We start from the raw sequence: 54674 nt of genomic DNA, 5'->3' as shown, positions 1-54674 counted from the left end.
TCGCGCCGGACGGTCGCGAGCCCGGCCATCCGCAGGCGGTCGAAATGAAAGGTCAGCGTGTTGGGGGCGAGACCGAGCGCTTCGGCCACCGCGCCGGCAGTCAGGCCTTCGACGCCGGCCTGCACCAGCAGGCGGAAGACATCGAGACGATTGTCCTGAGCGAGCGCGGCGAGCGCTGCAACAGCGTCCGTCTTTTCCATATTTCAACGATTATTGAAATGATTGGCGGCTGTCAATCGGGGTTGGCGTGTGGAGCGCCTGTCTCGACGTTCAGCGTTTGACGGTCGCCGATGCCGAAACTCTGGGGGAGGCTTCTATGCTTTGCTGCCAATAGCGTTCGATCCGGTCGATCAAGGCGGGCGGGAGCGGGACGTAGTTGAGTGTCTGGGCCTGGGACCTGCCGTTCTCGAGCAACCAGCGCATGAAGTCGATGGCGGCTGCCGATCGTTCCGGTGATTTCGGAGTCTTCGGCATCAGCACGAACGTGGTCGCCGTGATCGGGTAGGCGTCTTCGCCGGGCGCGTCGGTAAGCAGGAGATGGAAATCCTTCTCCGCCTTCCAGTCCGCATGCGCTGCCGCCGCCTGAAATGATGCCGCGTCGGGCACGACATAATTGCCGGCGCTGTTCTGCACGGTCGCGAAGGAAATCCGGTCGAGCCGTTGCAGCGCATAAGTGTATTCGAGATAACCGATCGCGCCGGGAACGAGGCTGACGAGCGAAGCGACGCCGTCATTGCCTCGGCCGCCGAGGCCGAGTGGCCACTCGATGGAGGTGCCTTCGCCCACGCCGGCTTTCCATTGCGGGCTGACCTTCGAGAGGTAGTTCGACCAATTGAACGTCGTGCCGGAGCCATCGGTGCGATGAACGACCGTGATCGCAGCGTTCGGCAATCTTACGTCGGGGTTGATTGCGCCTCTCGCGGGATCGTTCCAGAATTTGAGCTTGCCGAGGTAGATGTCGGCGAGCACCTGCCCGGTGAAACGGATCTGGCCGGGCTTGATGCCCTCGATATTGACCACCGGCACGACGCCTCCGATCACGATCGGGAATTGCATCAGGCCGAGCCTGTCCAGCTCCTTCGGGTCGAGCGGCATGTCGCTGGCGCCGAAATCGACCGCTTCCTTCTTGATCAGGCCGAGGCCGATGCTGGAGCCGACGGCTTGATAGCCGACAACGTTGCCGGTCGTGGCCTTGTACGCATCGGCCCATTTCGCCATCACGGGCGAAACGAAGGTTGAGCCGGCGCCTCTGGTTTCGGCAGCCACGCCTTGTGTGGCAACAAGCAGGGCGGCGAGGATGATCGATAGCTTGATGTGGTTTGTCATGTGCGCGACGCCAACAGGTGAGGCACGAAGCCGATGTGGTCGATGTCACAAGGGCGTCGCGACGCATTCGCTGGCCATTGCGCATCGACTACACCACACGCTTTGCGGTCGCCGCGTCGTCCGATTGGTGGAGATCGAGGTCCGAATCGGGCTGGCTTGTGCTGTCACCCCGCTGCGCGGCGCCGGGCCAGGCGCGGGCGCAAATTCCGGGCAAACCGCCTGCCAAGGTGGCCAAATCGTACCCTTGCGCGGCCGACGGCGGCTTTATTCCCGCCATGGATGCTTTAAAGGAAGAGGCAGGATCAGGTCGCAGCCGCCCGCCGGCGGTGCCGGAGCCTGATGCAGGAACAATGGGCCGGGCCGGGACGGCTCGCCCGCAAGGATGAAGGATATGAGGCAATGATCCAGACCGTCGGCATCATCGGAGCAGGGACCATGGGGAATGGCATCGCGCAAATCTGCGCGGCGGCCGGGCTCTCGGTCGTGATGGTCGATATTTCCGATGCGGCGGTGAACCGCGGGCTGTCGACCGTCGGCGGCAGCCTCGACCGCCTCGTCAAGAAGGAGAAGATGTCGGCGGCCGATCGCGAGGCGGTGCTCAAGCGCATTACCGGCACGACGGACCGCGCCAGGCTGACCGATTGCGATCTCGTCATCGAGGCCGCGACCGAGAACGAGGAGCTCAAGGTCAAGATCCTGAAGGATCTCTGCGCGACGTTGTCGCCGCGCACGCTGCTCGCGACCAACACCTCGTCGATCTCGATCACGAAGCTCGCCGCGGCGACCGATCGTCCCGACCGCTTCATCGGCATGCACTTCTTCAACCCGGTGCCGGTGATGGCGCTGCTGGAACTGATCCGCGGCCTGCAGACGTCTGACGACACCCACGCCAAGGCGCTCGATTTCGCCAAGCGCGTCGGCAAGGTGGCGATCACCGCCAAGAACAGCCCGGGCTTCGCCGTCAACCGCATCCTGTGCCCGATGATCAACGAGGCGATCTTCGCGCTCCAGGAAGGGATCGCGACCGCGGAAGAGATCGACGCCGGCATGAAGCTCGGTTGCAATCACCCGATCGGGCCGCTGGCTCTGGCCGATCTCGTCGGGCTCGACACCATGCTTTCGGTGATGGAGGTCTTCTACCAGGGCTTCAACGACCCTAAATACCGGCCAGCACCGCTGCTCAAGGAGATGGTCGATGCAGGCCATCTCGGCCGCAAGACCGGGCAGGGGTTCTACAGCTACGGTACTTGATCGTCTGCGATTTGCGCCAGGACAAAGACGGTCTTAGCACTTCGGCCCACTATCGGAAGGCGCCTTTCCTTCGCCCCTTGTGGGAGAAGGTGGCGCGAAGCGCCGGATGAGGGGTTGTTTCCACGGGTTCCAATACGTGAGGCCAAGTGGAGAGACACCGCTCACCCGCCTCGCCGTTGCGCGGTGAGCAACCCTCTCCCACACGGGGGAGGGAAAGACCAAACGGACGAAGAAAAATATGTCGGATCGATTGAAGGCCGAGCGCGAAGCGGCGGCCGCGCGGCGGAGCCTGTTGACCCAGGATGCGATCGAGCGCACCGGGATTACCGAAGAGATGATCTCCGAACTGGTCACCCGCTTCTACGGGCGTGTGCGCGAAGATGCACTGCTGGGGCCGATCTTCGCCGTCGTGCAGAATTGGGACGAGCATCTCGCCAGGCTCAGGAATTTCTGGTCCTCGGTCGTGCTGATGAGCGGCCGCTATCACGGCTCGCCGATGCGGGCGCATTTGCCGCTCGGCCTGGTGGCTGATCATTTCGACCGCTGGCTCGATCTGTTCGAGCAGACCGCGCGCGAAGTCTGTCCGCCGCCGGCAGCTAGCCTGTTCATCGACAAGGCGCGGCGCATCGCCGACAGTTTCGAGATGGCATCGGCCACCCTCGCGGGTTCGATCGCCGCGCCGCGCCACGTGCTCAGATCCTGACGACAAACGGCTGCCTGCAAATCATGCAGGAGACGTCGTGCTGCGTTTGCGCAGCGCGAAGAATAGCGCGCTGCACCAATTCCTACATCATCGGTCTGATCTGCAAAATCATCATGCCGCTCGCGCGGCGCGACGTTGATGTTGTGAAAATGCGCTGGAATGCGTTCATCGTCATTCAATCAACGCGAGCAAAGCCATATTGATGCACTGCGGCGCCAACTCTTCGCCTTGTTTTCGGCAGAGTTCCGGCGCCTGCTTGTGAACATGTCCCGCGCATCATTCACCCCGAATTCCCCATCGTACGAAAGCCCTGAGGAGTCCGAAGCCGACACGGGCGTCCAGCAAACGCGGCGAACGGTCCTGCTCGGCGCACTTGCCACCACCGCCTGTCTCGGTTGTTCCGCGCACGCGCGCGCGGGCGAGGACCCGCCCGGCTCCGACGAACGGCCGCAGAAGGGCGATGTGCTCGTCTTCTCCGAAGGCGACAAGGAGGGAAAGCCGATCACCGCGGCCGACCTGCCGGCCGGCGGTCCGCCTGTGCATGCCTGGCCGAAGGATCCCAAGACATCGGTGGTGCGCAGCGCCTCCCGGCTCAACGAGATCCTGATCATCCGGCTCGATCCGGCCGAGCTCGACGACAAGACGCGCGAGCGCGCCGTCGACGGCATCATCGCCTATTCGGCGATCTGCTCGCATGCCGGCTGTCCAGTCACCGCCTGGGTCAAGAGCGATGTCGGCGACAAGGAGGTGTTCAAGTGCATGTGCCACAACTCCGAATACGATCCCCGCGCAGGTGCGCAGGTCGTGTTCGGGCCGGCGCCGCGGCGGCTCGCGACGCTGCCGATTGCGCTTGCTGACGGCGCGGTCAGCGTGGCCGGCAATTTCATCGGAAAGGTGGGAGGCGTGCAGCCAGGATGATGGACGGTGCGGGACATGCCCGCGTTACGAGAGGCCGCATCCGCCGAGGGGCGGACGACGGACGAGCAAGAATTCAAAACAACAATTCAAAATAAGAATTCAGACGGATGAAAAGGGGAACGTCCATGAAAACGTCCAAGACAGCGTCGGCAATCAGGAAACAATGGCTGCTATCCGGCTTTGTTGCCTTTACGTGTTTGGCCTCGACCGCCGCGAGCGCAGGCCCGATCGAGAATTATTCTCCGGTCACCCAGCAGCGCCTCGAGAATCCGGAGCCCAGCAACTGGATGCTCTATCGGCGCACCTATGACGGACAGGGCTATAGCCCGCTCGACCAGATCAACACGTCGAACGTGAAGAATCTCACGCCGGTCTGGACGTTTGCCACCGGTGTGGTCGAGGGTCACGAGGCGCCGCCGATCGTCAACAACGGCGTGATGTTCGTGACGACCCCGATGGGACAGGTGATCGCGATCGACGCCAGGACCGGCGATGAATACTGGCGCTACAAGCGCCAACTCCCCGATGACCTGTTCCAGCTGCATCCGACCAACCGCGGTGTCGGCCTGTGGGAGGACAAGCTCTATCTCGCTACCACCGACGACCATGTCGTCGCGCTCGACGCCAAAACCGGCAAGGTGGTGTGGGACACCAAGGTGCAGGACTACAGGAAGGGCCAGTATATGACCCTTATGCCGCTGATTGTCGAAGGCAAGGTCATTGTCGGCGGCTCGGGCGGCGAGCTCGGCGTGCGCGGCTACGTCGCCGCCTTCGATGCCAAGGACGGCAAGGAGCTGTGGCGGACCTATACCATTCCGGGCGAGGGCGAGCCCGGCCACGATACCTGGCAGGGCGACGACTGGAAGACCGGCGGTGGTTCGGCCTGGATGACCGGCAATTACGACAAGGACACCAAGACGATCTACTGGGGCACCGGCAATGCCGCCCCCTGGCCTGGTGAGACGCATCCCGGTGACAATCTCTACACCTCGTCGGTGCTTGCGCTCGATCCCGGCACCGGCAAGATCAAGACCTATCACCAGTATCACCAGAACGATTCCTGGGATTGGGACGAGGTCGACGCGCCCATGCTGATCGACCTGCAACGCGATGGCCGCACCATCAAGAGCTTGGTGCATCCCGGCCGCGACGCGATCTTCTGGGTGCTCGAGCGCACCCCGACCAAGATCAATTACGTCGCCGGCTGGCCGTTCGTCGCAACCGACGTCTGGAAGGGGATCGATGCCGAAACAGGCAAGCCGATCGTCGATCCCGCGCACAAGCCGGTGATCGGCAAGCGCGTTGAGTTCTGTCCGTCATTGTGGGGCGGCAAGGATTGGCCGTCGGCAGCCTACAGCCAGAAGACCGGGCTCGTGTATGTGCCGGCCAACGAAAATTTCTGCGGCGGCTTCACCGGCGAGAAGGTTCCGCTCAAGGCGGGTGAGCTCTGGCTCGGCACCAAGCCTGAGGACATCGGCCTGAAGACAAAGCCGGGCGCCGATCATTTCGGCGAGCTCCAGGCCTGGGATCCTGCCACCGGCAAGAAAGTGTGGCAGCACAACTTCCCGAAGTCGCAGTTGTTCGGTTCGGTGACGGCGACCGCAGGCGATCTCGTCTTCGTCGGCGGCACAAACGACCGCAACTTCCGCGCCTTCAACGCCAAGACCGGCGAATTGCTGTGGGAGCAGAAGACCAACTCCGGCATCATGGGCATGCCGGTGTCCTACGAAATCGACGGCACCCAGTACATCGCGATCCAGTCGGGATGGGGTGTCGACGCGCAACGCATCCAGGATGCGCTGGTGACCAACAACATCGGCATAGAAGCCAATGTGCCACAAGGCGGCGTCGTCTGGGTGTTCGCGCTGAAGAAGTAGCTCCGCGGGCGGATCGAAAGTAGCGGAGCAGCAGGGGGGCAAATGCGGCGGACGGTAACGTCCGCCGCATTCTTGTGTGTTCCTACTTCCCCGTCCGCTCGACCTTGTCCTTTTCCTTCTGGTTCATTTCCTGAACCTTGGGATCCGGAGTGTGCTGTCCGGTGGTCTGTGTGGTCGAGGCGGGCGGAGCGTTGGCGTTGGGCAGCGAGTTCTGGTCCGGCGCGGAGGGGCGCGTCGCGGTGGCTGGTGGCGTAGTGGTGCCTTGGGCGAATGCGCCGGAGGCCGTCAAAAGAAAAGCGCTCGACAGCAATGAGACTGCGAGCGCCTTTGGGATGTTGGTCATCGATCTGCTCCTGTCAGATCGATGGAAACGGCGCGAGACGGCTTGTGTTCCGTCTCGCGCTGCTGTTTAGGCTCACGCCTCCAATTGCTTGCCGAGCGGCAGGCTGCGGATGCGTTTTCCCGTCGCGGCAAAGATCGCGTTCATCAGTGCCGGCGCAAACGGCGGGACGCCGGGCTCGCCGACGCCGCTTGGCGGCGTATCCGGTCCGGGCGGCACGATGTAGACATTGGTCACCGCAGGCGACTCGTCGATCCTGACGACCTGGAAGTCGTCAAAATTCTTCTGCTGCACCTTGCCGTCCTTGAAGGAGATCTCGCCATATTTGGCGATGCTCAGCCCCATGATCGCCGCGCCCTCGATCTGGGAGGCAATGCGTTCGGGATTGACATAGGTGCCGCAGTCGATGGCGGTGTCGACCCGCGGCACCGTCAGTTTGCCCTTGTCGTCGACCGCGACCTCGACGATCGTTGCGATGTAACTGACGAAGCTGCGGTGCACGGCGATGCCCAGACCGTGGCCCTTCGGGACCTGACGGCCCCATTCGCCCTTCTCGGCCACCAGCTCGACCACCTTGCGCAGGCGCGCGGTGTCGATCGGGTAACTGTCCTGGGGCTCGCCGTAGTTCCACATGTCCTTCACCGCGGGCTTGACGATCCGCGGGCTGCCGATCAGCGCGAGCAGCGTTTCCTTCTGGTCGCGCCCGGTTGCAGCTGCGATCTCGCCTACCATCGATTGCACTGCAAACGCACGCGGAATGTTCGAAACCGAGCGGAACCAGCCGATGCGGGTGAATGCCGCGGCCTCCGGGTTCTCGCAGGAGATGTTGGCGATTTCGAACGGCATGTCGACGAGGCCCATGCCGAGCTCGAAGGGTGCCGCATGCTTGGCGCCGGCCGCGAAGGTCGAGGCGATGGTCGGCGCGACGCTGCGATGGCGCCACGCGATCACCTTGCCGCTCTTGTCCAGGCCCGCCTCGATTCGCTCCACCGAGACGGTGTGCAGGAAGTCGTGGTGCACGTCGTCCTCGCGCGTCCACTGCACCTTCACGGGCGCCCCGAGCTCCTTCGACAGCAGCGCGGCCTCGAGCGCGAAGTCGCATTTCGACTTGCGGCCGAAACCGCCGCCGAGCAGCGTCACGTTGACGGTGACATTCCCCTCGGGGATACCGAGCGTCTTGGCGACGTCCTCGCGGGTGCCGCCGGGGCTCTGCACCGGCGCCCAGATCTCCGCCTTGTCGCCCTTGACGTCGGCAACCGCGACCGGCGGCTCCATGCTGACATGGGCGAGGTGGGGCAGGTAATATTCGCCGACGACGACCTTGTCGGCGGTCTTGAGCGCGGCGTCGGCATCACCTTCGGCGCGCACGACGAGACCGGGCTTGCGCGCGGCTTCCTCGAGGTCCTTGCGATAGGCGACCGAGTCGTATTTGCCGTTGGCGCCATCGTCCCATGTCAGCTTCAGGGCGTCGCGGCCCTTGATCGCAGCGCCGGTGTTGCGGGCGATCACCGCGACTCCGCCGAGCGGCTGGAACTTCGACGGCCAGGGCCAGCCCTGAACCTTCATCACCTTCTCAACGCCGGGAATCTTCAGCGCCGCATCGGGATCGAAGGAAACCAGCGTGCCCCCTGTGACCGGCGGACGCGCGATCACGGCATATTTCATGCCGGGCAACCGCACATCGGCGCCGTAAAGCGCCTTGCCGGTGGTGATGTCGTGGAGATCGACGATGCCGACCTGGCCCTTGCCGAGATAGCGGAAATCCTTGGGATTCTTCAGCTTGAGGCCTTCGATGCTGGGCATCGACTCCTTGGCGGCATCGGCGGCGAGTTCGCCGAAACCGAGCTTGCGCCCGCTGGCGCTGTGGACGACCTCGTGATTGACGGCCTTCACTTCGGTCGCCGGAACGCCCCAGCGCTTCGCCGCGGCCTGCTCCAGCATGGTGCGGGCGGCGGCGCCGATCTGGCGCATCGGAATCAGATAATGCCGCGTGCTGCGCGAGCCGTCGGTGTCCTGATTGCCGAACTTGACCTCGTCGCCATGGGCCTGCTTCACCTTGACCCTTGACCAATCGGCTTCCATCTCCTCGGCCACGATCAGGGGCAGGCTGGTGCGGACGCCTGTGCCCATCTCGGAACGGTGGGCGAGGATGGTGACGATGCCGTCGGGCCCGACCGCGACGAACACGCGCGGGTCGACCACGACGCCATGCGGCATCTTGCCCGCGCCGGTCTCATAGGCAAACGCCTGGCGCGACATCACAGGTGCCGCCAGCACGAAGCCGCCGGTGATCCCGAGGCCCTTCAGGATGCTGCGGCGCGAGACCTTCTCGATCTTGATGTTCTTTTCGAAGGCATTTTTTTCGAAGACATGGAGCTTGCCGGGATTGTCGATGAAATTCATGTCAAACCCCCGTCGATGCGAGATGGACCGCGTTCTCGATGCGCTGGTAGCAGCCGCAGCGGCAGATGTTGCCGGACATCGCTTCGCGGATCTGGTCATGCGAAGGCTTCGGATTGTCCATCAGAAGCGCGGCGGCCTGCATGATTTGGCCGGCCTGGCAGAAGCCGCATTGCGGCACGTTGACCTGGCGCCAAGCCTTCTGCACCGGATGATCGCCATTCGGATGCAGCCCCTCGATCGTGGTGACCTCGCGTCCGGCGACGTCGTTGATCGACGTAATGCAGGACCGCACAGCTTCCTTGTCGACGATGACGGTGCAACTGCCACACAGCGCCTGGCCGCAGCCGTACTTGGTGCCGGTGAGCCCGGCTTCGTCACGCAGGAACCAGAGTAGCGGAAGATCCGGGTCGCCGTCCCAGCTCTGTTCCTGGCCGTTGATCTTCACCTTGATCATGATCGTCCCTCGCTCTTCATAAGCATGCCAAATTCAAAATTCGCCGCTGGTCAGCGACGGTTGATGCCTCGTCTCGCCAGATCCGGCCGTCGTCCCGCACGGGCAAATCCCGGAGGGAGACAGCAATGCCGATGGCGATGTCTGGATGTGCTCGATACCTCCCGTTTTTGTTCTTGATTGTCGAACGTCGTGCGGCATCGTGACGGCGCGACCATAGCAGAGATCACGCAGACCCGGCGTTCACAGCCGGGTGTTCTCACCGGGAAAAGATTGCATCGAGGATTTGTCAAAAGCAGGGCGCGTCATCGCGCCGCGTAGAACGCGCGTTCGCAAACAGGGGTTGCGGTGAAAAAAGCTTCGTCCGCCAGAAAGACTGTGCGGACGAAGCAAGGTGCCTCAGTCGAGGGAGGGAGAAACGCAGGGACCGGGAACTTCAAGACGGAAGTTGAGGTGCTGCGCAGTCATTCAGAGACCAGGACTGAGGGAGCCGATCGCCCTCGCATACGCGTAACTTGCAGCGGCGGCGGCCTCGCCGCGATCGTTTTGGGGCAAGGCCCGTCCGGCTCGCTGGGCCTGATCGAGGCCAGCGAGCCGCTGGGTATGGAGAATAGCGACGCCTTGCGCAGGCGGGGATTTACTCAGGCGGCTTTGGCTTTGGCGACGTGAGTCGCGATCGCGTCCATCAGCGCCGGTGACAGGCAATCATACGGCTCGAGCCCGATCTCCTTCAGCCGCGAACGGATGCCGGCCATCTGCTCCGGCTTCACGCCCGCTTCAATCACCGAGGAGACGAACGCGGCGAATTGCGGCGCCTGCGAACCCTGCTCCTGGAACAGCTCGGGATGGATGAAGTCGAGGCCGTAGAACGGATGGTTCTTGTTCTCGATGCGACCGTACATGTGGGTGCCGCAAGCCTTGCAGGCGTGGCGCTGGATCACCGCGGAGGGATCGACGATCTGGAGCTTGTCGCCGTTCTCGAGCACGGTGACGTTCTGACGCGGCACGACGGCGACGACAGAGAACGTCGCGCCTTGCGGCTTCCAGCACTTGGTGCAGCCGCAGGCGTGATTGTGAGCAACGTCGCCCTTGACGGCGACCTTGACCTGGTGGTCCTTGCATTTGCAGACCAGCGTGCCGCCGGCGAAGCTGCCGCTGCCTTGTTTGAGGCCGTTGTCGATCGAGGGATGGAGAGCAACAGTCATGGGTCGATCCTCCTTGGGGTGACGCTTTCGAGTTAGTACACGACGACTGAACGGATGGATTTTCCCTCGTGCATGAGGTCAAAACCCTTGTTGATCTCCTCGAGCTTCAGCACATGGGTGATCATCGGATCGATCTGGATCTTTCCGTTCATGTACCAGTCGACGATCTTCGGCACGTCGGTACGACCACGCGCGCCGCCGAAGGCGGTGCCGCGCCAGTTGCGCCCGGTGACGAGCTGGAACGGGCGGGTGGCGATCTCCTTGCCGGATTCGGCCACGCCGATGATGATCGAGGTGCCCCAGCCGCGATGGCAGGCTTCCAGCGCCTGGCGCATCACCGTCGTGTTGCCGGTGCAATCGAAAGTGTAGTCCGCGCCGCCGTCGGTGAGCCCGACGAGATGCTGGACGATGTCGCCGGTGATCTTCTTGGGATTGACGAACTCGGTCATGCCGAACCGGCGGCCCCATTCCTCCTTGGAGTCGTTGATGTCGACACCGATGATCTTGTCGGCGCCGGCCATCTTGGCGCCCTGGATCACGTTGAGGCCGATGCCGCCGAGGCCGAACACGACCACGTTGGAGCCCGGCGTGACTTTCGCGGTGTTGACGACGGCGCCGACGCCGGTGGTGACGCCGCAGCCGATGTAGCAGCTTTTGTCGAAGGGGGCGTCCTCGCGGATCTTGGCGACCGCGATCTCCGGCAGCACGGTGAAGTTCGAGAAGGTCGAGCAGCCCATGTAGTGGTAGACCGGCTTGCCCTTGTAGGAAAAGCGGCTGGTGCCGTCGGGCATCACGCCCTTGCCTTGCGTCGCACGGATCGCGGTGCAGAGGTTGGTCTTCTGGCTGAGACAGCTTTTGCACTGCCGGCATTCCGGCGTGTAGAGCGGGATGACGTGGTCGCCCGGCTTCACCGAGGTCACGCCGGGGCCGATCTCGCGGATGATGCCGGCGCCCTCATGGCCCAGGACCGACGGGAAGATTCCCTCGCTGTCGAAGCCGTCGAGCGTATAGGCGTCGGTATGGCAGATGCCCGTCGCCTTGATCTCGACCAGGACCTCGCCGGCCTTGGGGCCTTCCAGATCGAGTTCGACGATTTCGAGCGGCTTCTTGGCTTCGAAAGCGACGGCGGCACGTGTCTTCATTGGTAGCTCCTCAAATTCTCACAGGATGCCCAGAAGTAGTCTCGGCAATCCTCGTAACGTTCACTTGTGGCCCATGCAGGCGTCTTCCGCCTTGGTGTAGACCTCGTTCTTCTCGTCCTTCTTGGCGGGACGCTGCCGGCCCCACGCTTCGGTGGAGCGGGCGCGCAGATAGACGTAGAGATCGTCCATGTAGCAGGCGACGTTCGGGTTGTCGCCGAAGGCCGGCATGACGTTCTCCTGCGCGGTCGAGACGTTCTTGCGACCGGAGGCGACCACGCCGAGAAAGTCGCCATAGCTCATGGTCTTCACGGAATCCTTAAGCGCCGGCGCGTAGGTGGAGCCCATGCCGTCGGGACCGTGGCAGACGTGGCAGTCGGAGTGATAGCGGCGGTATCCGGAATAGGTGAACCAGTCCACGGTGCCGTCAGCCGAAATCTTGTAGGTCGGAATTCCGTCCTTATCGAGCCACTTTCCGTCGTCTTCCTTCTTCACGGCAGTCGGATCGCCCGGACCTTCCGCGACCGCAAGGCCTCCGGACGCAACCAAGATCGTCGCAGCAATGACAGAGCAGATTTTACGCAAGAGATTCATCCTTGCAGGCATCAGGGGGAGACGAGCCGGCGCGTGGAGTTGATTCCACGCGCCGGAGCGATGCTGATGGGCCTAGTTCGGCAGCGAGAACACGGTCAGGGTACCGCCGAGTGCGGTATAGTTGCTGAGGGCCGCGTAGCCACCGACCGCGCCGAGACCTGCGGTCGGATCGGTCAAGCCTGCCGCCAGACCGATGCCGGCCCAGCCGCCGACGCCGGAGAGCACCGCGACATACTGCTTGCCGCCGTTCTCATAGGTGGTGACGTTGCCGATGATGCCGGACGGAGTCTTGAACTTGTAGAGCTCCTTTCCGGTCTTGGCGTCGACCGCCTTCAGGTAGCCTTCGAGCGTGCCGTAGAACACCACGCCGCCGGCGGTTGCGAGCGCACCCGACCAGACCGAGAACTGCTCCTTGTTCGACCAGACGATCTTGCCGGTCTTGCCGTCCCAGGCGATGAAGTTACCCATGTGGGTTTCGCCCGCCGGCGGATACATCGAGAGGGTCGCGCCCACATAGGGCTGGCCCGCGGTGTAGCTCACCTTGAACGGTTCGTAGTCCATGCAGACGTGGTTGGTCGGAACGTAGAACAGCTGCGTGTCCGGCGAGTAGGCTGCCGGCTGCTCGTCCTTGGTGCCGAGCGCGGCCGGGCAGATGCCCTTCACGTTGACGTCCTCGCCCGCCTTGTCGGTCGAAGCTGCGTCGAGCACCTTCGGACGGCCGTAGGTCGGCGAGTTCTTGTCCATGTCGACGCCGGAGGTCCAGTTCACCTTTGGGTCGTACTTTTCTGCGACCAGCAGTTCGCCGTTGGAGCGGTCCATGGTGTAGGCGAGGCCGTTACGGTCGAAGTGCGTCAGCAGCTTGCGCGGCTGGCCGTTGATCGACTGGTCCGAGAGGATCATCTCGTTGACGCCGTCATAGTCCCACTCGTCGTGGGGCGTCATCTGATAGACCCACTTGGCCATGCCGGTATCCGGGTTACGTGCCCAGATCGTCATCGACCATTTGTTGTCGCCGGGGCGCTGCTTCGGATTCCAGGTCGAGGGATTGCCCGATCCGTAGTAGACGAGGTTCAGTTCGGGATCGTAGGAGATCCAGCCCCAGGTGGCACCGCCACCGATCTTCCACTGATCGCCTTGCCAGGTCTTGAGGCTGGAGTCCTTGCCGATCGGCTTGCCGAGCGCGGTGGTCTTCTCGGCATCGACCAGGAGCTGGTTGTCCGGCCCTTCCGAATAGCCACGCCAAGCCAGCTTGCCGGTCTTGATGTCGTAGGCGCTCATATGCGCCTGAACGCCGAACTCGCCGCCGGAGATACCGATCAGCACCTTGTCCTTGACGACGAGCGGCGCCGAGGTGCCGGTCTCGCCCTTGCCGGGATCGCCATTCTTCGCGGTCCACGCCACCTGGCCGGTCTTGGCATCGAGCGCGACCAGAGTGGTGTCGGCCTGATGCAGGAATATCTTGCCGTCTCCATAGGCGACGCCACGGTTGACCGTGTCGCAGCACATCACCGGAATGACGTTCGGATCCTGTTTGGGTTCGTACTTCCAGACGATCTTGTTCTCGTTCGAAAGGTCAATAGCGTAGACCTTATTCGGGAACGGCGTGTGGACGTACATCATGTTACCGACGATCAGCGGGCCGCCTTCATGGCCGCGCAGCACACCGGTCGAGAAGGTCCAGGCGACCTGGAGCTTGCCGACGTTCTGTGCGTTGATCTGATTCAGCTTGGAATAGCGGGTGTTGGCATAGTCGCCCGCCGGCATCACCCAGTCTTTCGGGTTCTGCGACATCTTGTTCAGCTCGTCATTGGCTGAAGCGCCACCGACGGCGAGAGCCGCCGCGGAGCCAAGAAGGGTCGCCAGTAGCACCTTGCGCATAGTCATTCCTCCGTTGGTATCGTTTATTGTTTCCGAAGCAAAAATGATTCACCGGGCTTCTCGTCCGGCGTCTGCTCGTGCAGGGCGGTCGCGATTGGGACCAGAAACGATGCTGGGGGTGTTTCCTCCTCCTGATGAAAGCTACGGGTCCACGTGCAGGAGCGGCCCGTTCTTATTGTTCCTGCCGCAATCCCTAACGACTTCGCTGTTCGGAAACTTGCCCAAGAGAGAAGCCAGTTTGCTCGACAGCGCACGGAGGAAAAGAAATTGATTTTGCAGTAGCGAATTCAGCGGCTTCCGCAGTGCTTTGCGACACTCTCAACGTTCAGGTTCCCCTTGACGGCGCTGCAACTAAGGCGGAGGATTAAGTTTGAAGGGTGGCAATGGACCGATGGCGCTCGTGCCAAAAGACCGCTCAAATTCGAGGTAAACGTCACGCAATCACGGCTGAGGGCTCCAGCAGCGCTGGTCGCGATTCGCGTCTCTCCGGATCAAACCAGTGGCTGGATTAATGTCCGACACCATTCACACGCTCTCGACGACCGGCATGACGCCGAAGCGCCAGATCCAGAGCTGGGTCGACGGGCTGACCAGCCTGTGCGGGCATTTCGACGTCGATCCGCTGGAGGCGTCCTCGCTCGAGGGCCGCATCGACTACACCAGCGTCTCGCGCCTGAAGCTCTGCCAGATCGAAGTGAGTCAGCATCGCATCGCCCATACGCTGGCGCGCGCCAAGGCGAACGAGCATCCGTACATCAAGATTCACTTCCAGACCTACGGCGTGTCTTATTTCGAACAGGAAGGCCGCCACATCGAAATCAATCCGGGCGACATCATCGCCTATGACGTCTCCTGCCCGCATTCGATCATCAGCCCCGCCTTCACGCGTCACGACGTCGTGATCGTGCCGAAGGCGCTGCTGCGCGATCGTGGATTCCCGTCGCAGCGGATGCCCGCCTGCAAGCTGTCGTCGAAGACGGGAACGGGGCGGATCGCCCACGATTTCGTCCATGCGACCTTCGACGAGGCGGCAAAACTGTCGGCAAACAGCGCGGTCGGCGTCGCCGATTCGCTGATCGACCTGCTGCTGCTGCCGCTGCGCGAAGCCGACACGATGTTCGACCGTGTCGGGCCCGAAGCGATGTATGTGCGCGCGCAATTCTTCATCCGCGAGCATTTGCGCGATCCGGATCTGTGCATCGACCAGATCTCGACCGAGCTGGGCTGCTCCAAGCGCTATCTGCACATGCTGTTCTCGGAGCGCGGCACCACGGTGAGCGATTACATCTGGCAGGCGCGCCTGCAGAACTGCCGGCAGGAGCTCGAGGCCCACGCCGGCAAGACGATCACCGACGTGGCGTTCTCCTGGGGCTTCTCCAGCTCATCGCATTTCAGCCGCGTGTTCCGGAAATATTTCGGCGTGGTGCCATCGTCGATCCACAAGGCCCAGCAGGCCACCGCGAGTTCGGGCGAACACTAGGCTTGCAAGCGCAGGCCGCGATGGCCGGGCCGGTCGCGCGGCGAGATTTCACGCGGACGCGGCAATGTAGGGAATGCCGGCCAGCAGCGCGACGAGCAGGACCGCATTGGCCAGCATGCCGCTCCAATGCAGCCGCCGCAGCCGACGCGGCGCATCGGCATCGCCGGCGTCCCTCGCGCTGAGTTGGTCGTCGACCCTTCGCATGAACCAGCGGCGTCCCCAGATCGCGAGCACTGCGAGCAGGCCAACGCCCAGCGCGGCAAGCAGGCGGCCGTCGATGAGGAGGGCCACGGCTCCGATGAGGGCGGCGACGCGCATCACCAGAAAATGGGCGTTGAACATTCCCCGCAGCAATTGGGCGACGGGCTGAATATCGAGTCTCACCAGCAGGAAGGCCGGCGAGGCCAGCGTGAAATAGCCCATCGGAAAGAGCAGGATGATCATAACGGCGACAGCGACTGCATCCGGTGTCATGCGATCGGCCCCTTCTGGTCGGCAGCGGCACGCAATCATAGCGGGAAAACGCGCGTCCGACACTAGGCTTTGGTCGGACTCCGGGCGGGAAGGGGCACCCAGCGCGCCGACCCCGGCTCGAAGCCTAGGCCGGCTCGAGGCCGAGTGACTTCGCGCTCTCGAGCCAGATCGGCAATTCGCGCTGATACAGGGCGTTGCTCTCCTTGAAGCCGATGGCGGGTTCGAGCACGAAGGTCGCGAGAACCTCCTTCACTTTCGGATCGTTGTTGGCGGCCACGCACAGCTCCGCCAGTCGGTCGACCACCGCCTGCGGCGTCGCCTTCGGCACCGCCCATCCGGAGAAGCCGCTCACGGTGAAGAATTTCGACGTCGCGCCCTGCTCCGGGAGGGTCTTGATGGCGGGGATCGCGTCGACCTTCTTCGAATGCACCGCGAACACGGTGCCGCGGTCGCTTTGCAGGACCGACTGCGCTGCCGTGTAGCTGCCCATTGCGGCATCCAGCGTGCCTTCGAGCATCCCAGTCCACATCGGGGCCTCGCCGCGGTAATGGACCGGCTCGATCGACAGGCCATACTGCTTGTTGAGCTCGTTGACCGTCATGTGCGGGGCCGAACCCGCGCTGTAGGTGCCGAAGTTCACCTTGCCGCTCTTTCGTGCGAAGGCGACGAAATCCTCCAGCGTCTTGACCCCGGTCTTGGGATTGGCGACCAGCAGAAGTCCGGCGCCCGGAATGACGCTGACCAGCGTCAAATCCTTGTCCATGTCGTAGCCGGGATTTTTCATCACCACCCGGTTCATGATGTAGGTGGTCGATATCGAGCACAGCATGGTGTGGCCGTCGGGCTCGGCGCGGGCCACCTCGGCGGTGCCGATGGCGCCGGAGGCGCCGGGCTTGTTCTCGACGACGACGGTCTTGCCGACCTGCTTGGAGATGAATTCCCCGTAGGCGCGCGCGAGCAGGTCGGTTTGGCCGCCGGCCGGATAGCTGCAGATCATGCGAATCTGCCGCGTCGGCCACGTGCCTTGCGCCGATGCGCTGCGCGACACGAAAGGCATCGCAAGTGCGGTACTACCAGCGGCGACGAAGTGGCGGCGATTGACTGTCTTGGACATGATTCTCTCCCGGTTCCCTGCAGGGTACTGCACCGGGCCGGCCCTGCCATCGGCATCAGGCGAGACAGATTGGCGCATTCCGTCTGATCACATGGGGCCATGCTGGGCGAAGGTCGTGCCCCGGACGCGGCGCAGCGCTCCTGGCGGTGCGCTGCAGAGCCCGGGCCCATGCCTCCGCAAGTGCTGGCCCGCCAAGTCCCGGCTCTGCGCAGCAACGCTCGCGCGTTGCAGCGCGTCCGGGACATGAGAACCTCACCGCTGGATGATCTTCATCCAGACATCGCCCAGGATCGCCGGCTCGCGCGGCGGCAGATAGGTGAGCCCGGCCTGCTTGCCGAATTCGGCGATCTTGCCCTCGGCGGCGAGCCCGGTCAGCGCCTTGTTGACGGCGTCGATCAGCGCGCCGTCGCTGGCCAGTCCGACATAGCCGCGATTGGCGCCGATCGGATAGTAATAGCCCGACGCCGTGATCGCCGTGTCCGGGTGCGCGGCGCGATGAGCGTCGAAGCGGGCAAGATCGATCAGCGTCGCGTCATGCTCGCCGCGCTGGAGCGTGCCCAGCAGATCGTCGCGGCCGGGGACGAGATGGGTGATGCTGTCGATCAGCCGCCCCTTGTCGAAGCTCATCAGGATGGCGTCGCCGAGCGAGCCGCTATCGATGACGAGACGAAGCCCAGCGAGATCGCCGATGTCGCCGATCTTGCGGCCGCTTGCCTTTGGTCCGAGCACCACCGTCATCGGCGAATAGACGTAAGGCTGGCTCGGCGCGAGCACGCCGAGTGCAACGCGGCGTCGCCGATCGTCGCGCGTGGCCCCGGCAAAATCAGGCAAGCGCGCCGTCTTCATGCCGGGGACGACGAGCGAATCCTGCGTCAGCGCATAGCCGCCGACGAGCGAGCAGCGGCCATCCGAGAGCAGCGCATTGGCCTCGAGCTGGGGGCTGGAATCCTCGTCCAGCTTGCTCTCGAACCACTGGATCGCCAGCTTCCGTCCGAGCCGCTCCGCGATCGCCTGCGCCAGCAGCACGTCAAAGCCGGCATCCGGCTTGCCGCGCTGGTGCATCGAGAGCGGCGGCCGGTCCTCGTCGAGGCAGATCTTCAGGGGATCGTCGGCGGCAAGCGCGACCGACGCCACCGTCGACAACAAGGCCGCAAGACTCCATGCGGCACGCCGGCTCCTCATGGCTTCCTCCGGCTGGAGATGAAGGCCCAGAGAGAGCCGATCTCCTCGTCGTTGAGGATATCGCCCCAGGGCGGCATCCTGTTGTTCTTGCCGTTCTTCACCGTGGTGATGAAGCGGGTCTTGTCGTCGGGGAAGGCGCGCAGGTCCGGCGTGATGGTGCCGGAGTTCATCAGATTGGGGCCATGGCAGTGCGAGCATTTCGAAGCATAGGTCGACTTGCCGTGGTCGATCTGTGCCTGCATGGGATTGCCGGTTGCGTCGTCCGCGGCTCTGACGGTCGCCGCAAGCGCGACCGTCAGCCCCGCGACGGCGGCGAGGATCGCCGCCGTCTTGTGAGAGAGCCTTCTCAGCATCATGCCGTGGATTACTGCTTGACCGCAAAGACCCACAGCGAGCCGCCGGGCGGCACTTTGGCAAGCCGCTCGTCGCCCGAGAACAGCGAGTAGACGCCGCCATAGCCTGATGTCACCGCGACATATTGCACGCCGTCCTGCTGCCAGGTCACAGGCTGGCCCTCGATGCCGGAGCCGGTCTGGAACTGCCAGAGCTTCTTGCCGGTGTCGGCGTCGAAGGCTTCGAACTCGCCCGTCAGCGCGCCCGAGAACACGACGCCGCCCGCGGTCGACAGCACGCCCGAGAAGCGCGGAATGTCGCTCGGTGCTTCCCATTTCGACTTGCCGGTCATGGGATCGATCGCCTTCAGGTGACCGCGCGGCCCATCCCCGAACTCCCAAGGATCGGTCAGGTCCATGCCAAGATACCATTCACCCTGCTTGAAGGTGACGGGCTCGGCCTTGTACTTGCCGCCGAAGTTGAGCGTGTTGGCATAGGCGAGGCCGGTCTGCGGGTTGAACGACATCGGCTCCCAGTTCTTGCCGCCGAGGATCGACGGATAGACCGTGACCTTCTTGCCCTCGCGCGCATCCTTGGCGACGTCGGTCTCGATCGGCTTGCCGGTCTTCATGTCGACGCCGGTGGCCCAATTGACCTTCACGTAAGGATTGGCCGCGAGCAACTTCCCGTTGGTGCGGTCGAGCACGTAGAAGAAGCCGTTGCGGTTGGCATTCATCAGCGCCTTGGTCGGCTTGCCCTCGACGTTCACATCCGCAAGCACCATCTCGGCGACGGCGTCGTAGTCGAACGGATTGTTCGGCGAGAACTGGTAATGCCACTTGATCTTGCCGGTCTTGGGATCCATCGCCAGCACGGAGCAGGTGTAGAGATTGTCGCCGGGACGCACCGCCGAATTGAACGGGCCGGGATTGCCGATGCCCCAATACACGGTGTTCAGCTCGGGATCGTAGGAGCCCGTGATCCAGGTCGAGCCTCCGCCGAGCTTCCAGGTATCGCCCTTCCAGGTGTCGCCGCCGGGCTCGTCCGGCGAGGGGATCGAATGGGTGCGCCACAGATGCTTGCCCGTCGCCGGATCCCAGCCGTCGATGAAGCCGCGCGTGCCGAATTCGGCGCCGGAGATGCCGGTGATGACGACACCGTCGGCGACCAGCGGGGCCACCGTCATCGAATAGCCTTCCTTGATGTCGGCGGCCTTCTGACGCCACAGCTCCTTGCCGTTCTTGGCGTCAATCGCAATCACGTTGGCATCGAGCGTCGTGCGAAACAATTTGCCTTCGTGGATTGCGACGCCGCGATTGATGATGCCGCAGCAGACGATTCGGGGCGTCTCGGCCGGATATTCGACCTTGCTCTTCCAGATCTGCTTGCCGGTTTTGGCGTCGACCGCCATGGTCGCATTGTGCGAGGTCACATAGATCACGCCCTGATAGACGATGGGCTGGGATTCCTCGCTACGATCGTCGTTGAAGGAGTAGTTCCAGACCGGGACGAGGTTCTTGACGCTGTCCTTGTTGATCTGGTTCAGCGTCGAGAAGCGCTGCAGATTATAGCCCATCCCGTAATTGAGAACGTTCGATGTATCAGTCGCGCCCTTGACCAGTTGCTCGGTGGTCTGTGCGCTTGCACAAGTCGATGCAAGCATGACGAGGCTCGCGGCCATCGCAAAGCGTTTCATCCGTTCCTCCCAATATGCGCGCCTTTTGACGCTGCAGGAGCAACACTCCGTCGGAAAACAAAACGCGTCAATACGAAAGTCGTAAGTGTCGTATCGATATCGTCGAAGGCAGGTGCCGGTCACCTTACGGAAGCCTGACGGCGGCGGCTCTCACTTGCGTGGAGACGCTGCAAAATTCCGCGACGCGAAGCAGCTCCGGTCGGACGGTGGTGCCAGGGTTCCAGGTTGTCGCGCGCGCAAGTTGCAATTCCGGGCTTGAACCGGGGGCCGCTTGCGGATTTATGGTGTGTATCGCGCCCAAACCGGGCTCTTCCTCTGGGAGGTCTTGATGATTTCGTGTCGCTCAGTTGCGCTCGCGCTCACCATTGCAGTGCTGTCCGGTCCGGCATGGTCGGCTTCCGGCAACGCGGTCAAGTTGTTCGACACCGACAATGACGGCACGCTCGATCTTGCCGAGGTGAAGAAGGCGGCCACCGCAACCTTCGCAAAGCTCGATCCCGATCACGACGGCACGCTCGACGCGCGCGAATTGCGCGGGCGGTTGTCGACGAAAGAACTCACTGCGGCCGATCCGGATCGCGACGGGACGCTGACGCTCGACGAATATCTGTCCGTGGTCGAGCAGCGCTTCAACGCAGCCAATCCCGACAAGGACGGAACGTTGGATGCGAAGGAGCTGAACTCGCGCGCCGGCCGGAGCCTGGTGCGATTGTTGCGGTGAGCGGAACAGGCCTGACACGGCGGTGTTGCAAGCATTTCACTTCGACATTCGGAACATCGGGCATCTCGGCCTGTTCTCCTCGCGATGTCGGGCCTGCGTCGGGGCAGCGCGGCAGGACAAGAGGAGATGCAGATGAACACGAAACGTTCCGTTCTCGCCGCCTGTGCGATCCTGACGTTGAGCGCAGGTGTTGCCGTCGCCGGCCCATGCAACACCGGGAGCGTCAGCCCTGACAAGGATGCCGGTTCTGGTCCGGTCACCGTAGGCTCGGCGCAATCGAACGCGTCAAGCTCGGCGAGCGACCCCGGCCAGCATCCGCCGACCAGCACGATGAACCGTGCAAGCGGTGAAACTGCGGCGTCGTCCGAAGACGCACAGCGGCAAATGCAGAGCCAGCCGACGGCGGCTCAGCGGGCCGATGGAGCCAAGCCGAACGCCGCAGCGGCCGACAAAGGTTGCTGACAGCGCGGGTCCCGTTTGGAGTCGATTCGACGGGCGGTGCGTCGCACAAGCAGCATCTCGCAAGGCGTGATTGACCAAGAGAGAACTGGCTTTGTCCGAGAGTGAAGTGCGGCCGCGAAGAATCGACACGGACGCGCGTGGTCGTCGAATCGAGGCTTGAACTGCGACTGACGCAGCCCTAGGTTTTGCGCCGCGCGATGTCGCGCTCAATACCTTGGGGAGACCCCGAATGGCTTGGAAAGCTCCGAAGATCGTGGAAGTGCCGGTCGGCATGGAAATCAACATGTACGCCTGCGCTGCGCGCAAGTAAGACTAACGACCTGCCGCGGCCTCGACGACGAACGCCGTCGAAGCCGTGGCAGTGTCGGATCTCGAGCCTGGCATCGTCATGCCCTGTGCTTTGTCATCGACGCGATGACGCATGTGCGCAGGCTTCAATCATCTCCATCAAAATCTCGACCACGCTCTCGTGGTAGTGTGTTACGCTGATGCCCGGTCAGCGCTGCTGCCGCATCACAGCGGCATGCGCCATCGGGGCAGGGGATGCGCGGCAGGACTCTCAGATGTCTGATGGTGATGGTCTGCGCGGTCGCGCTGTCACCGATGCGTGGGCACGCCGAGGAGGGCTTCGACACCGAGCACATTTTCGGCTTCATGATTGGGAGCGACGTCGGCAATCGCGGCGAGCGCGAGTTCCAGAGCCAGACTACGGGGCGCTTCGGCAAGGGCGGCGGGACCTATCGTGCCCTGGAGAAGGAGGTCGAGATCGAGATCGTGCCGCTGCCGAACTTTCGCATCGAGCTCGGTGCCATCGCCAGCTTGCACGACATCACCGGCGTCCCCGACATCGACGACCGTCGCCAGCTCAACTTTCAGGGCGCCTCGCTCGACCTGCGTTATCGCCTGCTCGACCGAGAGCACGCCCCGTTCGGCCTCACCATCGCCGCCGACCTCCACGGCGGCCGTATCGACGAGACCAGCGGCGCCAAGGGCCGGATGTACGGCACCGATTTCACCCTCGCGATCGACCGCGAGCTCATTCCGAACTTCGCCATCGGCGCGCTCAACCTGATCTATCAGCCGGAATGGGCGCGCTTCGAGGTGGCGGGGCAGTCCGAGAAGAGTTCAACGATCGGTGCGGCCTTTGCCGGCCTGGTGCGGGTGCGGCCGAACGTGCTGCTCGGCGGCGAGCTGCGCTACTTCCGGCAATATGAAGGCGTCGGCCTCGGCGAGTTCTCGGGCCAGGCCCTGTTCGTCGGCCCGACCGCCTATGTCCAGCTCTCCGAGCGCTCGCGGCTGACCTTGAGCTGGAGCATGCAGGCCTGGGGCCGGCCGGCCGGATCGGGCGGCAATCTAGACCTCGTCAATTTCGAGCGTCACCAGGCCCGCATGGTGTTTGGCATTAACTTCTAGAGTTGGCTCTTCCTGACGCCGGATTGAAACTTCCGGCACCTTGCGACGTAGTTCCTTGTGCTAACCTCTGTTGTTCCCGTGAGAGGATCCCGGCATGAACCCGATCGACCTGGTGGTGACCGTGTGTGCGGTGCTTTCGCCCGCGACCTGCGAAGAGCAGCACCTGATCTTCAATTATGCGGGGTCGCCCCGCCAATGCGTAATGGCCGCGCCCCCCTACATCGCGCAATGGGTCGGCGACCATCCGAAGTGGCAGGCGGTGCGGTGGCGCTGCGAGTATCCGCACCCGAACGACAAGGCGTAAGCTGCTCGCCCAACTCCAAGCCCTCGTGGTGAGGAGCGACGAACGCGCGTCTCGAACCATGAAGGCCGGGCTAGCGCCTGTTGCCATCCTTCGAGACGCCCGCTTCGCGGGCTCCTGAGGATGAGGGCAGGGCACTCGAAGCTCTTGCTATTTGCTGCAGTCCTTCAAATCCTTGTCGGCGATCGAGAACACCGCATCCGCCCTGATCTCGATGTCGCGGACGACGCACTGCCGCGCATTGGGATAGCTCACCTTGGCATCGTAGCGGCCTGGCTCGACGCCGGTGATGCGCAGCCGCTCGTCGTGGTCGACCTCCTTGTCCTTGTCGTTCAGGCACTGGTTCGGTCCCCACTCGGTCTTGCCGGCGGGTGAGAGCTGGAAGCCGGAGATCGTTTCGCTCGTCAGGTTCCAGAGCCTTATGCCCTTGCCCTTCGTCTGCGCCGGCGCCGCGCCCGGCGCCGCAACCAACAGGATGCCGATCGCAATCAGCGTACGCCGCATTGGTGAACCTCCCCGACAGTTTGGTCCAGTTGACCACGAGTATTCATTTCGATTCAAGCTGCAAGGCCGCGAGCTCGGCCCTGATCCCACCCAGCGCAGCTTCGCTGCGCAGCGCGCGGGGGATGGCGATCGGCACTTCCTGCACGATATGCGCAGGACGCGGCGACAAAAAGAACAGGCGATCGCCGAGCCGAACCGCGTCATCGAGACTGTGGGTGACGAGCAGCGTCATCACCGGACGGCTCGCCACCAGCGCCGCGATCTCGTCGCGCAAACGGCCGGCGAGCGCGTCGTCGAGCGAGGCGAGGGGCTCGTCGAGCACCAGGAGATCCGGCTCGACTGCGAAAGCGCGGGCGAGCGCGACGCGCCGGGCAAGGCCGAGCGACAACTCGCCGGGAAAGTGGCTCCGATGCGCCTCGAGCTCCAGAATCCTGAACAGCTCGGACAGCTTGGCATCGGTCACGTCGGGCGCAGCCAGCCGCACATTCTGCTCGACCGAGCGCCAAGGCAACAGCCGCGGCTCCTGGAACACCATGCCGATCCGCGCCTGCGGCGGACGCGCGACGTGGCCCCTGAAATCTGCGTCAAGCCCGAGGATGATGCGCAGCATCGTGCTCTTGCCGCAGCCGGACGGACCGATGAGAACGCCGACCTCACCGGGTGAAAGCGCGAATTTGAGCGGGGCGAGCACCTCGTGGGTCCCGCCCGCGGCACTCCTGAACGTCTTGCCTGCGATCTCGACCTCAAGCCGCACGGGGCCGCCACCGTGTTGCGCGGGCTTCGAACGGCTGCACCAGCAAGGTTTCGATGACGAACACGACCGCGGCGAATGTCAGCGAATAGGCCAGCAGCCGCGGCGTATCGAACAGCTGGAAGGCGACGCCGATCTCGAAGCCGACCCCGTTCGGCCGTCCCAGCAGCTCGGCGACCAGGACGATCTTCCACACCAGCGACAGTCCGGAGCGGGCTGAGGCTGCGATATAGGGCGCAAGTTGCGGCAGCACGACATGGCGGAACGCGCGCCAGCGCGGCATCGCGAACACGCTCGCCATCTCGTCCAGCGAGCGGTCGAGCGCGCGGGTACCCTCGCGCAAGGTGACGACCGCGGTCGGGAGCTTGTTGATGGCGATCGCGGCGATCGCGGCCGCCTCGGTGAGACCGGCCCAGATATAGGCCAGCACGATCACGACCAGCGCCGGCAGGTTGAGCAGCAGGATCAGCCAGGGATCGCCGAGCTTGTCCGCGAGTCTGACCCGTCCCATCAGATAGCCGATGGCGCTGCCGAGCGACATCGCCAGCACGAAGGCAAGGGTGACGCGCGCGAGCGTGGCGCCGAGATGCAGGAACAGCGCGCCGGATTTGGCCTCCGCGATCATCACCTCGAGTACGGCCGGCGGGGAGGGCAGCTTTGCGCCGCCGACGAACAGCGCGGCAATCCACCAGATCAGAAGAAGCAGGGCGAACGACAAAAGACGCAGCACCTCAGTCTCCGGGGGCTGCGTGATAGAACGTGCCCGGATCGAGCTCGGCCGCCGGCCCGACAAGGTCGCGGCCGCCGACCTCGGCCAGCACGCGGTACAGCACGCGCGCGTCTTTCTCCTCGTCGTCGATGCTCCTGCGCGGAATGCCGTCGCGATAGCGGTCGCGATAGGTCTTGAGCAAGGTGGCATCGGCCGTGCCGGTCAGCGGCGCGATCTTCTCCCAGGCCGCATCGGATGTGATCAGCAGCTGCTTGGCCTTGCGGGTCATCGCAATGAAGCGCGCCACCGCGTCCTTGTGGCTCGCCGCCCAGCTCTCGTCGAAGACATAGCCGATCGCGGAGACTGCGCCTTTGGCGCCGAGATTCGGCAGAATGTCCTCGATGCCGGCCAGGCGGCGAAACCCCTTGGCCTCGAGCTGGGCGCAGAAATTCCAGAAATTGAGGCTCGCATCCATCTCGCCGTCCAGCGCCTTGGCGGCGATCAGGGGCGGGGCGCCATAGACGATGGTTGCCTCCGACTTCAGGTCGATGCCGTCCTGCTTCATGCTGGCCTGCAGCAGCAGCCAGCTCTTGTCGATCGCTCCGCCGGCGATTGCGAGCTTGCGTCCCTTGAGGTCGGCGAGTGTCTTGATCGGCGAGGATGCGGGTACCATTACCGCGCCGAGCGCGCTGGAATAGGGATAGAAGGTGAGTTTGGCGCCGAGCGCTCGTTCGCGCGACACCCACAGCCAGTCAGACAGGATGATGTCGGCGCTGCCGGCGCGCATCGCGATCTTGCCGGCTTCGGTGCTCGCGAGCTCGCTGACCTCAAGCGAAAGGCCAGCCTCCTTGTCGAGGCCGCTGGCGCGGATCGCGGCCAGCTCCCAGGAGAATGTTCCGGTCTTCTGCACTGCAAGGCGGATCGTATCCGCGGCGCGGCCGGGTACGATCGGTGTCAGCACCAGCATCGTCGCGAGTGCCAATGTTCGACCAAGTGCGATTATCACGCCAAGTGCTCTCATCACCTTGTGAGCCGTTTCCTCTGATAGAGTGCTTTTCAGGACAATACGCATAGCATAGCGTTGCTCGCAACCCGCTGGAGGATGCGCATGAAACTGGCCGGACAGCTACGACCGATTGTCGCCGCATTGACGGTGTGGGCTGCGACCGCGTGCGTGGCTCGGGCCGAGGAGGCCAATGATTATCCGACGTCGGCGCGCGCGGAGTACGTCTATGGCTGCATGAAGGCGAATGGCGAGAGCCGGCAGTCGATCGAGCAATGTTCCTGCTCGATCGACGTGGTGGCCTCGATCGTACCCTATGAGCGCTATGTGACCGCGGAGACCGCGCTCAGCATGTCGCAGGTCCGCGGCAATCTCGGCGTCCAATTCCGCACCTCGGAGCAGGCCAACACGGCAGTCAACGATTTGAGGCGCGCGCAGGCGGAAGCCGAGGTGAGGTGTTTCTAGTTATAGCCGCGGACACGGTGCGATCCTTCTCCCCTCGCGGGAGAAGGTGGCGCGAAGCGCCGGATGAGGGGGGTCTGTCGGCGAGCACAAATCCGAGATGAGTTCGCGGAAGTACCCCTCACCCGTCTCGCCGCTATCGCGGCGAGCTACCCTCTCCCACAAGGGACAGGGGAACCAGCGCAAGCCTCACGAACTATGTCCCCGGCTTCTCCACGTCCCACTCACTGCGGAACACATGCCCATCCGTGTCCTTGGCTTCGGCGCGGAAACGCTTGGCGCCGTTCGACACGTAGGTGAAGCGCAGATTGGGGTCTTCCGAGATCGAGATGCCGCCTTCCATCGACAGAACGAGGCTGTCGTCCTGCGTCAGCTTCAGCTGGTTGACAAAGAAGGCGGGAATGTAGAGCTGCGTGACCTGGTCCATCTGCAGGCCGGAATTGTTGGGATGGCCGATCATGATCTGGGCTTCGCGGACGCGGCTGGCCGGCGCTTCCTCGCGCGCGAATTGCCTGTAGCGCATCTTGCCGAGCCGGCTTTGCGCCTCCTCGACGTTCTTACCGGCCGGCGCCGAGCAGCCGCCCGAGGCCTTCACATAGACTTTCGAGACATAGAGCTGGCCGTCGGTTAGCTCGGCCACCGCGTGCACATCGGTGTAATTGTTGACACGCACGCGCGTCGAGATCTCGGTGACATTGGCGTCGGGGCCGAGCTCGAACTTCGCGGCCATCGGTGCCGGGTTGCGGTCGATCACGAGCGTGATCGAACGGATGCGGCGGCTGTCCGCGGGCGACAGCTTGCTGCGCAGGGTCACCGGCACGATCGCCGCGTCCTCTGCGCGATACGGCATCTCGATGCCGATGACGCTGCTGCCGTCATTCATCGCGCGGTTGTTGAAGATGTCCTGCACAAGACCCGGCCAGGGATCGCTGGCCTCTTCAGCCTGCGCCGGCACGGCGAAGGCGATGCCGAGCAGTGCGGCGATCAAGGGCAGGCGGCGTGTCCATTTGCTCATGGTCATCATCCTCTGAGCCAGCCAAGCTGATCTCCGAGTCAGCGAAGCTGATCTCGTCAAGGAACCAGCGAAGCTGATCTCTCTCGGCTATCGTAGCGCGCCTGCTACTCCCATTCAATTTCCGAAAATGCTGCAGTTGCGTTCCGGGCGTTGTAATCGCCGAACAATTCCCAGCGCGCTCGCTCCTCCGCGGCCGCCTTCTCGGCGGCGGCGCGGATCGGCTCGCCGCTCTTGTTCAGCGCACGCACGTCGGACAGCAGCGTTGACAGGTAACGCCGTTCATCGGCCAGCGCAGCCGGCCAGTCGCTCACGGGTCCGTGACCTGGAATGACGCGTTGCGCCGGGATGGCCTCCAATTCCTTCAACGTCTCGAGCCAGCCGCGGATACTCCCGTCCATGACCGGAATGTGGCGGAGAAAGACCAGGTCGCCGGTGAAAAGGGTTTTTGACGCCTCGTCGTACACGGTCACATCGCAGTCGCTGTGCCCCGCGCGCCAAGCGCGCAAGATGAGACGGCGCGCCCCGAGATCGAGCGTCATCGTGTCCGACACCAGGAGGGTCGGGGCAATGATCTTCACGGGATCAATCAATTCGCTGCCCATGATGCGGCGGAAGTTGTCGAGATAGTAAGGCCCGCGCGTCGCCAGCGCCTGCGGCAGCTTGCTGTGGCCGACGAAGCTGGTGCCGCCGGCGGCGAAGGCGGCATTGCCGAAAACGTGGTCGGGGTGGCCGTGCGTATTGATGACATACCGGATCGGCTTGTTGGTGCGGGCCCGCACGGCGGCGAGCAGCGCCTCGCCTTCATGGAAGCTGCCACCGGTGTCGATGACGGCCACGGCCGCATCGCCCACGATGAAACCGACATTGGCAATGTCGCCCTCGTTCTCGCGGGTCATCAGGGCAATGGCCCCGGAGTGTACGAAGATTCCGGTCGCGACTTCGCTCACAGGCAATTCGGCCGCGCCGGCCTGTGCTAGCGTTACCGTCCCCAGCAGGGACAAGGCTGCGATTATTCGAGCGATGCGAGACACGTTTCCGCCTCAGTTCGAAGGATTGGCTGCGTTGCACCGCAACAAAGGAAAACCAGCAGAGTCTGGCAAAACTTGCCGCATCATGCGTTGCATGGATAGCATTCAAACAAAACGAGGAGGAAGCACGATGACGGAGGCCGGACGACATCGTCGCTGGTTGTTTTCACTTTGGGTTCTGGTTGCGTGCTGTGCATTCGGCGATCGCGCCATCGCGCAGACCAACGACAGCGGCGACCTCTCGTTCGAACTGGTCGACCCGAACGTGCTGCGCGTCTGCGCCGATCCGCGCAATCTGCCGTTCTCGAACGAAAAGGGCGAGGGGCTGGAGAACAAGCTGGCCGAGCTGTTTGCCGACAAGCTCAAGAAGAAACTCGACTACGTCTTCTTCCCGCAGGCCACCGGTTTCGTGCGGATGACCCTGGGCGCGCACCGCTGCGACGTCATCATGGGCTTTCCGCAAGGCGATGACGTCGTGCAGGGCACCAATCCCTACTACCGCACGAGCTATGCGCTGGTCGCCAAGGCCGGCAGCGGGCTCGAGGACGTCGACACGCTGGAGGATGCGAAGTTGAAGGGAAAGCATGTCGGCATCGTCGCCGGCACGCCGCCCGCGACGAACATGGCCGTCGCCGGCCTGATGGGCGATGCGAAGCCTTATCCGCTGATGGTCGACACGCGCTATGACAATTCGGCGCAAGCGATGATCGACGATCTCGCCGCCGGCAAGATCGACGCCGGGGTGCTGTGGGGACCGATGGCCGGCTACTACGCGAAGAAGGTCGGCTCGCTTCACGTCACGCCGCTGGTGAAGGAAACCACGGGGCCGAAGCTGGTTTATCGCATCGGGATGGGCGTACGTCCCGCCGACCAGAACTGGAAGCGGCAGCTCAACAAGCTGATCCAGGAGAACCAGGGCGAGATCAACAAGATCCTGATCGACTTCGGCGTCCCGCTGCTCGACGAGAACAACAAGCCGCTCGGTGCGGAGACGGCCAAGACGTCGCCATGAGGCGGCGTATGGCCGCTGCGCTCGTCGTTGCCGCGTTCGCGGTGCCGGCATTCGCGCAGCAGCAGGAGCCGTTCGAACCCGAGGGTTATCGCAGCGACAATTATCGCGCACCGGTGCCGGCGACGCTGGCGGGCGCGCGCGTGCTCAGTACGGCGGAAGCCGAAGCGATCTGGCGCGCCAAGAGCGGTGCGTTCGTCGACGTGCTGCCGCGGCCGCCGAAGCCGAAGAACCTTCCCGCAGGCACGGTGTGGCGCGATACGCCGCGCAAGAACATTCCGGGCAGCATCTGGTTGCCGGATACCGGCTACGGCATCTTGCCGCCGGCGATGGACGATTATCTCCAGCGCGGCCTTGCACAGGCCTCGCGTGGCGACAAGTCCGCGCTGCTGGTGATCTATTGCCTCGCGGATTGCTGGATGTCCTGGAACGCCGCCAAGCGAGCGCTGACGTATGGCTACTCCAGCATCGCCTGGTACCCCGACGGCACCGATGGCTGGGAGCGGGCGAAGCTTCCAACCGAGGAGGCGCAGCCTGAGCCGCGTCCCGATCAGTAGGCGCCGTCATGCCCGGCCTCGTCCCGGGCATCCACGTTCTTCACGCTTCACGGCCAAGCATGGATGGCCGGGACGAGCCCGGCCATGACGGCGGCGTGCACGAGGAGAGGCGAAGCAAGCGCCTACTGCTTCTGAAGCTTCGTCAGCGTGCCGGTGCCGTTCGTCTCTGTCGCGGAATAATTCACCCGGTCGCCGGCATGGACTGCGTCCAGCATCGCGGCGTCCTTGGTTTTGTATTCCTGGAGCGCGCCGGCACCGCCTGCGCTGCCGCCGACCGTTCCCTTCTGCGTCTGCTGGATCGAGATCGTGCCGTTGAGTCGATCGACCCGCATGACCAATCCGGTCATGTCGTCGGCAAGAGCGCTGGTTGCGAGCATGCTCAGGACCGCAACGCCCGCAAAAATGAATCGTGTGGTTCCCATCGAGGCCTCCCGACGCTCTGGAGTTCACCTCGACAAGCCATCCTGACTGGATTTGGTTCCGGGAGATAGCGCGGCAAAGGTTAACGGGCCGATTCGGGAACCTGACGTAGGCGCCAGCCAGGGGCGTTATTCCATTTCCTGCTGGATCACGCGGCCAAGGGCGAACAGGCGCTGGTCGATCGTGGTGGGAACCTCGCAGACGAACCGCACGACCTTGTTGCGGTCCTCGAAAATGCGGGTCTTCCAGATCAGCTCGTTGCCGAGCGCCTCGACCCTGGCCTCGTCCCGCGGCGTGGCGCCCTGCAGCGCCTGCAGCTGAATCGCCTCCTCGCGAATCTTGTCGGCGGCCTCGCGCTGCTTGCGGCTGACGCGTTCGAGCCCGTTCATCACCTGGGAGCGCTGTGCGTTGAGCGTGTCGAACAGGCCGGCGAACAGCAGCTTTGCGTTATTGGTCTTGTCGGCGGACGAGGCGGCCAAAAACTCTTTCACCGACCTCTCGGCCTCGTCGATCGGCGTCTTGCGCGCAGACAGTTTCGCGACCAGCGCGGTGATCTTGGCATCGTTCTTCCATTTGGTTTCGGCGTCGTCCAGCGCAGGACCAGCCCAGACGGCGGCGAGCGATATCTCCGGCACCTTGGCTTGCGTGCAGGGCCAGTTGGGGTAGCGCGGATCGGCCGCGCGGGCGGCCGTGCCCGACAGCGCGAGCGCCACAACAGCCATGGCCAGACCCTTCATCCTTCGCCTCCTGCAGGCCCCCGCCGCGCCAGTCCACGCGAGGGATCATAGGCCCAAATCGCCCCGATCATGAAGACGATTGTGCATGCCGCGACCACCGCCAGAGAGATCCAGTTGATTTGGCCGTACAGCGCAAACCGTATCAGCTCGACCGCATGGGTGAAGGGATTGGCCTGGCAGAGATAGTAGAGATAAGGGCTTCCCTCCTGCACCCGCCACAGCGGGTAGAGCGCCGAAGAAGCAAAGAACATCGGAAAGATGACGAAGTTCATGACCCCGGCGAAGTTTTCCAGCTGCTTGATGCCCGAGGAGATCAGCATGCCGAGCGAGCCCAGCATCAGTCCGGACAGGATCAGCGCCGGCAGCACGGTGAGATAGCCCTGGGATGGCGGGGTGATGTCCCAGAACCAGGCGATCAGGAGGAACGCATACACCTGGAGCAGCGAGACGGCGGTGCCCGCCAGCAGCTTGCAGAACAGCAGGAAGCCGCGCGGCAGCGGGCTCACCAGCAGCGTGCGCATGTTGCCCATCTCGCGGTCGTAGACCATCGACAGCGAGGACTGCATGCCGTTGAACAGCTGGATCATCGCCATCAGCCCGGGCGCGATATAGACCTCGTACAGAATGTAGGTCTCGTAGGGCGGGATGATGGAGATGCCGAGCACCTGACGGAAGCCGGCGGCGAAAATGAACAGCCAGACCAGCGGTCGCACCAGCGCCGAAACGAAGCGTTCGCGCTGATGCAGGAAGCGCAGGCCTTCGCGCCAGACGATGCCGGCGAGGCAGGTCATATATTCGGCGAACGAGAAACCGCGCGGTGTATCGCGGGTGGTGATGCTGCTCACGCGCCGCCTCCCGGCATGGTCTGCGCACCGGTCAGGCGCATGAAGGCGGTGTTGACGTCCTGCGCGCCGGCCTCCGAGATGACGCGGCTCATCGGCCCTTTCGCCAGCACCTTGCCCTGGTGCAGCACCACGAGGTCGTCACTGGGCATGATCTCGTCGAACAGATGCGTGGCCCAGAGCACGCCGATCCCTTGCTCGGTCACGAGCCTGCGCACTTGGCTGATGATGTCGGCGCGCGCCTTGACGTCGAGGCCGACGGTCGGCTCGTCGAGCAACAATAGCCGCGGCCGGTGCAGCAGCGCGCGCGCGATCTCCAGCCGCCGCATCTGCCCGCCCGAGAGATCGCGCACCTTGCTGCCGGCGCGTTCGGCAAGCCCGATGCGGTCGAGCAGTTCGGCGGCTCGCGCGCGGGCCTCGCGCCGGCTGATGCCGTGGAGGGCGGCGTGATAGAGCAGGTTCTGCGTCAGCGACAGGTCGAGATCGAGCGTGCGCGGCTGGAACACGACCCCGAGCAGCCGCAGCGCCTCGCCGGGGCTCTTGCCGATGTCGTGGCCGAAAATGCCGACCCGGCCGCTTTGGATGCCGAACAGGCGCGTGATCAGCGAGAACAGCGTGCTCTTGCCCGCGCCGTTGAGGCCGAGCAGGGCCGTGAAGCTCGCCCGCTGCACGTTGAAGGAGACGTCGATCAAGGCCCGCCGCGGCCCATAGGCATGGCTGACGCCGTCGATCGACAGCGCCGGAACCGCGGCCGCGTCGAGCCTCGGCGCCTCCTGCGGCTCGGGAATCGGAGCGGGATTGGTCATGGCGCGATCGCGATACCCCAGGGCAGTTCGCCCACCTGAATGGTCTTGATCACCTTTTGTGCGGCGACGTCGATGACGGAGACGTCGTTCGACACGCCATTGGTGGTGAGCAGGTACTTCTCGTCCGGCGTGAACGCCATGTGCCAGACCCGCTGACCCACCAGCAAATATTTCGTCACCTTGCGCGAGGCCACGTCGACCACGGCGATGCGGTTGGCGGGGCCGAGTGCAACGAAGGCGGTCTTGTCATCCTTGGTCATGCCGATGCCGACCGGCTGGATCGCTTCTTTCCGCAGGCCCGGAATTTCGAACGTGACCTTGCCGATGATCTCGTGCTTCTTTGGGTCGATCACCGAGACTGTGCCGCCGATCTCGGACGAGACCCACAGTTCGGAAGCATCGTGCTTGAACTCGGCAAAGCGCGGCCGCGCATCCACCAGCACGTTGGCGACGATCTGGCGCGACGAGGTGTCGATGAAATGCGCCATGTTGGTCGTTTCCGACGTGTTGATCAGCGTCTTGCCGTCCGGGCTGATGGTCATGCCCTCGGGCTCGACGCCGACCTGGATGTCGCCGAGCCGGCTGCGCTTCTCGAGGTCGATCACGGTCACCGTGTTGTCGTTCTCGTTGGCGACGTAGAGGATCTTGCCGGCGGCATCCTGAGCGAACAGTTCCGGGTCGGGTCCGGAGGGCAGGCTGTCCACCACGGTCTGCGTCTTGGCGTCGATCATCTGGATGGTGTCGTCGTCGCCGACCGCGACCATCACGAACTTGCCGTCGCGCGTGAAATCGATGCCGCGCGGGCGCTGGCCGACCTTGATGGTCTTGGTCACGGTCCAGCTGTCGGTGTCGATCACCGTCACCGTATTGCTCTTCTCGTTCGAGACATAGGCGATGAACGCATGGGCGGGCGCCGCCGCCAGCGCCAGTCCGGACAAGAGCGCGACACGCCACATGCGCGACATCTGTGTTCTCACTTCAGCTTGCATTTGCTCTCCGGACGATCGTAGCCGAGCGTGTCGAGCTCGGAGACCTGGTGCAGAAATCCCTCCTGCGGCGACACCGACACGACCATGCGACCGTCGACCAGCAGGATCGGCTGCCGCAGCTGCAGGTTCCAGTCGCGCAGGGTCAGTCGCGTGCCTTTGAAAGCGGCGACCGAGAAGTCCGGGCCCTTGATGAAATCAGTCACATTCTTGACGTCGCCGGAATTGGTGCGCGAGGTGGCCTCTCCGATCATGCGGGCTGCGGTCCAGGCCTGCATGTCGAGCGCCGACATGCGCCGTGAATTCAGCTTCATGAAGCGGTTCTGCATCTGGATCGCGCCCCATTGGTCCTGCGCCGGGTCCCAGCTGCGCGGCACCAGACCTGCCGAGCCCACGACCGGCCGCGGATCCCAGGTGCGGTAGGGCAGGTAGGCGCCGAACACCTCGCTCTCGTCGGCGGCGACCAGCACGTCGTAGGCGGGCGCCTGCTGCGTGAAGACAGGCATCTGGCGCTGGATCAGCGTCACGCCGCTATCGGTGCGCCGTGCGCCGCCCTTGTCCTCGAAAGTGCGCTCCTGCACGATCTTGGCGCCGAATCGTGTGGCGGTGCGCCGGAGCGCATCCGCGAACAGCTTGTCCTCGTCATGCGAGCCCACCACGAGCAACCAGCGCGACCATTTTTTCCAGACAAGATATTGACCGAGCGCATCGGCCAGCATCGCTCGTGTCGGCGCGGTATGGATGACGTTGGCGCGGCAATCGGCCTCGCGCAAACGTTCGTCGATCGCGCCGGCGTTGAACAGCAGCGTGCCGCGGTCGCGCAGGGCGTCCGAGACTTTCAGCAGCGCATCGGCGGGCAGGTCGGCGATGATGAAGCCGTTCTTTTCCGCGAGCGCGGTCGCGGCCTGGACGACGTCCTCACCTTCCCTGATGCGGCGCTCTTCCAGGACGAACCGCTGACCCAGGAACTTGCCGGTGGTGTTGTTGTCCTCGATCGCGAGCCGCGCGCCGGCGATGCCGTCATTCTCCGCGGGCTGCTCGACCAGCGACAGGGTGGATCGGGTCCCGGCGATGCCGAGGTAGCCGACGCCGATCGAAGCAGGCTCCGCCGCGAGCGCACTCGTCGCAGCAAGGCCCAAGCCAATCAGACCGGCCAACCATCGGATCATGTTTCCTCCGAGCGATCTCCCCGGCTTGACCGCAGGTGGAGAATTGTCTCTGCTTCAAGCATGACCAATTTGTCAGGCCATGCAACCCCGCATTTCGTCCCCGCACACGCGCTAGGAGGAATCACGATCGTGCGAGCATTGATGGTGATCGCCGCTTTGCTGTTGACGCCGTCGATCGCGCGCGCCGATCCGCCTAAGCTCGCCGTGTTCGATTTCGAGCTGATCGACACCAGCCTGCCGGGGGAATTCTACGGCTCCAAGCCGGAAGAGGCGCGGCTCGTGCTCATCAGCGAGCAGCTGCGCAAGGAGCTGACGGAGTCCGGCAGGTTCCAGGTGCTCGACATCGCACCGGTCAGGGATGCCGCCCGTCACGCGAACTTGCAGGCCTGCGGGGGCTGCGATCTCAAGCTTGCCGGCGAATTGGGCGCTGACCTCGAGATTACCGGCATGGTGCAGAAGGTCTCGAACCTGATCATCAATCTCAATGTCTATTTGCGTGACGTGAAGACCGGCCAGATGATCATGTCGGCGAGCGCCGACATGCGTGGCAACACGGATGAAGCCTGGACCCGCACGATGAGCTACCTGATCCGCAATCGGGTGCTGGCGCCGAACTACGGCAGGCGGGAGTAGGGCGGGAATAACTCATCGCGATGGCGGTGCACCCTCGCCCCCTGCGGCAGAGGGTGGATTCGCGAAGCGAAGCCGGGTGAGGGGGTCTCTCCGCGAGTCCAACTCTCACAGAAGTTGCGGGTAAATGCCATCATCGGCGCTTCGCGCCACCTTCTCCCGCAAGGGGAGAAGGAGGAGCCCACGGTGAGCTTGGTGTGCGAATCTCACCCCTTCAGCTTCTCGGCATGCCAGTGCAGATGATCCTCCATGAAGGTCGAGATGAAATAATAGCTGTGGTCATAGCCCGGCTGCATCCGCAGCGTCAGCGGGATGTTCGCCTTGCTGCATGCGGCTTGGAGCAACTCCGGCTTCAGCTGCTCCTTCAGGAAATTGTCGGCCTCGCCGACGTCGACCAGGAAGCCGGGGAATTTCGCGCCGTCCTCGATCAGCGCCACCGTGTCATGGGCGCGCCAGGCGTCCTTGTTCGGTCCGAGATAGCCGGTCAACGCCTTGGTGCCCCAGGGCACCAGCGAGGGCGCCACGATCGGCGCGAACGCGCTCGCCGCGCGATAGCGGTGCGGGTTGCGTAGCGCCACCGTCAGCGCACCATGGCCGCCCATCGAATGGCCCATCACCGATTGCCGCTTGGCGTCGACGGGAAAATTTCCCGCCACGAGCTTCGGCAACTCGTCGGTGACATAGCTCCACATCCGATAATTGCGCGCGAACGGCTCTTGCGTCGCATCGACGTAGAAGCCCGCGCCCAGGCCGAAATCATAGGCGTTGTTGGCATCGCCCGGCACGTCGGCGCCGCGCGGGGAGGTGTCGGGTGCGACGAAGATCAGGCCGAGCTCGGCGCAGGCCTTGCGGAATTCGCCCTTCTCGGTGACGTTGGCATGGGTGCAGGTGAGGCCGGACAGGTACCAGACAACGGGCAGCCTGGCGCCCTCGGCATGCGGGGGAACATAGACCGAGAACACCATGTCGGTTCCGGTCGCCTGGCTGGCATGGCGATACACACCCTGCACGCCGCCATGGGCTTTGTTGGTCGAGACAGTCTGAATCGTCATGCCTTCACTCCGTGGCATCTCACCACATCAACATTGCAACGCTTGTGTGACCGAAGTTTGTGGCGCCGTCAGGCGACACCGCTGTCGATCGCCAGCCGTACCAGCTCGACCGAGGTCTTCACCCCGAGCTTCTGGCGCATGATGGACGAGGTGTTGGCCACCGTCTTGTAGGACGACTGCACCAGCCAGGCGATCTCGGACAGGCTCTTGCCGGCGCTGAGCAGCCGCAGAATCTCCATTTCGCGCGCGTTCAGCTTGGACAGCGGGCTTTGCGCCAGCGTCGGCCCTGCGAAGGCGATGCTGCGCGCGATGGCGCTCGGCAAATACGTGCCGCCGCCGCCGACCGCGCGGATCGCCTCGACGAGGTCGTCGGGGTCGCCGGTCTTGGAGACGTAGCCCTTGGCGCCGCATTCGATCGCGCGCGCGGCAAAGGCCGGATCGTCGTTCATGCTGAACATGATGATGCGGGCCTCGGGCGCGCGCTCGAGGATGCGGCGGGCCAGCTCGAAGCCGGAGACGGTCGGCAGGTTGATGTCGATGATGCAGAGGTCGGGGCGTTCGACGATGAAGACGCACTCGCCGTCCTCGGCGTCGGCAGCCTCCAGAATTTCGATCTCGCCTTCGTCGGCCAGCACGGCACGGCAGCCGGAGGCGACAATGGGATGATCGTCGACGATCAGAATGCGCATCGGCGTTTCCTTGTGACAGCGTCGGCCTGTTTCGCGCCCGGCCGGGATTGCTGTACGCTTCCGATTAGATATCTGCCGCTTCGCCGCTGTCAACGTCATCGGACAGCGTCGAGCGAGGCTTCGCGAGGCACGGGCGACACCAATGTGGCAAAATCTATCCTTGCGCGGGCGCATCAACCTCTTGCTGGCGCTGCTGCTGGCGCTGGGGCTTGCCGTCAATATCGGCCGCCAGGTCGCGGAGGCCGGTCCGCGCGTGCAGGCCGAGGACCAGAGCGTTATCCGGCTTGCGCGCGAATTCATCGAGATGATCGTTGCCGATCTCAACGAGGCGCCCGATCCGGACGCCAGGCTGAACCAGATCGCGCGCGACCTCAGCCGTCTTCGCCATGTCAGCATCACCCTCCGAGATGCAGCAGGCGATCCGCAGACGCCGCCCCGGCTCGACACTGACGCCGACACGCGCGGGCCGCCGAGCTGGTTCGTCAGCCTGGTTCATCCCGAGCAGACCGCGGTGAGCGTGCCGGTCTCGATCCACGGCAAGCCCGGCTCGCTCCTGATCACCTCGCATCCCGACGACGAGATCGCGGAGATCTGGGACGGCATCGTGACCCAGCTCGAGGTCGGCACCGTGATCGCGCTGGCGCTGTTTTTCCTGATGATGAACGTGGTCGGCCGGGCGCTGGCACCGCTCCAGTCGCTGGCGGAGACGATGGGAAAGCTCGAAGCCGGACATTACGAGGCCCGGGTCGCACCGGGCGGTGCGCCGGAGCTCGCCGCAATCTGCACCAGGCTCAATCACCTCGCCGCAACGCTGGGGGAAGCCGTCGAGGACAAGCGGCGCCTCGCCGAGCGGGCGGTGTCGCTCCAGGACGTCGAGCGCAAGGAGATCGCGCGCGAGCTCCACGACGAATTCGGGCCGTACCTGTTCTCGCTGCGGGCGCATGCCGGCGCGCTGGCAAAACAGGCGGACGGGCGCGTGCCCAGTGCCGAGGCCGTGCGAAAACATGGCAGCGCCATGCTGGAGCAGATCAACGCGCTGCAGCAGTTCAATCGCCGCGTGCTGGAGCGCCTGCGCCCCGTCGGCCTTGCCGAACTCGGCCTGCGCCAGGCGCTGGAATCGCTGTCGCGGCTGTGGCGGGAATCGCATCCGCATGTCGCGATCGAGACGTCGATCTCACCCGCGCTGGGCGCGACCGGCGAGACCGCCGACCTTACCATTTACCGCATCGTGCAGGAGGCGCTCACCAACGTGTTCCGCCACGCCGGCGCGACGTCGGTCAATGTCGTGATCGAGCCGGCGGAGCAGATGGGGCACGATGGCCGCGTCTGCGCCCGGGTGCGCGTCAGCGACAATGGCCGCGGCATGGAGCCGGACCAGAAGCTCGGCTTCGGCCTCGTCGGCATGCGCGAGCGGATCCTGGCGCTGGGCGGCACGCTCAACGTCGTCTCCGGCGATGGCGGATTGACAGTGGAGGCACTGGTTCCGACCGCCGCGGCCTGATCGCTCCCGAAGCGATCGGGAAAAATTCCCGATTTGGTCGGGAAAACGGGAGCCGATCATGCCCGATCTTTTGTGGCTGGCGGGATTGAGACGGCTGAATAAACTCGTCTCAACCAAACGGCGAAAATCAAAACAGCCGATGGTCACGGATGGGAAGGCGGGGATGGGCAAGGTTCTTTCGTTCAAGCGTCGTTTGTTGTTGGCCTCGGTCTCATCAGGTCTGGTGTCCGGGGTGGTTTTCGCGATCCCCGCTTCGGCCGCGCAGGACGAGGACACCAACGTCCAGAATCTGCCGCCGGTCGAAGTGACGGCGCCGCCGCCCTCGGTGGCGAGGCGTACTGCGCCGACGCGGCCAGTCGCGCGCATCGGGGCGCCGTCGTCCGCCGCGCCGAAGACACGGCTTTACGTCTATCCGACCGCGCCGGGCACGGGCCGGGGCCTCGACGTCGAGAAGGTTCCGTCGGCGATCAACGCCGTCGATGCCAGCCAGATCAAGCGCACCGGATCGCTCAACGTCACCGACGCGCTGCGCGACAATATCGCCGGCGTCAACATCACCGAGGTCACCGGCAATCCGTTCCAGCCGGATGTCGAATTCCGCGGCTTCGTCGCGTCGCCCGTGGTGGGCACGCCGCAGGGCCTTGCGGTGTATCAGAACGGGGTCCGCATCAACGAGGCGTTCTCGGATGCCGTCAACTGGGACCTGATCCCGACCGCCGCCATCAGGTCGGTAACGCTGGTCACCAACAACCCGGCCTTCGGCCTCAACGCGCTCGGCGGCGCCATCAACCTGCAAATGAAGGATGGCTTCACCTACCAGGGCGCCGAGGTCGACGTGATGGGCGGTTCGTTCGGCCGCATCCAGGGCTCGGCGCAGTGGGGCAAGACCGTCGACAACAACTACGGCGTCTATGCCGCGCTCGAGGGCGTGCGCGACAACGGCTTCCGCAATTTCTCGCAATCGACCGTTCGGCGCTTCTATGGCGATGTCGGCTATAAGGCCGGCGACAGCGAATTCCACGCCAATATGGGCGTCGCCAAGAACGATTTCGGCGCCAGCGCCACCGTTCCGGCCGAGCTGCTCGATAAATATTGGGGCGCGACCTACACTACGCCTCAGACCACCTCCAACCGCGTCGGCTATCTCAATCTGACCGGAAAAGTCGATGCGACACCGACCTGGACGTTCGAAGGAACCGCCCATGTGCGCAGGTTCGAGCAGAAGATCGTCGACGGCAATCCGACGAACGCGCAGGAATGCGGTGCGGATCCGGCGCTGCTGTGCTTCGGCGACGACACCACGGCCGCGAACGGCGCGGGCGGCGTGCAGCTCGCCAACCCCTTTGCGCCGGGGACGATCCTCGGCGAGATCGATCGGGGCTCGATCCGGTCGACCTCGTTCGGCGTGTCGGGACAGGCCACCAACACCGATCAGCTGTTCGGGCACGACAACCGCTTCGTGATGGGAACGAGCTACGACGCCAGCGTCACCCGCTACAACGCCACGGCCGAAATCGGCTCGATGGGAGAAAATTACGTCGTCAGCGGCAGCGGCGTCTTCCTCGGCGCGACGCCGACGGTCGATCCCGTGGCCGGCCCCGTCTCGCTGCGGACGGTCAATCAGTACAACGGCCTGTACGCGATGGACACGTTCAACGTCACCGATGCCTTCGCCGTCACCGGCGGCGGTCGCTTCAACGTGGCACGCATCACCCTGGAAGACCAGCTCGGCTCCGCCCTCAACGGCGACCACACGTTCACCCGTTTCAATCCGGTGATCGGCGGCACCTACAAGATCACGCCGGAGCTGACGGCCTATGCCGGTTACTCCGAGGCCAACCGTGTGCCGACCCCGCTCGAGCTCGGCTGCGCTGATCCGGCCCGTCCCTGTCTCATCGCGGCCTTCCTCGTCTCGGACCCGCCGCTGAAGCAGGTGGTCTCCAAGACCGTCGAGGCCGGCTTCCGCGGCACCAGACAGCTGAACATTGGCTCGCTCGGCTGGAAGGTCGGCGCGTTCCGCGCCACCAATTACGACGACATCGTCGCTGTGCCCGCAGTTGGGCGGACCGGGTTCGGCTATTTCAGCAATGTCGGCCGGACCAGGCGTCAAGGGCTTGAGGCCGAGGTCAGCATCAAGTCTCCAACGCTTCAGTTCCAGGCAAGCTACGCCTTCGTCGACGCGCGCTACCTCGATGCGTTCGAACTCGGTTCCGAAAGCCCATTTAGGGATCCCGTGACGGAGACCATCCAGGTTTCGCCCGGCAACCAGCTTCCCGCGATCCCGCGTCATCGCGTCAAGGTCGGCATCGACTACGCTGTGACCGACGTGTGGAAGGTCGGCGGCAACGCGCTGTTTGTCTCCAGCCAGTATTTCGTCGGGGATGAGTCCAACCAATATTCCAAGTTGCCATCCTACGCGGTGTTCAACCTCCACACCTCCTACCAAGTGGCGAAGAACATCCAGCTTTATGGCCGCGTCGACAACGTCTTCGACAAGCGCTACGCGACCTACGGCACCTTTTTCGACCGCGAAGCCCTGCCCAACTTCACCAACGGCGGCAACGACTTCACCGACCCGCGCTCGCTGAGCCCGGCGAGGCCGCGTGCGCTCTACGCGGGGATGCGGGTGACCTTCTAGGAACGGTCGCAGCCGGGGGCAGCGCCCCGTTCCGCGATGGCGCACGCTGAGCTTGCAGAATATGCCGCCTCCGGCATGATGGCTCCGGAGGCTCGCTTTGCTGTGGCGTTGAAGAATCCGGATGCTGTCGCTGCTATCGTTTCAGCGCTTCGGCACGTCTACGGTGACGAGGTCGCGCGACTTATGCTCGTGGAGGGCATGAGCCTCGCCGAGCTCATCGAAGCGATGTTTTCTGCGCCCTTGACGCATCGCGAGGCCGTTCGAGATATCACCGACGGATTGGACGATTTTGTCATTTCACCGGATCTGGGCCTGATGTGGCACCTCAAATACATCTATGCGAACGAGCCCGGCTCTCTGCGCGTCGTGGACATGGAGATCGCCACGCCCAACGGCACGCTGGCAAGCAGGGACGTCTGGCTTCGCCTGCCATCATGAAGGCCCGCGTCGCGACGCTGTCTTTACCAACCGGAAACCATGACAAATGATCTGAAAAGTTTAACGAAACTGTCCGGCTCTCCGTGCGTCAGTTTACCGGAGGGTTCATCTGATGACAGAGCGCCAAGTGAGAGAGCAGGAATGCCAGATCGCGCGGTATCGGCGTCTGGAGCGGGAGGTGACGGATCCGCTCGCCGCGTGCTTGCTTCACGGTATCGTCGAGGATCTCGAAGCCGAGCTGCGCAGGGACAGGCCGGATTGGCACGGATGGCGTGATTAACGCTTTCTTAGCGCCAATCATGCGGATGATCCTGCGGGAATGCCAGGGAGGTTGCTCCCATGCTGAAGGACGGCACATACGCGGCGTGGTACCAGACGCCGCTCGATCAGGGGACCGGCATCGTCCATGTCGCGGACGGGCAGATCTGGGGCCGTGACAGCGTGATGACCTATCACGGCTCGTGCCGGGTCGATGGAGATCGCTTCACCGCCACCGTGTCGACGAAGCGCCATACCGACGGACGTGTGACGGTGTTCGGCGTGGAGGACAATCTCACTTTGGACATCGAGGGGAACTGCCCGGGCAAGATCGCAACCTACACCGCAATCGCGCGGCAGGTACCGGGAATGATCCTCCAGGGAACGCTCATTTTCGCCGAACAACAGACGCCGGCGCCGGACCGAGCGGAGTCGATGCCGGCTTTCAACCCCGACAAGCTGCCAAAGTTGCCGAGGCGCTCGCGCTGATCGCGGACGGCCGGCGCGCAGGCTGGCCCGCATCCATATGTCGCGCCCCGGGCCGCGCGATTCTGCATCCCGCTTGTCCCAAAGCTTGCTTCTCAAACCGCCATGGACTCGCCATTGTGCGCCCGCAACAGTCTGGAAGCGGAGAAGCATCAATGTCGGACAAGGTCTCGCGTCGCCGGTTCGCGAAACTCGCGGGGCTGTCCGCAGCCGGCTTGACCGGTTCGCGCGGCGCGGCCGAAGCCCGGCCGGCATCCCCGCCGCGCGCCGGCGGCGGCTTTCCGGCCGGCTTCGTCTGGGGCACGGCGACCTCGTCCTATCAGGTCGAGGGCGCGGTCAACGAGGACGGGCGAGGGGCCTCGATCTGGGACAAGTTCGTGCGCATCCCCGGCAAGATCGAGGACGGCACCACCGGCGACCGCGCCAACGAGCACTATCACCGCTACAAGGAGGACATCGCGCTCATCAAGGCGCTCGGCTGCAAGGCCTATCGCTTCTCGGTGGCCTGGCCGCGGCTGTTTCCGGACGGCGACGGCAAGCCCAACCCCAAGGGGCTCGACTTCTACAACCGGCTGGTCGACGAACTCCTGAAGAACGGCATCGAGCCGTGGCTGACGCTCTATCATTGGGACCTGCCGCAATCGTTGCAGGACCGCTTCGGCGGCTGGCGCTCGACCGAGACCTGCAAGATCTTCGGCGACTACGCCGCCTACGTCGCCGAGCATCTGACCGACCGCGTCAGGAACGTGTTTACGCTGAACGAGAGCGGCCGCTTCGTCTATTTCGGTTACGGCATCGGCATCGACGCGCCGGGCGTGATGCTGCCGCAGGCCGAGGTCAACCAGATCAGGCACAACAGCGCTCTGGCGCACGGGCTCGCGGTGCAGGCCGTTCGCGCCCATGGCCGCCGCGGCACCAGGGTGGGGCCGGCCGAGAACGTCGATGCCTGCGCGCCGGCCATCGACACGCCGGAGAACGTTCGTGCCGCCGAGATCGCGCTGCGCGAAATGAATGCCGGCTATCTCAACGTCATCATGACGGGCAGGTATACCGACGCCTTCCTGAAATTCGCGGGGCCCAGCGCACCGAAATTCACCGATGCGGAGCTGAAGATCATCTCCTCGCCGGTCGATTTTCTCGGCCTCAACATCTACGCGCCGCAGAATTACGTGGTGGCGTCCGACCAGGGCGCGGGCTTCATGCCACTGCCGATCCCGAAATCGTTTCCGCACATGAACTCGGACTGGCTGCGCGTCGGGCCGGAGACGCTCTATTGGGTGCCGAAGCTGGCGGCGAAGATCTGGAAGACGGACGCGATCTACATCAGCGAGAACGGGGCCTCCGGCGACGACGCCGTCACGCCGGACGGCAAGATCTACGACACCGACCGCATCATGTATCTGCGCAACTATCTCGCCCAGCTGCAGCGCGCCACCAGCGAGGGCGTGCCGGTGCGCGGCTATTTCCTCTGGAGCCTGATGGACAATTTCGAATGGGTGTACGGGTTGAATAAGCGCTTCGGGCTCTACCACGTCAATTTCGACACCCAGGTCCGCACGCCCAAACTCAGCGCCAGCTTCTATCGCAACGTGATTGCCAAGAACGCGGCGGGTGCATAGTCGGCCTTATCGCCAACCGCGCAGCGGAAAATCGGAGGGAGTGGCTTGAACCTCCCGCATTGACTCCACTCGCCCCCTGATTCAAAACCGTCCTCAACAACCCGTAACGAGAGGACAACGCCAAATGGCTGACGCGCTGATCATCGATGCCTGCCGGACCCCGCGCGGCGTCGGCAAGGCCGGCAAGGGAGCACTCTCCGGCATTCATCCGCAGCAGCTCGGGGCCACCGTCCTGCGGGCGCTCGCAGAGCGTACCGGCATCGACACCGCCGATGTCGACGACATCGTCTGGGGCTGCAGCGCGCAGGTCGCGACCCAAAGCGGCGATCTCGGCCGGATGTCGGCGCTCGATGCCGGTTACGACGTACGTGCCAGCGCCGTGACGCTCGACCGGTTCTGCGGAAGCGGCATCACCAGCGTCAACATGGCAGCCGCTTCGGTCATGGCGGGGGCGGAAGACCTCGTCATCGCCGGCGGCTGCGAGATGATGTCGATGGAAGGACGCCGCGGCGGCGGTCCGATGATGATGGATAGCGGCAATCTGCGCCTGCGCGCGCGGCATCCGCAATCGCACCAGGGCGTCTGCGCGGATGCGATCGCGACGCTCGAAGGCATCACGCGGCGGGACGTCGATGCGCTCGGGCTCGAGAGCCAGAAGCGCGCCGCGCACGCGATTGCGAACGGTCACTTCGACAAGAGCCTCGTGCCCGTGCATCGCGAGGACGGCAGCCTTGCGCTCGACCACGAGGAATATCCGCGGCCGCAGACCACGATGGAAGGGCTGAGCGCTCTGAAGCCGGCATTCCCAGCCATCGCCGACTATGCGATCGACGACAAGGGCACGACCTATCGCGGTCTCATCCTCCAAAAGTATCCGGATCTGAACATCGACTTCATGCATCACGCCGGCAACTCCTCCGGTGTCGTCGACGGTGCCGCCGCGATCCTGCTGGCCTCGCCCGCTTATGCCCGAACGCATGGTCTCAAGCCGCGCGGCCGCGTTGTCGCGATGGCGAACATGGGAGATTCCCCGACCCTGATGCTGAACGCGCCTGTGCCGGCAACGCGCAAGGTGCTGGCGAAGGCGGGGCTGACCATCGACGACATCGACCTGTTCGAGATCAACGAGGCGTTTGCGGTGGTGGCGGAAAAATATATCCGCGACCTCGAGCTCGATCGCGCCAAGGTCAACGTCAATGGCGGCTCGATCGCGCTCGGTCATCCCATCGGCGCCACCGGCTCGATCCTGATCGGCACCGTGCTCGACGAACTCGAACGGCGCGATCTCAAGCGTGGTCTCGTCACCATGTGCGCCGCAGGCGGCATGGCGCCGGCCATCATCATCGAGCGCGTCTGACCGATCGCCCGCTTTCTCCTTGTTTTTACGGGGAGGAAGACGGGCGGCATTCGCTCCGACCCTTATTTTTCAGGGTGAAACACGACCGGCCTTTCACAAAGAGGCCGGTCGACGCTTGTCGAAAGCGGCGAATCAGTTCTAGCAAGATGTCGTGCGGGCCTTTGAAACAAGGCAAAATCCGCTGCCCTAGGCTTTTTCCGCACTGGAAGTGGCTAAAATGCAGGGTTTTTTGCCACAGAGGGCCAAAAATGCCCGTAAAATCGCGACAAAACGGTGCGGAAGGCTATAGGCCTTCGCCGGTTCGTCTAATATGCAGCCGTCACGAATCAGAGGAGACACGATGGCAACCCAAATGTCCAAATCGCAACTGATCGAAAAGATTGCGACCGCTACCGAGCTTTCCAAGCGCGACGTCAAGAACGTCATGGAGACGCTGACCGACGTTGGTCACAAGGAGCTCAAGAAGAACGGCCTGTTCCTGGTGCCGGGCTTCGCCAAGTTCGTGGTCGTCAAGAAGCCTGCGACCAAGGCTCGCAAGGGCACCAACCCGTTCACGGGTGAAGAGATGATGTTCAAGGCCAAGCCGGCCCGCAAGATCGTCCGCGCCCGCCCGGTCAAGGCGGCCAAGGACGCCGTGGGCTAACAACGCAAAGGCCCCCTCGGGTAGGAGGGGGCCTTTTGATTGGGGCAGCCGCGAGGGCGTGAGACGGAGGGCTCAACCCTTGCGGCGCTTCACTCTGACAGGAACGGGTTGAAGCTGCGGCCCCGAGCCTGGTCTTGGTGCCGACAGCCCGTCGCGAACCCGGTCGACCGCGCGATCCAGCAACTGGCGCAGCCGCTGCGTCGTCCGCGATCGCTTCGCTTTGTCCAGCAGTGTCTTCATCGTCCTCACTCCGCCGCTGCACCGATTTGAGCTTCGACCGGCTCGAGCGCGGCAGCGATGGCTTCGTCGACCCGCTCCAGCCAGATGAATTCGAGGTTGTCCCGCGCGCTCTTCGGGATGTCGTCGTAGTCCCGCTTGTTGCGCGCCGGAAGCATCACCCGCTTCAGGCCGGCGGCGGCCGCAGCCACCACCTTCTCCTTGATGCCGCCGACCGGCAGCACCAGGCCGCGCAGCGAGATCTCGCCGGTCATGGCGGTGTCGCTGCGCACCGTGCGGTTGGTGAGCAGGGACGTCAGCGCCGTGAACATCGCAACGCCCGCGCTCGGTCCGTCCTTCGGGGTTGCGCCCGCCGGAACGTGAACGTGGATGTCGCTCTTCTCGAACACCGACTGATCGATGCCGAGTTGCGTGGCCTTGCTCTTCACCAGCGTCAGCGCCGCCTGCACGCTCTCGCGCATGACCTCGCCGAGCTGACCGGTCAGGATCATGCCGCCCTTGCCGGGCACCTTCGATGCCTCGATGAACAGGATGTCGCCGCCCACCGGCGTCCAGGCAAGGCCGGTGGCCACGCCCGGAACGCTGGTGCGCTGCGCGATCTCGCCCTCGAAGCGCGGCTGGCCGAGCACGGTGGCAATGTCCTTCACACCCACGACGACCTTCGCGGCCGAGCCCTCGGCGACCTGCACCGCGGCATGGCGGAACAGCTTGCCGATTTCGCGCTCGAGGTTACGCACGCCGGCTTCGCGGGTGTAGCCCTTGACCACCAGCTTCAGCGCTTCCGGCTCGATCTCGGCCTGCTCGGCCGTCAAGCCGTTGGCCTCGAGCTGCCTCCGCACCAGATAGCGCTTCGCGATCTCCAGCTTCTCCTCTTCGGTGTAGCCGGCGAGGCTGATCAGCTCCATGCGATCCAGCAGAGGACCCGGGATCTGGTCCAGCATGTTGGCGGTCGCGATGAACACCACGCGCGAGAGGTCGAAGGGCACGGCCAGGTAATTGTCCCGGAACGTCCCGTTCTGCTCGGGGTCGAGCACCTCCAGCATGGCCGCCGAGGGATCGCCCTGCACGCCGCGGCCCATCTTGTCGATCTCGTCCAGCATCATGACGCAGTTGCGGCTGCCGGCCTTCTTGATGCCCTGGATGATGTTGCCCGGCAACGCGCCGATATAGGTGCGGCGGTGACCGCGGATCTCGGCCTCGTCATGCACGCCGCCCAGGCTGACGCGCACGAAGGGGCGATCCATCGCGCGTGCGATGGACTGGCCGAGCGAGGTCTTGCCGACGCCGGGCGGACCGACGAAGCACAGGATCGGCGCCTTGCCCTGCGGTGCCAGCTTGCGCACCGCCAGATATTCGATGATCCGGCCCTTGATCTTCTCGAGGCCGAAATGATCGGCATCCAAAATGGCTCGCGCCGCCTTGATGTCGATCGGCTTCTCCTCGGGCAGCGCCCAGGGCAGCTCGATCAGCCAGTCCAGATAGGTGCGCACCATGCCGGCTTCGCCGGCGGCCTCCGGCATGCGCTCGTAGCGGCGCAGCTCCTTTTTGGCGTGCGCATCCGCCTCGGGCGGCATGTTGGCCTTGGCGATGGCAGCCGTCAGCTCGGCGACCTCGGCCGCCTTGCCGTCGCCTTCGCCCAGCTGGCGCTGGATGGTTGCCATCTGCTCGCGCAGGATCGCCTCGCGCTGCCGCTCGTCGAAGCTGGCGCGGGTCTTCTGGCCGATTTCATTGCTGATGCGCAGCACCTCCAGCCGCTCGGCCAGATGCTTGGACACCTTCTCGACCCGCAAGGCGAGGTCGATGGTTTCCAGCACCTCCTGCTTGTCCTGCGGCTTGATGTCCATGAACGAGGTCGCCAGATCCGCCAACGCGCCGGGCGCAGTGGTGCCCTGGAACATTGCGGCCAGCTCGGGCGGTGCCTGCGGCAGCAGCTCGATCGCCTCGATCGCCTGGCGCTGCAGGTTCAGCGCACGCGCCTCGATCTCGGGGGAGGTCGTGGTCGGCTCCGGAATCTGCTGGATCCGCGCGGCCGGGAACGGGGTGCCCGGCAGGAAATCGAGGATGCGCGCGCGCTGCACGCCCTGGCAGACGATGTGATGCGTGCCGTCGGGCGCGGTGATGTAGCGCACGATGTTGGCGATGGTCGCGACCCGGTAGAGATCGTCCGGGCCCGGCTCGTCGGTCTCGGGACTGCGCTGCAGGACGATGCCGATCGGCCGCTGCTCGCGCAGCGCCTGCTGCGCGGCGGCAACCGACTTCGGCCGCGCGATCGCGATCGGCGCGATGGCGCCGGGGAACAGCACCATCTCGCGCACGGGGATGATGATCAGCGCGTCCTCGGGGATCTTCACGTCGTTATTGGTCTGTTCGTTGTTCATCTGTTCGGTGGCCATGATCGACCTCAGGATTTGGCGAGACGCAGCGCGACGCAGCCGTCCATCACGAAGCGGCTGATGGCATAGCGGCCGACGGGAAGCGCGATGCGTCGCTCGAAGCGGCCCTGCGGCAGCTCGAGCCGGTGGATGCGGGCCTTGCGGAGCTCAGGCGGAAGCGTGCGCTGGCCGGATACCACGAGCACGCCGTCATGAATGACCGTCTCGACATTGTCGGGATTGACGCCGGGAAGCGCGACCAGGATCAGCAGCTCGTGCTCGGTTTCGAGCACGTCGATCGGCGGCTCCCAGCAGGCTTCCTGACGGCCGAACTGCTGGCGCAGCCGGTCGGCGCGCGTCAGCTGGTCCAGGGCTTCGGACAGCATCCAGTCGAGGGGATTCTTCGGTTGCATGATGCGGGCTCAGGGATGGGAAAGCCTGCATATGGGGCTGGTTCCCCGGAAGTCCAGTGCCCTGGCGCTGACGTGCCATGCGCCGTCGTGCGATCGCACAAGCAAACGCCGCGGCAGGTGCCGCGGCGTTCTGTCATCGTAACGGGGCGCGGGTCAGGCCGCGTCGCGGTACTCTTGTTCGGCTTCGAGGTTGATCACGGACGTCGCAAGCTCGGTCAGCGCATGGTCGGTCGCCTCTTCCTCGTCCAGCGTCGCCTGAAGCAGCTTTGCTGCGTCCTGCATGCCGAGCTCCTCGGCCCAGGTGCGCAAGGTGCCATAGCGGGAGATCTCGTAATGCTCGACCGCCTGGGCGGCCGCGAGCAGGCCCGCATCGAGCGCCGGGGCGCCCTTGAAGTCCTTCATGATCTCGGCGCCTTCGTCGGTGATGCCGTTGATGGCCTCGCAGGGCTTGCCGCGCGCCGGCTTGCCCAGCATCTTGAAGATCTGCTCCAGACGCTTGACCTGACCCTGGGTCTCACGAAGATGCTTGTTGAAGGCCGCAGCGAGCTGCTTCGAGTTTGCGGCCTTGGCCATCTTGGGCAGGGTCTTGAGGATCTTGTTCTCGGCGAAATAGATGTCCTTCAGCGTCTCCAGGAATAGGTCGCTGAGCATCTTGGGAGCCTGGCGCGGTCGCCGCGCGGCGGTCTTCTTGGTCGTGCGCTTCTTTGCTTGTTTAGCCATACGTCCTCCTCTTGAGGTCACACGGGAAGGCGTCGCCTTCCTCAATCCTCGGGCGATGAAAGCCGCCTGATGAACGAAAGTTCCAAGTGCAGCTGGCGATCCCTCAGATCGGGGCGATCTTGCTGGCGCTACAGCGCCTCGACTCGCGATCGAGTTGCGCCCCACTCGCTGGGCTAAGTCGGCCCGCCAGCCATCGTTCCAACGCCCTGCCGGCACGCGCTCGATTTCGCCCTGTACGCTTTCATCACGCTGCAGCTTTCGGGCAATGCCGGCCATGGGGCAAGGGTCGCGGTGATCACCGTGGTCGTTCTCTCGGTCTGCCTGCTTGGCATGGCGTGTTTCGTCTCGGCGCAGCTGATCGCCAAGACCTTCGGGCGCGCCGGAATGCCATGCTCTCGCGCATCCTCGGCATGCTGCTTACGGCCTATTCCGTGCAGTGCGTGATCAACGGGATTGCGGCCGCCTGGGCCAGCTGCCAAGCGGCTGCGACAATCCGTGAATCCGTTGATTTTGCCGTCCATTTCGTGATTAGGCAGCAGGGGCGACGAAGTGGCGCCGGATCCGGGCCGCTTTCGCTTGCGCTGCCATATTGCTTTGACGTACTTCGGGTCTAACAAGACGATCGTCAGGAAATCGGGATGTCGATGACAGCGGACGAGCCCGCCAAGAGACAGGCCATCATCGACGCCTGCCGGCGCATGAACGCGCTCGGCATCAATCAGGGCACCTCGGGCAATATCTCCGTCCGGCATGTGGACGGGCTCCTGGTCACGCCGACCAGCGTGCCCTATGAGGCCATGACGCCGGACCAGATCGTCTTCATGACCATGGACGGTGCGCACGCGCCCGATCAGAAGCCATCGAGCGAATGGCGCTTCCATCGCGACATCCTGAAGTCGCGCGATGACGTCAACGCCGTCGTGCATGCGCATCCGACCTATTGCACCATCCTGGCGATCATGGGCATGGAGATTCCTCCGGTGCACTACATGATCGCGGCGGCCGGCGGCGACAGCATCCGCTGCGCTCCCTATGCGACGTTCGGTACCGCGGAGCTGTCCGAACATGCGGTGCGGGCGCTGGAGGGGCGGCTTGCCTGCCTGCTGGACCATCACGGCATGATCGCGATTGGCAAGACGTTGGACAAGGCGATGTGGCTCGCCGTCGAGGTCGAAACCCTCGCGCGGCAATATCACGGCTGTCTTCAGATCGGACAACCGCCGCTGCTCGCCAGCGCCGAGATCGAGCGGGTCCGCCAGCGCATGGCCGGTTACGGCCTGTCGGAAGGGTAGGGCGGACAGAAGTGTTGCTGCGGATCAGGCATCTCATGGACGGCAAGGGGACGAACCGCACCATGGTTCGGCTGCGCGCCCTCCTGCGCAGCAACGAGTTCTACCTGATCCCGCTGTCGCTGGTGATCGGCACGCTGGCGGGCGCGGTGGTGACGCTGATGGCGCACATCGCCCAGATCGCGCATGTGGTGATCTACGGAATTCCCGTCGATGTCCACTTGTCGGCCCACGCGAGCGTCAGTCCGTGGGCTGCGCTGATCGCACCCGCGCTCGGCGGGCTGGCGCTCGGCATCATGGAATGGTCGCGGCGGCGGATGAAGATTTCGAACGCGGTCGACCCGATCGAGGCCAACGCGCTGCGCGGCGGCAATCTGTCGATGCGCGACAGTGTCATCGTGTCGAGCCAGACGCTGATCTCCAACGGCTGCGGCGCCTCGGTCGGTCTCGAGGCGGGCTATACCCAGATCGGCTCGGGGATCGCCTCGCTGTTCGGCAAGTTCTTCAATCTACGCCGCAACGATCTGCGCCTGATGGTCGGTTGCGGCGCTGCGGCTGCGATCGCGGCGGCGTTCGGCGCGCCGATCACCGGCGCCTTCTATGCCTGTGAGTTGATCGTCGGCGTCTACTCGGTCGGCAGCGCGGCCCCGATCCTGGCAGCCTCGCTTGCCGGCGCCCTGACCGCGCAATGGCTCGGCGGAGCGCCATACTCGCTGGAGATCCCCAAGGTCAGCGCCGTCGGCGTCGAGCAATATCTGGCGCTGATCGGGCTTGCGCTCATCACCAGCGGCGTCGGCATCGCGGTGATGCGTTCCTCGCCGATGTTCGAGCGGCTGTTCGTCTGGTTGCCGGTCTGGCTCCGCCCGGTGGCCGGCGGGCTCATCGTCGGCGGCTTTGCCATCATCACCCCGCAGGTGCTGGCGGCCGGCCACGGCGCCATGGTGCTCGATCTGTTTCATGACATGACGATCGGCCTGATCGCGCTGATCATCGCCCTGAAGGTGACGGCCTGCCTGATCTCGCTCGCCTCGGGCTTCCGTGGCGGCCTGTTTTTCGCATCGCTGTTCGTCGGCAGCCTGATCGGCAAGTTCTTTGCCGCGGTGCTGCTGCTGATCAGCCCGAACTTCGCCATCGATCCGCTGGTCGCGATGCTGACTGGCATGGCGACGCTCGGTGTCGCCATCGTCGGCGGCCCCCTGACCATGTCGTTCCTGGTGCTTGAGATGACCCGCAACGTCGACGTCACCGCCGTTGTGCTCGCCGGCTGCATCGTCACCTCGATCTGCGTCCGCTTCATGTTCGGCCATTCCTTCTCGACCTGGCGCCTGCATCTGCGCGGCGAGACCATCCGCAGCGCCAATGACGTCGGCTGGCTGCGCAATCTCACCGTCGAGCGGCTGATGCGCTCCGACGTCGGCAAGGTGCCCTCGACGACGACGATCGCCGCGGTCCGCCGCGAGTTCGTTCTGGGATCGCGGCCCGGCATCGTCATCGTCAACAACTCCGACGAATATGTCGGTCTCGTCATGCTGCCCGATTTGTTTTCCAGCGATCTCGATACCATCGCCGACGAGATCCAGGTGATCGAGCTTGCCCGTCTGATCGACATCGTGCTGATCCCGGAAATGAACGTGAAGTCGGCGATGGCGGTGTTCGACGAGGCCGAAGCCGAGATGCTGGCGGTGGTCGATTCCACCGACAGTCGGAAGGTGGTCGGCTTCCTCACCGAGACCTTTGCCCGCCGCCGCTATGTCGAAGAGATCGACAAGGCGACGCGCGGGGTGTTGGGAGCGTTGTCGTAGGCGCCTTCTATCGGCCTGGTTGAGGCGGGGCCGCGACGACCAGCGTCACGATCCGCCGGACCAACGGCAGCACCACCAGCAGCGTCGGAAAAGCCACCAGCCAGGACAGCGCCCAGGCGCCCGGCCAGGTCGCGAGGAACGCGGGCGTCGCTCCCAGGCTCCGAAGCGTCGAAATGACCGACACCACGGCCGTCATGAGGATGGAGAGCACGAACGGCATCACGATCGGCGCATAGCGCGCCGGCAGTTTGCGAACCACAATCATCTGATTTCTCTTGGAAAAGGACGCGTCAGTCACGGTGAACCCTGGAAAATGGCATCGATCCCGACGGCGTCGGTTGATGCGTTGGTTCACGTAAAACGCTTACGGCGACCGAAAAACGGTGCGGCTGTTCATTATCCGCTCAGGTTCGGTGGTTCAAGCTGGGATCCGACCGTCTGGTTTATAATCGTTCAAAGCGTGGCGGATTGCCGCGAGCATGAAACTATCCCGACGGGTTGCGCATTGAATCAGGTTTGCAGATCCCTACCTTTCACAAGAGCATCGGCAAGATTTTAGGAAGGTCAAAAATGACGATTCGACCCGTGATTTCCCCAGCCGGCCGCAAGATGGTCCTGGCCGCGTTCGCAAGCCTGGCATTGGTCGCAACCTCAGCATCGCCCTCGGCTGCGGCGTCCCCCGGGGCGGTGTCGGCGCAGCCCGTCACGGCAGGCCAGGGCTCTTCCGACGTCACCGATTTCAGCGCGGCCCGCCGTCGGCACTATTATCGGCGCGGGTCGAACGCCGCAGGTCTCGCCTTCATGGGCGCCGCGGCGGGTATCATCGGCGGAGTGATCGCCGAGCAGCGGCGCCGCGACTATTACGAGAACCGTTATTATGCTCCGCGCCCCTACTATGGTGGTCCCGGCTATTATGGCGGGCAGGGCTATTACGGCGGCGGCAGCCCGTTCTATTACGATCCGGGCTACTGAGCGGCTCTTCAACGCAGCCGCGATTGGTTGACGAAAAGGGCGGTGCTGTGCGCCGCCCTTTTGCACGTTGATACCCTGCGGGGACTGAGCCTGTGTCGCGCTCTATCAATCCACGCGCGCGAAAATATTCCACTTTACCGAAATTCGGTTTCGGCGTATGTGTCGCCCATCCCGGCTCACCCAGGAGGGGCGACGTGAAGTCGTCACGATCGCGAGCCGGGCTTGCGGTGGACGCGGCAGCGTCGGCACGAGAGGCGCGGGCAGGGCGGGTAGTCCCTGTGAGCCCGAGGCCACGTGCG

Annotated in this window: 58 protein-coding genes and 1 pseudogene (1 of these 59 running past the window's edge); 25 read left to right on the top strand and 34 right to left on the bottom strand. The window is 64.1% G+C overall.

Features of this window, described 5'->3' with window-relative positions; all coding sequences use genetic code 11:
* On the bottom strand, nucleotides 1–200 hold the 5' portion of the coding sequence (locus tag JQ580_RS30225) for an ArsR/SmtB family transcription factor (protein WP_212284424.1). The gene continues 145 nt to the left of window position 1, outside the view; 200 of the gene's 345 nt are visible here — the first part of the coding sequence; the start codon lies at nucleotides 198–200; its stop codon lies beyond the left edge, outside the window.
* A 70-nt stretch (nucleotides 201–270) separates the two neighbouring features.
* On the bottom strand, nucleotides 271–1326 hold the full coding sequence (gene pstS, locus JQ580_RS30220; RefSeq protein WP_212284422.1) for a phosphate ABC transporter substrate-binding protein PstS: 1056 nt from the start codon (nucleotides 1324–1326) through the stop codon (nucleotides 271–273).
* 339 nt (nucleotides 1327–1665) lie between these two features.
* Between pstS and JQ580_RS30215 the strand changes: the two genes are divergently transcribed.
* From JQ580_RS30215 to JQ580_RS30200, 4 genes are all read left to right on the top strand, one after another.
* The gene (locus JQ580_RS30215) at nucleotides 1666–2577 is read left to right on the top strand and encodes a 3-hydroxybutyryl-CoA dehydrogenase (RefSeq protein ID WP_212284420.1); all 912 of its coding nucleotides are present in this window, start codon (nucleotides 1666–1668) and stop codon (nucleotides 2575–2577) included.
* A 238-nt stretch (nucleotides 2578–2815) separates the two neighbouring features.
* The gene (locus JQ580_RS30210; protein ID WP_212284418.1) at nucleotides 2816–3280 is read left to right on the top strand and encodes a group III truncated hemoglobin; all 465 of its coding nucleotides are present in this window, start codon (nucleotides 2816–2818) and stop codon (nucleotides 3278–3280) included.
* Between the two features lie 264 nt (nucleotides 3281–3544).
* Nucleotides 3545–4198 carry a QcrA and Rieske domain-containing protein gene (locus JQ580_RS30205; RefSeq protein ID WP_212284416.1) on the top strand — a complete coding sequence of 218 codons (654 nt, stop codon included), beginning with the start codon at nucleotides 3545–3547 and terminating at the stop codon, nucleotides 4196–4198.
* Between the two features lie 125 nt (nucleotides 4199–4323).
* The gene (locus tag JQ580_RS30200) at nucleotides 4324–6075 is read left to right on the top strand and encodes a methanol/ethanol family PQQ-dependent dehydrogenase (protein ID WP_212284414.1); all 1752 of its coding nucleotides are present in this window, start codon (nucleotides 4324–4326) and stop codon (nucleotides 6073–6075) included.
* A gap of 82 nt (nucleotides 6076–6157) precedes the next feature.
* On the opposite strand, the gene JQ580_RS30195 is transcribed toward JQ580_RS30200, so the two are convergent.
* The 7 genes from JQ580_RS30195 to xoxF5 form a co-directional block, all read right to left on the bottom strand.
* Nucleotides 6158–6418, bottom strand: coding sequence for a hypothetical protein (locus JQ580_RS30195; protein ID WP_212284413.1), 261 nt, complete (start codon nucleotides 6416–6418; stop codon nucleotides 6158–6160).
* A 72-nt stretch (nucleotides 6419–6490) separates the two neighbouring features.
* Nucleotides 6491–8818: a xanthine dehydrogenase family protein molybdopterin-binding subunit gene (locus tag JQ580_RS30190; RefSeq protein WP_212284411.1), complete on the bottom strand. Its 2328-nt coding sequence runs from the start codon at nucleotides 8816–8818 to the stop codon at nucleotides 6491–6493.
* A gap of 1 nt (nucleotide 8819) precedes the next feature.
* Nucleotides 8820–9272 (bottom strand): (2Fe-2S)-binding protein, encoded by a 453-nt coding sequence (locus JQ580_RS30185; protein WP_212284409.1) that lies wholly within the window; start codon nucleotides 9270–9272, stop codon nucleotides 8820–8822.
* 638 nt (nucleotides 9273–9910) lie between these two features.
* Complete coding sequence (gene gfa / locus JQ580_RS30180; RefSeq protein ID WP_094891238.1) at nucleotides 9911–10474, bottom strand: S-(hydroxymethyl)glutathione synthase; 564 nt, start codon at nucleotides 10472–10474, stop codon at nucleotides 9911–9913.
* A gap of 32 nt (nucleotides 10475–10506) precedes the next feature.
* Nucleotides 10507–11616 carry an S-(hydroxymethyl)glutathione dehydrogenase/class III alcohol dehydrogenase gene (locus JQ580_RS30175; protein WP_212284407.1) on the bottom strand — a complete coding sequence of 370 codons (1110 nt, stop codon included), beginning with the start codon at nucleotides 11614–11616 and terminating at the stop codon, nucleotides 10507–10509.
* Between the two features lie 60 nt (nucleotides 11617–11676).
* Nucleotides 11677–12207, bottom strand: coding sequence for a c-type cytochrome, methanol metabolism-related (locus tag JQ580_RS30170; RefSeq protein WP_212284405.1), 531 nt, complete (start codon nucleotides 12205–12207; stop codon nucleotides 11677–11679).
* Between the two features lie 72 nt (nucleotides 12208–12279).
* The gene (xoxF5, locus tag JQ580_RS30165; protein WP_212284483.1) at nucleotides 12280–14085 is read right to left on the bottom strand and encodes a lanthanide-dependent methanol dehydrogenase XoxF5; all 1806 of its coding nucleotides are present in this window, start codon (nucleotides 14083–14085) and stop codon (nucleotides 12280–12282) included.
* A 511-nt stretch (nucleotides 14086–14596) separates the two neighbouring features.
* On the opposite strand from xoxF5, the gene JQ580_RS30160 reads away from it, so the two are divergent.
* Nucleotides 14597–15565 carry a helix-turn-helix domain-containing protein gene (locus JQ580_RS30160; RefSeq protein WP_106952984.1) on the top strand — a complete coding sequence of 323 codons (969 nt, stop codon included), beginning with the start codon at nucleotides 14597–14599 and terminating at the stop codon, nucleotides 15563–15565.
* 48 nt (nucleotides 15566–15613) lie between these two features.
* Here JQ580_RS30160 and JQ580_RS30155 read toward each other — a convergent pair whose 3' ends face one another.
* From JQ580_RS30155 to JQ580_RS30135, 5 genes are all read right to left on the bottom strand, one after another.
* On the bottom strand, nucleotides 15614–16039 hold the full coding sequence (locus JQ580_RS30155; RefSeq protein ID WP_212284403.1) for a hypothetical protein: 426 nt from the start codon (nucleotides 16037–16039) through the stop codon (nucleotides 15614–15616).
* A gap of 124 nt (nucleotides 16040–16163) precedes the next feature.
* The gene (locus JQ580_RS30150; protein ID WP_212284401.1) at nucleotides 16164–17153 is read right to left on the bottom strand and encodes a Bug family tripartite tricarboxylate transporter substrate binding protein; all 990 of its coding nucleotides are present in this window, start codon (nucleotides 17151–17153) and stop codon (nucleotides 16164–16166) included.
* A gap of 252 nt (nucleotides 17154–17405) precedes the next feature.
* Nucleotides 17406–18335: a type 2 periplasmic-binding domain-containing protein gene (locus tag JQ580_RS30145; protein WP_212284399.1), complete on the bottom strand. Its 930-nt coding sequence runs from the start codon at nucleotides 18333–18335 to the stop codon at nucleotides 17406–17408.
* The gene (locus JQ580_RS30140; RefSeq protein WP_212284481.1) at nucleotides 18332–18688 is read right to left on the bottom strand and encodes a c-type cytochrome; all 357 of its coding nucleotides are present in this window, start codon (nucleotides 18686–18688) and stop codon (nucleotides 18332–18334) included. Before JQ580_RS30140 ends, JQ580_RS30145 begins: the two co-directional genes overlap by 4 nt.
* 11 nt (nucleotides 18689–18699) lie before the next feature.
* The gene (locus JQ580_RS30135; protein ID WP_212284397.1) at nucleotides 18700–20364 is read right to left on the bottom strand and encodes a methanol/ethanol family PQQ-dependent dehydrogenase; all 1665 of its coding nucleotides are present in this window, start codon (nucleotides 20362–20364) and stop codon (nucleotides 18700–18702) included.
* A 328-nt stretch (nucleotides 20365–20692) separates the two neighbouring features.
* Here JQ580_RS30135 and JQ580_RS30130 point away from each other — a divergent pair, with 328 nt between their 5' ends.
* The 5 genes from JQ580_RS30130 (at nucleotide 20693) to JQ580_RS30110 (ending at nucleotide 23264) form a co-directional block, all read left to right on the top strand.
* Nucleotides 20693–21085, top strand: a complete 393-nt coding sequence (locus JQ580_RS30130; protein ID WP_212284395.1) for a lanmodulin LanM — start codon at nucleotides 20693–20695, stop codon at nucleotides 21083–21085.
* Between the two features lie 126 nt (nucleotides 21086–21211).
* Nucleotides 21212–21547 carry a hypothetical protein gene (locus JQ580_RS30125; RefSeq protein WP_212284393.1) on the top strand — a complete coding sequence of 112 codons (336 nt, stop codon included), beginning with the start codon at nucleotides 21212–21214 and terminating at the stop codon, nucleotides 21545–21547.
* Nucleotides 21548–21776: 229 nt separating this feature from the next.
* Nucleotides 21777–21857: a pyrroloquinoline quinone precursor peptide PqqA gene (pqqA, locus tag JQ580_RS30120; protein ID WP_012029362.1), complete on the top strand. Its 81-nt coding sequence runs from the start codon at nucleotides 21777–21779 to the stop codon at nucleotides 21855–21857.
* Nucleotides 21858–22117: 260 nt separating this feature from the next.
* Complete coding sequence (locus JQ580_RS30115) at nucleotides 22118–22960, top strand: hypothetical protein (protein ID WP_249134547.1); 843 nt, start codon at nucleotides 22118–22120, stop codon at nucleotides 22958–22960.
* 94 nt (nucleotides 22961–23054) lie between these two features.
* Nucleotides 23055–23264 (top strand): hypothetical protein, encoded by a 210-nt coding sequence (locus JQ580_RS30110; protein WP_094891247.1) that lies wholly within the window; start codon nucleotides 23055–23057, stop codon nucleotides 23262–23264.
* 147 nt (nucleotides 23265–23411) lie between these two features.
* Here the strand turns inward: JQ580_RS30110 and JQ580_RS30105 are convergent, their stop codons facing one another.
* From JQ580_RS30105 to JQ580_RS30090, 4 genes are read right to left on the bottom strand one after another with little or no spacing between them, the layout of a single operon-like run.
* Nucleotides 23412–23765 (bottom strand): hypothetical protein, encoded by a 354-nt coding sequence (locus JQ580_RS30105; RefSeq protein WP_212284391.1) that lies wholly within the window; start codon nucleotides 23763–23765, stop codon nucleotides 23412–23414.
* A gap of 43 nt (nucleotides 23766–23808) precedes the next feature.
* Nucleotides 23809–24519 carry an ABC transporter ATP-binding protein gene (locus tag JQ580_RS30100; RefSeq protein ID WP_212284389.1) on the bottom strand — a complete coding sequence of 237 codons (711 nt, stop codon included), beginning with the start codon at nucleotides 24517–24519 and terminating at the stop codon, nucleotides 23809–23811.
* The gene (locus JQ580_RS30095; RefSeq protein ID WP_212284387.1) at nucleotides 24509–25246 is read right to left on the bottom strand and encodes an ABC transporter permease; all 738 of its coding nucleotides are present in this window, start codon (nucleotides 25244–25246) and stop codon (nucleotides 24509–24511) included. The genes JQ580_RS30100 and JQ580_RS30095 overlap by 11 nt, the downstream gene beginning before the upstream one ends.
* Nucleotide 25247: 1 nt before the next feature.
* Nucleotides 25248–26246, bottom strand: coding sequence for an ABC transporter substrate-binding protein (locus JQ580_RS30090; protein ID WP_409363237.1), 999 nt, complete (start codon nucleotides 26244–26246; stop codon nucleotides 25248–25250).
* 87 nt (nucleotides 26247–26333) lie between these two features.
* On the opposite strand from JQ580_RS30090, the gene JQ580_RS30085 reads away from it, so the two are divergent.
* A complete protein-coding gene (locus tag JQ580_RS30085; RefSeq protein WP_212284385.1) occupies nucleotides 26334–26693 on the top strand; it encodes a hypothetical protein in 360 nt (119 codons plus the stop codon).
* A 193-nt stretch (nucleotides 26694–26886) separates the two neighbouring features.
* Here the strand turns inward: JQ580_RS30085 and JQ580_RS30080 are convergent, their stop codons facing one another.
* Nucleotides 26887–27705: a quinoprotein dehydrogenase-associated SoxYZ-like carrier gene (locus JQ580_RS30080; protein WP_212284383.1), complete on the bottom strand. Its 819-nt coding sequence runs from the start codon at nucleotides 27703–27705 to the stop codon at nucleotides 26887–26889.
* 104 nt (nucleotides 27706–27809) lie between these two features.
* On the bottom strand, nucleotides 27810–28736 hold the full coding sequence (locus JQ580_RS30075) for a quinoprotein relay system zinc metallohydrolase 2 (RefSeq protein ID WP_212284381.1): 927 nt from the start codon (nucleotides 28734–28736) through the stop codon (nucleotides 27810–27812).
* 127 nt (nucleotides 28737–28863) lie between these two features.
* Here JQ580_RS30075 and JQ580_RS30070 point away from each other — a divergent pair, with 127 nt between their 5' ends.
* Both JQ580_RS30070 and JQ580_RS30065 read left to right on the top strand, forming a co-directional pair.
* Nucleotides 28864–29745 carry a substrate-binding domain-containing protein gene (locus JQ580_RS30070; protein WP_212284379.1) on the top strand — a complete coding sequence of 294 codons (882 nt, stop codon included), beginning with the start codon at nucleotides 28864–28866 and terminating at the stop codon, nucleotides 29743–29745.
* On the top strand, nucleotides 29742–30299 hold the full coding sequence (locus tag JQ580_RS30065; RefSeq protein ID WP_212284377.1) for a PQQ-dependent catabolism-associated CXXCW motif protein: 558 nt from the start codon (nucleotides 29742–29744) through the stop codon (nucleotides 30297–30299). Before JQ580_RS30070 ends, JQ580_RS30065 begins: the two co-directional genes overlap by 4 nt.
* Nucleotides 30300–30421: 122 nt before the next feature.
* Here the strand turns inward: JQ580_RS30065 and JQ580_RS30060 are convergent, their stop codons facing one another.
* The 6 genes from JQ580_RS30060 to JQ580_RS30035 form a co-directional block, all read right to left on the bottom strand.
* On the bottom strand, nucleotides 30422–30721 hold the full coding sequence (locus JQ580_RS30060) for a copper-binding protein (protein WP_212284375.1): 300 nt from the start codon (nucleotides 30719–30721) through the stop codon (nucleotides 30422–30424).
* Between the two features lie 126 nt (nucleotides 30722–30847).
* A complete protein-coding gene (locus tag JQ580_RS30055) occupies nucleotides 30848–31456 on the bottom strand; it encodes a BAR domain-containing protein (RefSeq protein WP_212284373.1) in 609 nt (202 codons plus the stop codon).
* A complete protein-coding gene (locus JQ580_RS30050) occupies nucleotides 31453–32301 on the bottom strand; it encodes an ABC transporter permease (protein WP_212284371.1) in 849 nt (282 codons plus the stop codon). Before JQ580_RS30050 ends, JQ580_RS30055 begins: the two co-directional genes overlap by 4 nt.
* Nucleotides 32298–33104 (bottom strand): ABC transporter ATP-binding protein, encoded by an 807-nt coding sequence (locus JQ580_RS30045; RefSeq protein ID WP_212284369.1) that lies wholly within the window; start codon nucleotides 33102–33104, stop codon nucleotides 32298–32300. The genes JQ580_RS30050 and JQ580_RS30045 overlap by 4 nt, the downstream gene beginning before the upstream one ends.
* Nucleotides 33101–34069, bottom strand: a complete 969-nt coding sequence (locus tag JQ580_RS30040) for a YVTN family beta-propeller repeat protein (RefSeq protein WP_212284367.1) — start codon at nucleotides 34067–34069, stop codon at nucleotides 33101–33103. The genes JQ580_RS30045 and JQ580_RS30040 overlap by 4 nt, the downstream gene beginning before the upstream one ends.
* An 8-nt stretch (nucleotides 34070–34077) precedes the next feature.
* Entirely contained in the window at nucleotides 34078–35259 is a 1182-nt protein-coding gene (locus tag JQ580_RS30035) for an ABC transporter substrate-binding protein (RefSeq protein ID WP_212284365.1), read from the bottom strand.
* A gap of 60 nt (nucleotides 35260–35319) precedes the next feature.
* Here JQ580_RS30035 and JQ580_RS30030 point away from each other — a divergent pair, with 60 nt between their 5' ends.
* Nucleotides 35320–35892 carry a DUF3280 domain-containing protein gene (locus tag JQ580_RS30030; RefSeq protein ID WP_212284363.1) on the top strand — a complete coding sequence of 191 codons (573 nt, stop codon included), beginning with the start codon at nucleotides 35320–35322 and terminating at the stop codon, nucleotides 35890–35892.
* Nucleotides 35893–36095: 203 nt separating this feature from the next.
* Here the strand turns inward: JQ580_RS30030 and fghA are convergent, their stop codons facing one another.
* Complete coding sequence (gene fghA / locus JQ580_RS30025; RefSeq protein WP_212284361.1) at nucleotides 36096–36941, bottom strand: S-formylglutathione hydrolase; 846 nt, start codon at nucleotides 36939–36941, stop codon at nucleotides 36096–36098.
* A gap of 68 nt (nucleotides 36942–37009) precedes the next feature.
* Nucleotides 37010–37630 carry a response regulator gene (locus JQ580_RS30020; RefSeq protein WP_018320706.1) on the bottom strand — a complete coding sequence of 207 codons (621 nt, stop codon included), beginning with the start codon at nucleotides 37628–37630 and terminating at the stop codon, nucleotides 37010–37012.
* Between the two features lie 142 nt (nucleotides 37631–37772).
* Between JQ580_RS30020 and JQ580_RS30015 the strand changes: the two genes are divergently transcribed.
* The 3 genes from JQ580_RS30015 (at nucleotide 37773) to JQ580_RS30005 (ending at nucleotide 42207) form a co-directional block, all read left to right on the top strand.
* Nucleotides 37773–39131, top strand: coding sequence for a histidine kinase (locus JQ580_RS30015; protein WP_212284359.1), 1359 nt, complete (start codon nucleotides 37773–37775; stop codon nucleotides 39129–39131).
* A 163-nt stretch (nucleotides 39132–39294) separates the two neighbouring features.
* A complete protein-coding gene (locus JQ580_RS30010) occupies nucleotides 39295–41769 on the top strand; it encodes a TonB-dependent receptor (RefSeq protein WP_409363236.1) in 2475 nt (824 codons plus the stop codon).
* Nucleotides 41770–41844: 75 nt separating this feature from the next.
* Nucleotides 41845–42207 (top strand): hypothetical protein, encoded by a 363-nt coding sequence (locus JQ580_RS30005; RefSeq protein ID WP_212284475.1) that lies wholly within the window; start codon nucleotides 41845–41847, stop codon nucleotides 42205–42207.
* An 88-nt stretch (nucleotides 42208–42295) separates the two neighbouring features.
* Here the strand turns inward: JQ580_RS30005 and JQ580_RS30000 are convergent, their stop codons facing one another.
* Nucleotides 42296–42508: a hypothetical protein gene (locus JQ580_RS30000; RefSeq protein WP_212284355.1), complete on the bottom strand. Its 213-nt coding sequence runs from the start codon at nucleotides 42506–42508 to the stop codon at nucleotides 42296–42298.
* 38 nt (nucleotides 42509–42546) lie between these two features.
* Here JQ580_RS30000 and JQ580_RS29995 point away from each other — a divergent pair, with 38 nt between their 5' ends.
* From JQ580_RS29995 to JQ580_RS29980, 4 genes are all read left to right on the top strand, one after another.
* Complete coding sequence (locus JQ580_RS29995; RefSeq protein ID WP_212284353.1) at nucleotides 42547–42954, top strand: hypothetical protein; 408 nt, start codon at nucleotides 42547–42549, stop codon at nucleotides 42952–42954.
* A 152-nt stretch (nucleotides 42955–43106) separates the two neighbouring features.
* Entirely contained in the window at nucleotides 43107–44570 is a 1464-nt protein-coding gene (locus tag JQ580_RS29990) for a GH1 family beta-glucosidase (protein WP_212284351.1), read from the top strand.
* Between the two features lie 124 nt (nucleotides 44571–44694).
* Nucleotides 44695–45927, top strand: coding sequence for an acetyl-CoA C-acetyltransferase (locus tag JQ580_RS29985; RefSeq protein ID WP_212284349.1), 1233 nt, complete (start codon nucleotides 44695–44697; stop codon nucleotides 45925–45927).
* A 340-nt stretch (nucleotides 45928–46267) separates the two neighbouring features.
* Nucleotides 46268–46570 (top strand): HU family DNA-binding protein, encoded by a 303-nt coding sequence (locus JQ580_RS29980; protein ID WP_212284347.1) that lies wholly within the window; start codon nucleotides 46268–46270, stop codon nucleotides 46568–46570.
* 72 nt (nucleotides 46571–46642) lie between these two features.
* Here JQ580_RS29980 and JQ580_RS29975 read toward each other — a convergent pair whose 3' ends face one another.
* The 4 genes from JQ580_RS29975 to JQ580_RS29960 all read right to left on the bottom strand — a co-directional run bounded on the left by JQ580_RS29975 (nucleotide 46643) and on the right by JQ580_RS29960 (nucleotide 50312).
* Nucleotides 46643–46810: a hypothetical protein gene (locus JQ580_RS29975; protein ID WP_212284345.1), complete on the bottom strand. Its 168-nt coding sequence runs from the start codon at nucleotides 46808–46810 to the stop codon at nucleotides 46643–46645.
* A gap of 5 nt (nucleotides 46811–46815) precedes the next feature.
* Complete coding sequence (lon, locus tag JQ580_RS29970; protein WP_212284343.1) at nucleotides 46816–49200, bottom strand: endopeptidase La; 2385 nt, start codon at nucleotides 49198–49200, stop codon at nucleotides 46816–46818.
* Nucleotides 49201–49208: 8 nt separating this feature from the next.
* Complete coding sequence (locus tag JQ580_RS29965) at nucleotides 49209–49592, bottom strand: Hsp20/alpha crystallin family protein (protein WP_094891270.1); 384 nt, start codon at nucleotides 49590–49592, stop codon at nucleotides 49209–49211.
* A 153-nt stretch (nucleotides 49593–49745) separates the two neighbouring features.
* On the bottom strand, nucleotides 49746–50312 hold the full coding sequence (locus JQ580_RS29960) for a YciE/YciF ferroxidase family protein (protein WP_212284341.1): 567 nt from the start codon (nucleotides 50310–50312) through the stop codon (nucleotides 49746–49748).
* 246 nt (nucleotides 50313–50558) lie between these two features.
* Between JQ580_RS29960 and JQ580_RS34015 the strand changes: the two are divergent.
* The 3 genes and pseudogenes from JQ580_RS34015 to JQ580_RS29950 all read left to right on the top strand — a co-directional run.
* Nucleotides 50559–50785, top strand: a pseudogene (locus tag JQ580_RS34015) (MarC family protein); the annotation flags it as partial.
* Nucleotides 50786–50950: 165 nt separating this feature from the next.
* Nucleotides 50951–51604, top strand: coding sequence for an L-fuculose-phosphate aldolase (locus tag JQ580_RS29955; protein WP_212284339.1), 654 nt, complete (start codon nucleotides 50951–50953; stop codon nucleotides 51602–51604).
* Nucleotides 51605–51615: 11 nt separating this feature from the next.
* On the top strand, nucleotides 51616–53403 hold the full coding sequence (locus tag JQ580_RS29950) for a chloride channel protein (protein WP_212284337.1): 1788 nt from the start codon (nucleotides 51616–51618) through the stop codon (nucleotides 53401–53403).
* Nucleotides 53404–53410: 7 nt separating this feature from the next.
* On the opposite strand, the gene JQ580_RS29945 is transcribed toward JQ580_RS29950, so the two are convergent.
* Entirely contained in the window at nucleotides 53411–53668 is a 258-nt protein-coding gene (locus JQ580_RS29945) for a DUF2798 domain-containing protein (RefSeq protein ID WP_212284335.1), read from the bottom strand.
* A gap of 305 nt (nucleotides 53669–53973) precedes the next feature.
* Between JQ580_RS29945 and JQ580_RS29940 the strand changes: the two genes are divergently transcribed.
* Nucleotides 53974–54375 carry a hypothetical protein gene (locus tag JQ580_RS29940; protein ID WP_212284333.1) on the top strand — a complete coding sequence of 134 codons (402 nt, stop codon included), beginning with the start codon at nucleotides 53974–53976 and terminating at the stop codon, nucleotides 54373–54375.
* Nucleotides 54376–54674 lie beyond the last annotated feature (299 nt).

The sequence above is a fragment of the Bradyrhizobium sp. SZCCT0148 genome (assembly GCF_018129985.1).
Taxonomy (GTDB): domain Bacteria; phylum Pseudomonadota; class Alphaproteobacteria; order Rhizobiales; family Xanthobacteraceae; genus Bradyrhizobium; species Bradyrhizobium japonicum_H.
The sequence above is the reverse complement of the archived record's forward strand: the minus strand, read 5'-3'. Positions and strand labels throughout refer to the sequence as shown.

Bases quoted from the DNA above. Each gene is read 5' to 3' on its own strand.
- JQ580_RS30070 (WP_212284379.1), top strand. From the start codon at position 28,864: ATGACGGAGGCCGGACGACATCGTCGCTGGTTGTTTTCACTTTGGGTT.
- JQ580_RS30135 (WP_212284397.1), bottom strand. From the start codon at position 20,364: ATGAAACGCTTTGCGATGGCCGCGAGCCTCGTCATGCTTGCATCGACT.
- JQ580_RS30160 (WP_106952984.1), top strand. From the start codon at position 14,597: ATGTCCGACACCATTCACACGCTCTCGACGACCGGCATGACGCCGAAG.
- JQ580_RS30045 (WP_212284369.1), bottom strand. From the start codon at position 33,104: ATGACCAATCCCGCTCCGATTCCCGAGCCGCAGGAGGCGCCGAGGCTC.
- JQ580_RS29965 (WP_094891270.1), bottom strand. From the start codon at position 49,592: ATGCAACCGAAGAATCCCCTCGACTGGATGCTGTCCGAAGCCCTGGAC.
- gfa (WP_094891238.1), bottom strand. From the start codon at position 10,474: ATGACTGTTGCTCTCCATCCCTCGATCGACAACGGCCTCAAACAAGGC.
- JQ580_RS30085 (WP_212284385.1), top strand. From the start codon at position 26,334: ATGAAACTGGCCGGACAGCTACGACCGATTGTCGCCGCATTGACGGTG.
- JQ580_RS30035 (WP_212284365.1), bottom strand. From the start codon at position 35,259: ATGATCCGATGGTTGGCCGGTCTGATTGGCTTGGGCCTTGCTGCGACG.
- fghA (WP_212284361.1), bottom strand. From the start codon at position 36,941: ATGACGATTCAGACTGTCTCGACCAACAAAGCCCATGGCGGCGTGCAG.
- lon (WP_212284343.1), bottom strand. From the start codon at position 49,200: ATGGCCACCGAACAGATGAACAACGAACAGACCAATAACGACGTGAAG.
- JQ580_RS30110 (WP_094891247.1), top strand. From the start codon at position 23,055: ATGAACCCGATCGACCTGGTGGTGACCGTGTGTGCGGTGCTTTCGCCC.
- JQ580_RS29945 (WP_212284335.1), bottom strand. From the start codon at position 53,668: ATGATTGTGGTTCGCAAACTGCCGGCGCGCTATGCGCCGATCGTGATG.
- JQ580_RS30150 (WP_212284401.1), bottom strand. From the start codon at position 17,153: ATGTCCAAGACAGTCAATCGCCGCCACTTCGTCGCCGCTGGTAGTACC.
- JQ580_RS30175 (WP_212284407.1), bottom strand. From the start codon at position 11,616: ATGAAGACACGTGCCGCCGTCGCTTTCGAAGCCAAGAAGCCGCTCGAA.
- JQ580_RS30215 (WP_212284420.1), top strand. From the start codon at position 1,666: ATGCAGGAACAATGGGCCGGGCCGGGACGGCTCGCCCGCAAGGATGAA.
- JQ580_RS29975 (WP_212284345.1), bottom strand. From the start codon at position 46,810: ATGAAGACACTGCTGGACAAAGCGAAGCGATCGCGGACGACGCAGCGG.
- JQ580_RS30060 (WP_212284375.1), bottom strand. From the start codon at position 30,721: ATGGGAACCACACGATTCATTTTTGCGGGCGTTGCGGTCCTGAGCATG.
- JQ580_RS30115 (WP_249134547.1), top strand. From the start codon at position 22,118: ATGGTGATGGTCTGCGCGGTCGCGCTGTCACCGATGCGTGGGCACGCC.
- JQ580_RS30065 (WP_212284377.1), top strand. From the start codon at position 29,742: ATGAGGCGGCGTATGGCCGCTGCGCTCGTCGTTGCCGCGTTCGCGGTG.
- JQ580_RS30190 (WP_212284411.1), bottom strand. From the start codon at position 8,818: ATGAATTTCATCGACAATCCCGGCAAGCTCCATGTCTTCGAAAAAAAT.
- xoxF5 (WP_212284483.1), bottom strand. From the start codon at position 14,085: ATGCGCAAGGTGCTACTGGCGACCCTTCTTGGCTCCGCGGCGGCTCTC.
- JQ580_RS29980 (WP_212284347.1), top strand. From the start codon at position 46,268: ATGGCAACCCAAATGTCCAAATCGCAACTGATCGAAAAGATTGCGACC.
- JQ580_RS30005 (WP_212284475.1), top strand. From the start codon at position 41,845: ATGATGGCTCCGGAGGCTCGCTTTGCTGTGGCGTTGAAGAATCCGGAT.
- JQ580_RS30145 (WP_212284399.1), bottom strand. From the start codon at position 18,335: ATGAGGAGCCGGCGTGCCGCATGGAGTCTTGCGGCCTTGTTGTCGACG.
- JQ580_RS30030 (WP_212284363.1), top strand. From the start codon at position 35,320: ATGACCAATTTGTCAGGCCATGCAACCCCGCATTTCGTCCCCGCACAC.
- JQ580_RS30125 (WP_212284393.1), top strand. From the start codon at position 21,212: ATGCAGATGAACACGAAACGTTCCGTTCTCGCCGCCTGTGCGATCCTG.
- JQ580_RS30200 (WP_212284414.1), top strand. From the start codon at position 4,324: ATGAAAACGTCCAAGACAGCGTCGGCAATCAGGAAACAATGGCTGCTA.
- JQ580_RS30020 (WP_018320706.1), bottom strand. From the start codon at position 37,630: ATGCGCATTCTGATCGTCGACGATCATCCCATTGTCGCCTCCGGCTGC.
- JQ580_RS29990 (WP_212284351.1), top strand. From the start codon at position 43,107: ATGTCGGACAAGGTCTCGCGTCGCCGGTTCGCGAAACTCGCGGGGCTG.
- JQ580_RS30130 (WP_212284395.1), top strand. From the start codon at position 20,693: ATGATTTCGTGTCGCTCAGTTGCGCTCGCGCTCACCATTGCAGTGCTG.
- JQ580_RS30185 (WP_212284409.1), bottom strand. From the start codon at position 9,272: ATGATCAAGGTGAAGATCAACGGCCAGGAACAGAGCTGGGACGGCGAC.
- JQ580_RS30090 (WP_409363237.1), bottom strand. From the start codon at position 26,246: ATGAGAGCACTTGGCGTGATAATCGCACTTGGTCGAACATTGGCACTC.
- JQ580_RS30195 (WP_212284413.1), bottom strand. From the start codon at position 6,418: ATGACCAACATCCCAAAGGCGCTCGCAGTCTCATTGCTGTCGAGCGCT.
- JQ580_RS30010 (WP_409363236.1), top strand. From the start codon at position 39,295: ATGGGCAAGGTTCTTTCGTTCAAGCGTCGTTTGTTGTTGGCCTCGGTC.
- JQ580_RS29960 (WP_212284341.1), bottom strand. From the start codon at position 50,312: ATGGCTAAACAAGCAAAGAAGCGCACGACCAAGAAGACCGCCGCGCGG.
- JQ580_RS29955 (WP_212284339.1), top strand. From the start codon at position 50,951: ATGTCGATGACAGCGGACGAGCCCGCCAAGAGACAGGCCATCATCGAC.
- JQ580_RS30000 (WP_212284355.1), bottom strand. From the start codon at position 42,508: ATGATTGGCGCTAAGAAAGCGTTAATCACGCCATCCGTGCCAATCCGG.
- JQ580_RS30080 (WP_212284383.1), bottom strand. From the start codon at position 27,705: ATGAGCAAATGGACACGCCGCCTGCCCTTGATCGCCGCACTGCTCGGC.
- JQ580_RS30205 (WP_212284416.1), top strand. From the start codon at position 3,545: ATGTCCCGCGCATCATTCACCCCGAATTCCCCATCGTACGAAAGCCCT.
- JQ580_RS30040 (WP_212284367.1), bottom strand. From the start codon at position 34,069: ATGTCGCGCATGTGGCGTGTCGCGCTCTTGTCCGGACTGGCGCTGGCG.
- pstS (WP_212284422.1), bottom strand. From the start codon at position 1,326: ATGACAAACCACATCAAGCTATCGATCATCCTCGCCGCCCTGCTTGTT.
- pqqA (WP_012029362.1), top strand. From the start codon at position 21,777: ATGGCTTGGAAAGCTCCGAAGATCGTGGAAGTGCCGGTCGGCATGGAA.
- JQ580_RS29985 (WP_212284349.1), top strand. From the start codon at position 44,695: ATGGCTGACGCGCTGATCATCGATGCCTGCCGGACCCCGCGCGGCGTC.
- JQ580_RS30140 (WP_212284481.1), bottom strand. From the start codon at position 18,688: ATGCTGAGAAGGCTCTCTCACAAGACGGCGGCGATCCTCGCCGCCGTC.
- JQ580_RS30055 (WP_212284373.1), bottom strand. From the start codon at position 31,456: ATGAAGGGTCTGGCCATGGCTGTTGTGGCGCTCGCGCTGTCGGGCACG.
- JQ580_RS29940 (WP_212284333.1), top strand. From the start codon at position 53,974: ATGACGATTCGACCCGTGATTTCCCCAGCCGGCCGCAAGATGGTCCTG.
- JQ580_RS30105 (WP_212284391.1), bottom strand. From the start codon at position 23,765: ATGCGGCGTACGCTGATTGCGATCGGCATCCTGTTGGTTGCGGCGCCG.
- JQ580_RS30015 (WP_212284359.1), top strand. From the start codon at position 37,773: ATGTGGCAAAATCTATCCTTGCGCGGGCGCATCAACCTCTTGCTGGCG.
- JQ580_RS30155 (WP_212284403.1), bottom strand. From the start codon at position 16,039: ATGACACCGGATGCAGTCGCTGTCGCCGTTATGATCATCCTGCTCTTT.
- JQ580_RS29995 (WP_212284353.1), top strand. From the start codon at position 42,547: ATGCTGAAGGACGGCACATACGCGGCGTGGTACCAGACGCCGCTCGAT.
- JQ580_RS30170 (WP_212284405.1), bottom strand. From the start codon at position 12,207: ATGAATCTCTTGCGTAAAATCTGCTCTGTCATTGCTGCGACGATCTTG.
- JQ580_RS30210 (WP_212284418.1), top strand. From the start codon at position 2,816: ATGTCGGATCGATTGAAGGCCGAGCGCGAAGCGGCGGCCGCGCGGCGG.